Annotated in this window: 51 protein-coding genes and 1 riboswitch (1 of these 52 only partly in view); of the genes, 27 read left to right on the forward strand and 24 right to left on the reverse strand. The window is 70.4% G+C overall.

Features of this window, described 5'->3' with window-relative positions; translation table 11 throughout:
* The coding region (locus AB0M63_RS38785; RefSeq protein WP_366022866.1) for a cbb3-type cytochrome c oxidase subunit I at positions 1-239 on the reverse strand (239 nt) is incomplete at its 3' end.
* Between the two features lie 105 nt (positions 240-344).
* On the opposite strand from AB0M63_RS38785, the gene AB0M63_RS38790 reads away from it, so the two are divergent.
* Entirely contained in the window at positions 345-866 is a 522-nt protein-coding gene (locus AB0M63_RS38790) for a sigma-70 family RNA polymerase sigma factor (RefSeq protein WP_366022667.1), read from the forward strand.
* A 90-nt stretch (positions 867-956) separates the two neighbouring features.
* Positions 957-1,856: a CU044_5270 family protein gene (locus AB0M63_RS38795; RefSeq protein ID WP_366022668.1), complete on the forward strand. Its 900-nt coding sequence runs from the start codon at positions 957-959 to the stop codon at positions 1,854-1,856.
* On the opposite strand, the gene AB0M63_RS38800 is transcribed toward AB0M63_RS38795, so the two are convergent.
* Together AB0M63_RS38800 and AB0M63_RS38805 are read right to left on the reverse strand one after the other, a co-directional pair.
* On the reverse strand, positions 1,857-2,705 hold the full coding sequence (locus AB0M63_RS38800; RefSeq protein ID WP_366022669.1) for a bifunctional 5,10-methylenetetrahydrofolate dehydrogenase/5,10-methenyltetrahydrofolate cyclohydrolase: 849 nt from the start codon (positions 2,703-2,705) through the stop codon (positions 1,857-1,859).
* Positions 2,706-2,726: 21 nt separating this feature from the next.
* Positions 2,727-2,811, reverse strand: a riboswitch (ZMP/ZTP riboswitch).
* Positions 2,812-3,138: 327 nt separating this feature from the next.
* Positions 3,139-3,504: a nuclear transport factor 2 family protein gene (locus AB0M63_RS38805; RefSeq protein ID WP_355922798.1), complete on the reverse strand. Its 366-nt coding sequence runs from the start codon at positions 3,502-3,504 to the stop codon at positions 3,139-3,141.
* A 171-nt stretch (positions 3,505-3,675) separates the two neighbouring features.
* Here AB0M63_RS38805 and AB0M63_RS38810 point away from each other — a divergent pair, with 171 nt between their 5' ends.
* A complete protein-coding gene (locus tag AB0M63_RS38810) occupies positions 3,676-3,969 on the forward strand; it encodes a hypothetical protein (RefSeq protein WP_355922801.1) in 294 nt (97 codons plus the stop codon).
* 67 nt (positions 3,970-4,036) lie between these two features.
* Here AB0M63_RS38810 and AB0M63_RS38815 read toward each other — a convergent pair whose 3' ends face one another.
* The 4 genes from AB0M63_RS38815 to AB0M63_RS38830 are packed head-to-tail and all read right to left on the reverse strand — an operon-like array spanning position 4,037 to position 9,433.
* Positions 4,037-5,791 (reverse strand): ABC transporter ATP-binding protein, encoded by a 1,755-nt coding sequence (locus AB0M63_RS38815; protein WP_366022670.1) that lies wholly within the window; start codon positions 5,789-5,791, stop codon positions 4,037-4,039.
* 32 nt (positions 5,792-5,823) lie between these two features.
* Positions 5,824-7,335 (reverse strand): TIGR00730 family Rossman fold protein, encoded by a 1,512-nt coding sequence (locus tag AB0M63_RS38820; protein ID WP_366022671.1) that lies wholly within the window; start codon positions 7,333-7,335, stop codon positions 5,824-5,826.
* Positions 7,326-8,672, reverse strand: coding sequence for an FAD-binding protein (locus AB0M63_RS38825; protein WP_366022672.1), 1,347 nt, complete (start codon positions 8,670-8,672; stop codon positions 7,326-7,328). The genes AB0M63_RS38820 and AB0M63_RS38825 overlap by 10 nt, the downstream gene beginning before the upstream one ends.
* Complete coding sequence (locus AB0M63_RS38830; protein ID WP_366022673.1) at positions 8,669-9,433, reverse strand: isopentenyl transferase family protein; 765 nt, start codon at positions 9,431-9,433, stop codon at positions 8,669-8,671. Before AB0M63_RS38830 ends, AB0M63_RS38825 begins: the two co-directional genes overlap by 4 nt.
* A 273-nt stretch (positions 9,434-9,706) precedes the next feature.
* On the opposite strand from AB0M63_RS38830, the gene AB0M63_RS38835 reads away from it, so the two are divergent.
* The 4 genes from AB0M63_RS38835 (at position 9,707) to AB0M63_RS38850 (ending at position 13,119) form a co-directional block, all read left to right on the forward strand.
* A complete protein-coding gene (locus AB0M63_RS38835) occupies positions 9,707-10,300 on the forward strand; it encodes a transketolase (RefSeq protein WP_366022674.1) in 594 nt (197 codons plus the stop codon).
* Between the two features lie 98 nt (positions 10,301-10,398).
* Positions 10,399-11,487 carry an S-(hydroxymethyl)mycothiol dehydrogenase gene (locus AB0M63_RS38840; protein ID WP_355922819.1) on the forward strand — a complete coding sequence of 363 codons (1,089 nt, stop codon included), beginning with the start codon at positions 10,399-10,401 and terminating at the stop codon, positions 11,485-11,487.
* A complete protein-coding gene (locus AB0M63_RS38845) occupies positions 11,487-12,116 on the forward strand; it encodes an MBL fold metallo-hydrolase (RefSeq protein WP_366022675.1) in 630 nt (209 codons plus the stop codon). The genes AB0M63_RS38840 and AB0M63_RS38845 overlap by 1 nt, the downstream gene beginning before the upstream one ends.
* Positions 12,117-12,204: 88 nt before the next feature.
* Positions 12,205-13,119: an SDR family oxidoreductase gene (locus AB0M63_RS38850; protein WP_366022676.1), complete on the forward strand. Its 915-nt coding sequence runs from the start codon at positions 12,205-12,207 to the stop codon at positions 13,117-13,119.
* A 9-nt stretch (positions 13,120-13,128) separates the two neighbouring features.
* On the opposite strand, the gene AB0M63_RS38855 is transcribed toward AB0M63_RS38850, so the two are convergent.
* Positions 13,129-13,656 carry a hypothetical protein gene (locus tag AB0M63_RS38855; protein ID WP_366022677.1) on the reverse strand — a complete coding sequence of 176 codons (528 nt, stop codon included), beginning with the start codon at positions 13,654-13,656 and terminating at the stop codon, positions 13,129-13,131.
* A 50-nt stretch (positions 13,657-13,706) separates the two neighbouring features.
* On the opposite strand from AB0M63_RS38855, the gene AB0M63_RS38860 reads away from it, so the two are divergent.
* Complete coding sequence (locus AB0M63_RS38860; RefSeq protein WP_366022678.1) at positions 13,707-14,504, forward strand: SDR family NAD(P)-dependent oxidoreductase; 798 nt, start codon at positions 13,707-13,709, stop codon at positions 14,502-14,504.
* Here the strand turns inward: AB0M63_RS38860 and AB0M63_RS38865 are convergent.
* Both AB0M63_RS38865 and AB0M63_RS38870 read right to left on the reverse strand, forming a co-directional pair.
* The gene (locus tag AB0M63_RS38865; RefSeq protein WP_366022679.1) at positions 14,501-15,793 is read right to left on the reverse strand and encodes an amidohydrolase family protein; all 1,293 of its coding nucleotides are present in this window, start codon (positions 15,791-15,793) and stop codon (positions 14,501-14,503) included. The two genes, AB0M63_RS38860 and AB0M63_RS38865, sit on opposite strands and share 4 nt — an antisense overlap.
* Positions 15,794-15,847: 54 nt before the next feature.
* Complete coding sequence (locus AB0M63_RS38870) at positions 15,848-17,017, reverse strand: aminotransferase class I/II-fold pyridoxal phosphate-dependent enzyme (RefSeq protein ID WP_366022680.1); 1,170 nt, start codon at positions 17,015-17,017, stop codon at positions 15,848-15,850.
* A gap of 154 nt (positions 17,018-17,171) precedes the next feature.
* Between AB0M63_RS38870 and AB0M63_RS38875 the strand changes: the two genes are divergently transcribed.
* The 5 genes from AB0M63_RS38875 (at position 17,172) to AB0M63_RS38895 (ending at position 24,455) form a co-directional block, all read left to right on the forward strand.
* Positions 17,172-17,609, forward strand: a complete 438-nt coding sequence (locus tag AB0M63_RS38875) for an Lrp/AsnC family transcriptional regulator (protein ID WP_355922840.1) — start codon at positions 17,172-17,174, stop codon at positions 17,607-17,609.
* A 208-nt stretch (positions 17,610-17,817) separates the two neighbouring features.
* On the forward strand, positions 17,818-19,374 hold the full coding sequence (locus AB0M63_RS38880; protein ID WP_366022681.1) for a hypothetical protein: 1,557 nt from the start codon (positions 17,818-17,820) through the stop codon (positions 19,372-19,374).
* Between the two features lie 29 nt (positions 19,375-19,403).
* Positions 19,404-21,458 carry a hypothetical protein gene (locus AB0M63_RS38885; protein WP_366022682.1) on the forward strand — a complete coding sequence of 685 codons (2,055 nt, stop codon included), beginning with the start codon at positions 19,404-19,406 and terminating at the stop codon, positions 21,456-21,458.
* A 98-nt stretch (positions 21,459-21,556) separates the two neighbouring features.
* Positions 21,557-23,623 (forward strand): PQQ-binding-like beta-propeller repeat protein, encoded by a 2,067-nt coding sequence (locus AB0M63_RS38890; RefSeq protein WP_366022683.1) that lies wholly within the window; start codon positions 21,557-21,559, stop codon positions 23,621-23,623.
* 136 nt (positions 23,624-23,759) lie between these two features.
* Positions 23,760-24,455 carry a L,D-transpeptidase gene (locus AB0M63_RS38895; RefSeq protein ID WP_355922852.1) on the forward strand — a complete coding sequence of 232 codons (696 nt, stop codon included), beginning with the start codon at positions 23,760-23,762 and terminating at the stop codon, positions 24,453-24,455.
* 32 nt (positions 24,456-24,487) lie between these two features.
* Here AB0M63_RS38895 and AB0M63_RS38900 read toward each other — a convergent pair whose 3' ends face one another.
* Genes AB0M63_RS38900 through AB0M63_RS38915 form a run of 4 tightly spaced genes read right to left on the reverse strand, consistent with a single transcriptional unit; the run spans position 24,488 to position 28,951 of the window.
* Positions 24,488-25,687, reverse strand: a complete 1,200-nt coding sequence (locus AB0M63_RS38900) for a Gfo/Idh/MocA family oxidoreductase (RefSeq protein ID WP_366022684.1) — start codon at positions 25,685-25,687, stop codon at positions 24,488-24,490.
* 29 nt (positions 25,688-25,716) lie between these two features.
* The gene (locus AB0M63_RS38905; protein ID WP_366022685.1) at positions 25,717-27,060 is read right to left on the reverse strand and encodes a sugar ABC transporter substrate-binding protein; all 1,344 of its coding nucleotides are present in this window, start codon (positions 27,058-27,060) and stop codon (positions 25,717-25,719) included.
* Between the two features lie 10 nt (positions 27,061-27,070).
* A complete protein-coding gene (locus AB0M63_RS38910) occupies positions 27,071-28,018 on the reverse strand; it encodes a carbohydrate ABC transporter permease (RefSeq protein ID WP_366022686.1) in 948 nt (315 codons plus the stop codon).
* A 15-nt stretch (positions 28,019-28,033) separates the two neighbouring features.
* Entirely contained in the window at positions 28,034-28,951 is a 918-nt protein-coding gene (locus tag AB0M63_RS38915) for a sugar ABC transporter permease (RefSeq protein WP_355922864.1), read from the reverse strand.
* 171 nt (positions 28,952-29,122) lie between these two features.
* On the opposite strand from AB0M63_RS38915, the gene AB0M63_RS38920 reads away from it, so the two are divergent.
* On the forward strand, positions 29,123-30,280 hold the full coding sequence (locus tag AB0M63_RS38920; protein WP_366022687.1) for an ROK family transcriptional regulator: 1,158 nt from the start codon (positions 29,123-29,125) through the stop codon (positions 30,278-30,280).
* A gap of 100 nt (positions 30,281-30,380) precedes the next feature.
* Complete coding sequence (locus AB0M63_RS38925; protein ID WP_355922869.1) at positions 30,381-30,566, forward strand: hypothetical protein; 186 nt, start codon at positions 30,381-30,383, stop codon at positions 30,564-30,566.
* Positions 30,567-30,713: 147 nt separating this feature from the next.
* On the opposite strand, the gene AB0M63_RS38930 is transcribed toward AB0M63_RS38925, so the two are convergent.
* A complete protein-coding gene (locus tag AB0M63_RS38930) occupies positions 30,714-32,081 on the reverse strand; it encodes a S1 family peptidase (RefSeq protein ID WP_355922871.1) in 1,368 nt (455 codons plus the stop codon).
* A gap of 230 nt (positions 32,082-32,311) precedes the next feature.
* On the opposite strand from AB0M63_RS38930, the gene AB0M63_RS38935 reads away from it, so the two are divergent.
* The 4 genes from AB0M63_RS38935 to AB0M63_RS38950 are packed head-to-tail and all read left to right on the forward strand — an operon-like array spanning position 32,312 to position 35,206.
* Complete coding sequence (locus AB0M63_RS38935) at positions 32,312-33,490, forward strand: aminotransferase class I/II-fold pyridoxal phosphate-dependent enzyme (RefSeq protein WP_366022688.1); 1,179 nt, start codon at positions 32,312-32,314, stop codon at positions 33,488-33,490.
* Positions 33,491-33,542: 52 nt separating this feature from the next.
* On the forward strand, positions 33,543-34,301 hold the full coding sequence (locus AB0M63_RS38940; protein WP_366022689.1) for a type 1 glutamine amidotransferase domain-containing protein: 759 nt from the start codon (positions 33,543-33,545) through the stop codon (positions 34,299-34,301).
* 10 nt (positions 34,302-34,311) lie between these two features.
* The gene (locus AB0M63_RS38945; protein ID WP_355922877.1) at positions 34,312-34,698 is read left to right on the forward strand and encodes a PPOX class F420-dependent oxidoreductase; all 387 of its coding nucleotides are present in this window, start codon (positions 34,312-34,314) and stop codon (positions 34,696-34,698) included.
* A gap of 37 nt (positions 34,699-34,735) precedes the next feature.
* Positions 34,736-35,206, forward strand: coding sequence for a DUF1003 domain-containing protein (locus tag AB0M63_RS38950; RefSeq protein ID WP_355922879.1), 471 nt, complete (start codon positions 34,736-34,738; stop codon positions 35,204-35,206).
* A 72-nt stretch (positions 35,207-35,278) separates the two neighbouring features.
* Here AB0M63_RS38950 and AB0M63_RS38955 read toward each other — a convergent pair whose 3' ends face one another.
* From AB0M63_RS38955 to AB0M63_RS38965, 3 genes are all read right to left on the reverse strand, one after another.
* Positions 35,279-38,065, reverse strand: a complete 2,787-nt coding sequence (locus AB0M63_RS38955; protein WP_366022690.1) for a hypothetical protein — start codon at positions 38,063-38,065, stop codon at positions 35,279-35,281.
* A 208-nt stretch (positions 38,066-38,273) separates the two neighbouring features.
* Entirely contained in the window at positions 38,274-38,687 is a 414-nt protein-coding gene (locus AB0M63_RS38960) for a zinc ribbon domain-containing protein (RefSeq protein ID WP_366022691.1), read from the reverse strand.
* 167 nt (positions 38,688-38,854) lie between these two features.
* The gene (locus tag AB0M63_RS38965; protein WP_355922930.1) at positions 38,855-39,538 is read right to left on the reverse strand and encodes a TetR family transcriptional regulator; all 684 of its coding nucleotides are present in this window, start codon (positions 39,536-39,538) and stop codon (positions 38,855-38,857) included.
* A 317-nt stretch (positions 39,539-39,855) separates the two neighbouring features.
* Here AB0M63_RS38965 and AB0M63_RS38970 point away from each other — a divergent pair, with 317 nt between their 5' ends.
* Positions 39,856-40,497 carry a peptidoglycan-binding protein gene (locus AB0M63_RS38970; protein WP_366022692.1) on the forward strand — a complete coding sequence of 214 codons (642 nt, stop codon included), beginning with the start codon at positions 39,856-39,858 and terminating at the stop codon, positions 40,495-40,497.
* A gap of 12 nt (positions 40,498-40,509) precedes the next feature.
* Here AB0M63_RS38970 and AB0M63_RS38975 read toward each other — a convergent pair whose 3' ends face one another.
* The 5 genes from AB0M63_RS38975 to AB0M63_RS38995 all read right to left on the reverse strand — a co-directional run bounded on the left by AB0M63_RS38975 (position 40,510) and on the right by AB0M63_RS38995 (position 47,150).
* Positions 40,510-40,884, reverse strand: a complete 375-nt coding sequence (locus tag AB0M63_RS38975; RefSeq protein ID WP_019064417.1) for a hypothetical protein — start codon at positions 40,882-40,884, stop codon at positions 40,510-40,512.
* A gap of 414 nt (positions 40,885-41,298) precedes the next feature.
* The gene (locus tag AB0M63_RS38980; RefSeq protein WP_355922888.1) at positions 41,299-42,222 is read right to left on the reverse strand and encodes a MurR/RpiR family transcriptional regulator; all 924 of its coding nucleotides are present in this window, start codon (positions 42,220-42,222) and stop codon (positions 41,299-41,301) included.
* Positions 42,223-42,289: 67 nt separating this feature from the next.
* Positions 42,290-44,014: a phospholipid carrier-dependent glycosyltransferase gene (locus AB0M63_RS38985; protein WP_366022693.1), complete on the reverse strand. Its 1,725-nt coding sequence runs from the start codon at positions 44,012-44,014 to the stop codon at positions 42,290-42,292.
* A gap of 92 nt (positions 44,015-44,106) precedes the next feature.
* Positions 44,107-46,035 (reverse strand): phosphatase PAP2 family protein, encoded by a 1,929-nt coding sequence (locus AB0M63_RS38990; RefSeq protein WP_366022694.1) that lies wholly within the window; start codon positions 46,033-46,035, stop codon positions 44,107-44,109.
* Positions 46,036-46,250: 215 nt separating this feature from the next.
* Complete coding sequence (locus AB0M63_RS38995) at positions 46,251-47,150, reverse strand: BadF/BadG/BcrA/BcrD ATPase family protein (protein ID WP_366022695.1); 900 nt, start codon at positions 47,148-47,150, stop codon at positions 46,251-46,253.
* Positions 47,151-47,444: 294 nt separating this feature from the next.
* Between AB0M63_RS38995 and AB0M63_RS39000 the strand changes: the two genes are divergently transcribed.
* From AB0M63_RS39000 to AB0M63_RS39025, 6 genes are all read left to right on the forward strand, one after another.
* Positions 47,445-48,578, forward strand: coding sequence for an ROK family protein (locus AB0M63_RS39000; protein WP_355922896.1), 1,134 nt, complete (start codon positions 47,445-47,447; stop codon positions 48,576-48,578).
* 277 nt (positions 48,579-48,855) lie between these two features.
* Positions 48,856-50,184 (forward strand): extracellular solute-binding protein, encoded by a 1,329-nt coding sequence (locus AB0M63_RS39005; RefSeq protein WP_355922898.1) that lies wholly within the window; start codon positions 48,856-48,858, stop codon positions 50,182-50,184.
* A 118-nt stretch (positions 50,185-50,302) separates the two neighbouring features.
* Positions 50,303-51,214, forward strand: a complete 912-nt coding sequence (locus AB0M63_RS39010) for a sugar ABC transporter permease (RefSeq protein WP_355922900.1) — start codon at positions 50,303-50,305, stop codon at positions 51,212-51,214.
* The gene (locus AB0M63_RS39015) at positions 51,211-52,116 is read left to right on the forward strand and encodes a carbohydrate ABC transporter permease (protein WP_366022696.1); all 906 of its coding nucleotides are present in this window, start codon (positions 51,211-51,213) and stop codon (positions 52,114-52,116) included. Before AB0M63_RS39010 ends, AB0M63_RS39015 begins: the two co-directional genes overlap by 4 nt.
* Before the next feature lie 2 nt (positions 52,117-52,118).
* Positions 52,119-53,873: a hypothetical protein gene (locus tag AB0M63_RS39020; RefSeq protein WP_366022697.1), complete on the forward strand. Its 1,755-nt coding sequence runs from the start codon at positions 52,119-52,121 to the stop codon at positions 53,871-53,873.
* 15 nt (positions 53,874-53,888) lie between these two features.
* Positions 53,889-55,706, forward strand: a complete 1,818-nt coding sequence (locus tag AB0M63_RS39025; protein WP_366022698.1) for a hypothetical protein — start codon at positions 53,889-53,891, stop codon at positions 55,704-55,706.
* Here AB0M63_RS39025 and AB0M63_RS39030 read toward each other — a convergent pair.
* Positions 55,703-56,380, reverse strand: a complete 678-nt coding sequence (locus tag AB0M63_RS39030; RefSeq protein ID WP_366022699.1) for a nucleoside/nucleotide kinase family protein — start codon at positions 56,378-56,380, stop codon at positions 55,703-55,705. The genes AB0M63_RS39025 and AB0M63_RS39030 overlap by 4 nt on opposite strands.
* A 114-nt stretch (positions 56,381-56,494) precedes the next feature.
* Here AB0M63_RS39030 and AB0M63_RS39035 point away from each other — a divergent pair, with 114 nt between their 5' ends.
* Positions 56,495-56,628: the 5' end (the start) of an SgcJ/EcaC family oxidoreductase gene (locus tag AB0M63_RS39035; protein ID WP_355922910.1), read on the forward strand. Its footprint extends 262 nt past the window's final position; only the first 134 of its 396 coding nucleotides appear in the window; the start codon lies at positions 56,495-56,497; its stop codon lies off the right edge, out of view.

Raw genomic sequence — 56,628 nt, forward strand, 5'->3', positions numbered from 1 at the left:
AAACCGGCGAACAGCGGCGTCGCGAACATCAGCAGCATGATCGTGCCGTGCATCGTGAACGCCTGGTTGAACTGCTCGTTCGACAGGATCTGCAGCCCCGGCCGCGCCAGCTCGGCGCGCATCAGCAGCGCCATGACGCCACCGATCAGGAAGAACGCGAACGACGTGACCAGATACAGCGTGCCGATCGTCTTGTGGTCCGTGGTCGTCAGCCACTTGATGCTCTTGAGGTCTCTCACGCCCCGCCTGTGTCCGTGCTCCGCCCGCCCGTCACACTCGACGGGCGCGACAAGAATCACGAAACCGGGTGTGACGATCACCCGGGTGCCGGACACGAACGGAACATGAGCAACGACGAGATCTTCGCCGCTGCCTATCGCGAGCACTACTGGGCGGTCAGCCGCTACGTTGCCCGGCGACTGGACGGGCGGAACAGCGAGGTCGAGGAAGTGGTGGCGGAGGTCTTCACCGTCGCCTGGCGCCGCCGCGCCGACCTGCCGCCGTCCCAGCTGCCCTGGCTGTACGGCGTGGCCCGCAACTGCCTGGCCAACGCCGTACGCGGCTACGGCCGCCGCCGTAGGCTCGTCGACCGGCTCGGCAACGACGAGAGCGCGCACGGGCGGCAGGTCGCGGCCGGTCCCGACGCGGAGACGCCCGGCTCCTGGGTGCACGAGGCGCTCGCGCGGTTGTCGCCGGCCGACCAGGAGGTGCTGCGGCTGACGGCCTGGGAGGAGCTGGGCGTGGAGGAGGTCGCCGTCGTCCTCGGGTGCGGTGTGCGGGCCGCGGCCATGCGGTTGCATCGGGCGCGGCGGAGGCTGAGAGCGGAGATCGACCGGCTCGCGGTGCTGGGAGGGGCGGGGCGATGATCACGTGTTCCGCGGCGCCGTCGTGGCTGTTCGCACAGCTCTCCGCGCCCCTTCGGGTCGCCGTCCTCACCCCAGCTAAGGACCACCGGCATGGCTGACGAACTCGAACTCCTGCGCAGCGCCAACCCGTTCACGGCCGACGGGCCCCGCTACGGCGACGGGCCGCTGGACCATCACGCCGAGCGCCGGCTCAACCGGCTGCTGCACGACGGCCGGCCCAGGCGCCGTCGACTGCTCTGGAGCCTCATGGCCGGAGTCGCCGTTGTGGCGACGGTGTGCACGCTGTTGGTGAGCGGACCGAGCAGCGCTCCCGCCGTCGCGGCCCCCCGCCCACTCGTGGTGCGGGCCCACTCCACCCCCGTATCCCTGAACCAGCTCGCCGCACTCGCGGCGGCGACCGCGGCCGACGGAACTCCCGTACTGCGCAAGGGAACTCACGTGCACTCCTGGAGCCTCGGCATGTCCGACGACAAGCCGCCGATCACGTTCCCCGAGGAGAGGATCGTGCGGTGGAAGGCGGACGACACGCACACGGAACGGATCGTCGAGGACGGGCATGTCCTCAAGGACACGACGTATCCGCCGAGTTGGAGCGACGTCCCGCCCGATGCCCGGCCCCCGCACAGCGTCGCGGGACTGCGCTCGTACCTCCAGGAGACGGCGAACAGCAAGACGCCACTGACCACCCCCGAACTTCTCGACGCAGTACAGGAGTTGCTGGACCACTGGACGCTCGGCGCGCGTGAGTCGGCGGCGTTGGCGCGGCTGCTCGCGGGCGTGGACGGGCTGCGGCCCGTGGGGGAGGTGACCGACCGGCTCGGGCGCGGCGGGCAGGCGTACGTGTATCAGCAGTCCGCGACCCGCCGGATGCTGATCATGGACCCCGCCACCGGCACCGTCCTCGGACTGGAGACCACCTTCACGAAGGACCAGCCCGAGTACGGCGTCAAGGTCGGGGACGTCATGGACTACAGCGCGTGGACGCGCTGATCACACCCCGAGTTGCCGGGCCGCGGCGTCCACGGTCTGTTCGAGGAGCGTGGCGATGGTCATCGGGCCGACGCCGCCCGGCACCGGCGTGATCAGCGAGGCGCGCTCGGCGGCGGAGTCGAAGTCGACGTCGCCGACGTTGCCCGCGTTGTAGCCCGCGTCGAGCACCACCGCGCCCGGTTTGATGTCCTCGCCGCGGATCAGCCGAGGCCGTCCGACGGCGGCGACCACGATGTCGGCCTCGCGGACCGCTGCCGACAGGTCGCGGGTGCGGGAGTGGCAGTAGGTGACCGTCGCGTCCCGGGCCAGGAGCAGCATGCCGGCCGGCTTGCCGAGGATCGCGCTGCGGCCGACGACGACGGCCCGCTTGCCGGACGGGTCGACGTCGTACTCGTCGAGCAGCCGCATGATGCCGCCGGGCGTGCAGGACACGAAACCCGGTAGACCGAAGCTCATCGTCGCGAAGGACGCGAAGGTGACGCCGTCGACGTCCTTCTCCGGCGCGATCGCCTCGAACGCGGCCCGCTCGTCGATGTGTTCACCCATCGGGTGCTGGAGCAGGATGCCGTGCACGGTCGGGTCGGCGGACAGCGCGGTGAGGGTGGCGACCAGTTCGGCGGTGGTCGTGGCGGCGGGCAGTTCCACGTGCCGGGACTCGATGCCCGCCTTGCGGCAGCGGTTCTGCTTCATCCGGACGTAGGTGACGGAGGCCGGGTCGGCCCCGACCAGGACCGTCGCCAGACAGGGCGCCGTACCGGTGCGCTCCATGAGGTCGGCGGCTTTCTTCGCGGTGTCCTCGACGATGCGCCGGGCGAGCGCGGTGCCGTCCATGAGCCGTGCCTGGGACATGATCCACTCCTGAGCTGATTGACCAGTCGCCCAGGCGCACGGCATCGACTCCGCGTGGGCCGCTCCACGGTGGTGCTCCACCTCAGCGCCAGTCACGGCCCTCGAACAGCCTAACCGAGTGTTCTACGGCCGTCAGGACCCGCTTTCCGCGGTCGGCGCCGTCGGGTCGAACACTGCCCCTCGCATCTCGTCCGGACCCATGAGACGGATCACCGACGCCGGGCATGCCGTGTTCGACCGGCACGTGGCGGCGGAGGAAGCGGGCGAGCTCGCACTGCTCGCAGCACTGAGCCCAGCAGAGCGGCGGAAGCTCGCAGACCCGCTGCGGAAACCGGTACTCGCCGTCGAATCCCGGTGGACGCCCCCGGCACTGTACTCGCCGAAAAGGTCCAGGTCAGACGGGTGTTGACCCGGACCCTCGGCACCAGCCTCGCTATCCGTCCCATGCCTGGATCATCGTCTGCCGGGTGATCTTGCCGTCGTTCAGCAGAAGCATCGACTCGGCGAGGACCCTGGCCCCGTCCGGATACTGACACGACTCGCTGTAGGCGACCCGGTCCCCTTGTACGACGCACTCCTCCAGCTTGTGCGTCATGTCCCGGCTGTAGACATCGGCGAGCATGGCGCCGATCTCGTCCCGGCCGTGCAGGACCTTGGGGTTGCTGGGCTGGGTCTGGTGGTCGACGACGTGGATCTCGGCGTCGTCCGCGTAGAGCGACAGAAGTGTCGCCGCTGTGTGATCCTCGATGCCCCGGCGCAGGGCTTCGGTGTCGAAGCCGGGGCCTGACGCGGTGCCCATGGTGACCTCCTCCGAGGGCCGCGACCCGAACAGGAGCGAGCCGCGAAGCGCCTCTCCTACGAGACTCCTCCGCCGCGCCGGGCTCGGCAAACCGAGCGGCGCGCTCCGCCTGACGGGTGAGCGGCGCCCGGCGCCCGTGTCCGCGCGAGGACGGGCCGCGTTGCTGAAAGCATGATCTCAACACGACGTATTGTCGCCGCCGTTGGTCTCGCCGTCGGGGTCACCGGCCTCGCCGCGCCGATGGCGAGCGCCGCCGACGCGCCCGCCTTCAAGGACGGCAAGGTCAGCCCGGTCGCCCTGCTGGACTCGCTCGCGGTGAGTGAAATCCCCGCCGAGCACCAGGCGCAGATCCCGCGGGTCGCGGACCAGATGAAGGCGCTGAACCACCTGAACGACCTCCAGCAGTTGCACCAGGTCACCGACCTCGCCGCTCCGGTCACGGGACTGCTCCCCGCCGTCGAGTAGCGGGACCGCGCAGCACACAGACCTTGAGGGCCGTCCGGAAACGGGCGGCCCTCGGTCGTGCCGTGGGTCAGCCGGCCGTGGCCAGGAACTGCGTGGCCGCCAGCTCCGCGTAGAGCGGGTCGGCACTCACCAGCTCCCGATGGGTCCCCACCGCTCGGACGCGGCCCGCGTCCATGACGACGATCCGGTCGGCCATCGTCACCGTGGACAGCCGGTGCGCGACGACCAGGACCGTCGTCGTACGGGCCACATCGGCGACGGTGTCGCGCAGGGCCGCCTCGTTGACCGCGTCGAGCTGCGAGGTCGCCTCGTCGAGGAGCAGCAGCCGGGGGTGGCGCAGCAGGGCGCGGGCGATCGCGACGCGCTGGCGCTCGCCGCCGGAGAGCCGGGTGCCGCGATGGCCGACCAGGGTGTCCACGCCCTTCGGCAGCCGGGCGACCAGGCCGTCGAGCCGGGTCGTCTTCAGGACCCGGGTGACGTCGTCGTCGTTCGCGTCCGGGTTGCCGAGGAGCAGGTTGTCGCGCAGGGAACCCGACAGGACCGGCGCGTCCTGCTCCACATAGCCGATGGCGGACCGCAGCCCGGACAGCTCCCAGTCGGCGAGGTCCCGTCCGTCGAGGGTGATGGTGCCGGACTCGGGGTCGTAGAAGCGCTCGATCAGGGAGAACACGGTGGTTTTGCCCGCGCCGGAGGGGCCGACGAAGGCCGTCATGCCCTGGGCCGGTACCTCGAACGTCACGCCGTGGTGGACGTAGGGCAGGTCGTCGCCGTAGCGGAAGCGGACGTCGTCGAAGGCGAGGGACGCGGGTGCGGCGCCGGGGGCGGGCAACTGCGCTCGCGGGGATGGGGGTTCGGCGGGTAGGTGGAGCGCCTCCTGGATGCGGGAGAGGGCGGCGGCGCCCGTCTGGTACTGCGTGATCGCGCCCACGACCTGCTGGATCGGCTGCATCAGGTAGAAGACGTAGAGCAGGAAGGCGACCAGGGTGCCGACGTCGATCGCACCCGTCGCCACCCGTGCCCCGCCCACCGCGAGGACGGTGATGAACGCGATCTGCATCGACAGACCGGCCGTATTGCCCGCCGCCGCCGTCCACTTGGCGGCGCGCACGCTCTGCCGCCACGACTCCTCGGCGGCCGCGTGCAGGGTGCGCTCCTCACGGTCCTCGGCGCCGGACGCCTTCACCGTGCGCAGCGCGCCGAGGATCCGCTCCAGCGAGGCGCCCATCACGCCGACCGCGTCCTGCGCCTGCCGACTGGCCCGGTTGATGCGCGGCACGATCACGCTCAGGACGGTGCCCGCGCCCGCGATCACCCCGAGGGTGACAGCCAGCAGCACGGGGTCGACCAGGCTCATCATGACGATCGTCGCGACGAGGATGAGCCCCTCGGTGCCGAAGCCGACCAGCGAGTCGGTGGTGACCTCGCGCAGCAGGGTGGTGTCCGAGGTGATGCGGGCCATCAGGTCGCCGGGCTCGCTGCGGTCCACGGCGGTGATCCGCAGCCGCAGCAGATACGACGACAGGGCGCGCCGCGCACCGAGCACCACCGACTCGGCGGTGCGCCGCAGCACATACGAACCCAGCGCGCCCAGCGCCGCGTTGGCGACCACCAGCGCCGACATCGCGAGCAGCGCCCCGGTGATGGTCCGGTGGCGCGACAGGTCGTCGATGAGCCCCCGCGCCACCAACGGCAGCAGCAACCCGGTACCCCCGGTGACCAGCGAGAGCAGCGCGCCCGCCAACAGGGCCCAGCGGTGCGGCCGTACGTAGTCGAGGAGCAGACGCCAGGCAGGCGGGCCGCTCCGAGTCCCTGCGATGCTCACGGTGCTCCTTGGGAGGGAAGCGGTCGGAGCATTCAGGCTACGTCGGTCACCGGCCGCAGCGTCCGCCAGTCCCGGGCCATCGACAGCGCACCCGACGTGCCGGGACCGCAGGCCTCCAGCATTCCCAACAGGACCTCCCCGGGCCCGAGTTCGAGCCAGTCCGTGACACCGTCCGCGGACATCCCCTCGACCGCGTCCGCGAAACGGACCGGGTCGCGCAGCTCCCGCACCCAGAACTCCGGTGTCGCGGCCTCGGCATCGACCGGCTTCCCGGTCATGTCGGAGACGAGCGGGATGCGTGGGGCGCGCAGGTCCATCGGGAGCAGGACACGGCGGAAGTCGTCGAGCAGCGGGTCGAGTTGCGGGGAGTGGGGCGCCACATCGACACGCAGCAGATGCGACCGGCGGCCCCGGGCGGTCCACTGGGCGTGGACCTCCGCGACCGCCCGCCGGTCACCCGAAACCACCACGGACCGGGGCCCGTTGACCGCCGCGATCACCACTCCGGGCATCGGTTGCAGCTCTTCCTCGGACGCCTCCACCGCCGCCATGCCTCCCGCCCCGGACAGCGCGCCCATCAGCCGGGACAGTGTGCCCACGGCACGGCAGGCGTCCGCCAGCGAGAACACGCCCGCGACCTGGGCGGCGGCCATACGCCCCGCCGAGTATCCGAAGACGACGTCCGGGCGGACTCCCCAACCGCGCAACAGGCGGTACTGCGCGACCTGGAGAGCGAAGATCGCGGGGTTGGCATAGGTGATGCGGTCCAGGAGTTCCGCCGTGCGCGTGTCCCGCTCGGCGAACATCACGTCCTGGAGGGGGATGTCGAGGTAGGGGTCCAGCAGTTCGCAGACCTCGTCGAGGGCGTCCGCGAACACCGGGAACAGCGCGTGGAGTTCGCGCCCCATGCCGGGCTGCTGCGAGCCGCCGCCGGAGAACAGGAACGCGGTCCGTCCGGCGGGCGGCCGGACCGGATCAGCCGAACGAGCCGTCTCCGCAGGCCTGTTGACCAGCCGCCCCACCACCTCCGCCACCGACCCGCACACCACGATCCGCTCCAGATCCCCCGGACGCAGGAAGCCCTCGTCCCGTGCCTGCTCCAGGAAGGCCAGCAGCGGGTCGTAGAAGCCGGACGGGTCCAGGAGCAGCACCGGTTTGCGGTGGATCCGCAACTGCGCCCACGACAGCACCTCGAACAGCTCCTCCGCCGTGCCGAGCCCGCCCGGCAGCGCCACGAACGCGTCACCCTCCGCCGCCATCCGCGCCTTGCGCTCGTGCATGTCGGCGACCACTTCGAGCGAGGTCAGCCCGGTGTGCGCGATCTCGTACGGCAGCATGCGGCGCGGCACGACTCCGGTCACCGTGCCGCCGGCGGCCAGGGCCGCGTCCGCGAGCGTGCCCATGAGGCCGATGCCGGCACCGCCGTAGACGAGGTGCAGGCCGGACTCCGCGAGGGCGCGGCCGAGTTCGGCGGCCGTCCGGGAGTGACCGGGGTCGCGGCCGGGGGACGCCCCGCAGAAGACGGTCACCGAGGTCACGGCCACAGCCGGTACCCCCTGGTCAGGACGGCGTACGGGTCGAACCGGTCCTTGGCGCGGGCCAGTTGGGACCACACGGGGCCGAAGTGGGCGCGCCAGTCGGCGGGTGTCATCGGCAGGGCGCCGCCCGGGTGCAGGACCCCGCCGACGGCCGTGGCCCGCTCGTACAGCGCGCGGTTGGCGGCCACCAACCGCCGTACGGTGTCCGGGTGTTCGGGTGGTGCTGTGCGCATCAGGGAGAGCAGGCAGAGGAGTTCGCCCGGTGGCCTGCGCAGCAGCGGGGTGCGCAGGGTGTGGCCCGCGAGCGGGCGGAGCTGGACGGTTCCGCAGGCGCGCAGGCCCTGTTGGGCCTCCTCGGCGAGCATCGGCGGGACGAGGGCGGCGGCGGCCTCCTCGGGGAGCAGCAGGGTCAGCCATGGGTGCGGGCGGTCCCACTCGCCCGTGGCCCGCAGCATCCGTTCGTCGCGGTCCATGCGGTGCAGATACTCGGCGTAGGAGAGGTCCTCGATCTCCTCCGTGTCCCGGTCGTGGTCCAGGTCGCCGATCAACAGCTCGTCCTCGTACGGCAGTTGGCCGGGGTGCGGGGCCACCGCCTCGATCATGTAGTCCCAGGTGCCGCCCAGCGCCGGCCGGGCCTGGCCCGCGACCTGGCTGAAGCGGGCGTCCCTGGCCAGCCGCCGCTGGTCGGTGAAGTAGGTGCCGGGGGAGTGGTGGTAGAGGCGGTAGCGACGCACCCGGTCCGGCGCGGGCACCAGCCGCAGGGTGGCGCCGACGATCAGGGCGCACTGGCCGAGACCGGCGAGGACCGCGTCGAACAGGTCCGGGCGCCGCTCCGGCGAACACGTCAGCAGCTCGCCGGTGCCGGTGACGACCTCCACCTCCCGCACCCAGTCGGTGGCCGCGCCGTAGCGGTGGCTGGCGGCACCGAAGCCCCCGGTGCTCAGCACCCCGCCGACGCTGGAGCCGAGATGGTCGGGGAGCACCGGTGGCACGAGCCCCTCGGCGAGCGCGGCGCGTACGACCTCGCGCCACGGGGCGCCCGCCCCGGCGACCAGCGTCCGGTCCTCCGGTACACAGCGCACCTCGTTCAGCGCGCCCATGTCGACGACATAGCCGCCGTCCGCCTGCCCCTGGCCGTACAGCGCCTGGCCGCCGCCGCGCGCCGAGACCGGCAGTCCGTGTTCTCCGGCGAAGGCGACGAGATCCCGGACTGCGTCGGCGGAACGCGCGGCCAGAACGCCGAGCGGACGGGAACCCACGATATGGCCGAAATCGTCCGCGGCACGCGCCAGATCCTCGGCGCGGGTGCCCGGCGACTGAATGAGATCCGATGATCCTTTCATGCTGCACGCTCCAGCGGGCCGAAGTCGATTCCCGACCCCGTCGTCCATTCTCCGAATATCTCGGTGAACGCGCGATGCTGGAGAATGCCGTGCTCGGCATGGCGTTCGGCGATCAGGGCGGCCATCCGGTTCAGGATGTGTTCGGGCAGGTCTTGTTTGTCGATCGTCTCCACGTCGAGCGCGTATTTCGCGCAGCATTCGAGAACGGCCTCGAACCCGTTGACCGAGGCGGCGAGCAGACGGTGACCGGGATCGCGCCAGAGCGCGGCCAGCTCGTCCAGCAGGCTCCGGCCGGGCGCGGCCGGAGCGAGCATCTCGCGGGCCCGGCGGGTGAGCGCGGCGACGTACACGGCACGGTCGGGAAGGGGCAGCAGGCGGACCGTCAGCCGCCAGGGCAGGCCGGCGACGCGCGCGGCCAGCTCCCGCAGCAGCGAGATCGAGCCTCCCTCTACGATTACCGGCCGCGGACCGAGCCTCGTCACCAGCCCGACCAGGGCGTCCGTGGCCGCCGCCGCGGACAGGTCGCCGTCGGCGAAGGTCCGGTCGCCCAGCCAGTGCCGGCGCACGTCCGGCACCTCGGCGCCCGCCCGGGCGCTCGTCGTGGCCAGATCGGTGAAGCACTGTAAACGGTCGGCCACGACGATCGGGGCCCCGGTCGTCCGGGCCAGTTCGGTCGCCGCCGCGCTTTTCCCGACGCCGGTCGGTCCCGCGATCAGATGGACGAACGGACGTGCGACGGGAAGTGTTTCCTTTTCGGCCATGACACATGTCCCTTCCAGCACTCCTACAGGGAAATACCAGCGTCAACCTACGCACGAGCATGGTGATCAAGAACCAGGTGTTCGCCTCGGCAGGGCAAAGACCTCGCCACTTTCCTGTGAGGTTGTTAAAAGTCCGAGCCCCGGGCATGGAAGGCTCTTTGGTCGGGAATCCAGGGCGATATGAGAAAGCACCGAGAGGATCAGCGGGGATTCTTAACCAATTCTTGCTCCGTTTGAAGAAAGCATCAAAGGCACTTCACAGGAGGCAGTTCCATGGAATCCGACATGCTGCTCGCCGTCGCCGAGACCCACCTCGGGCCGAAGGAGGACGGACCCGCGGCCAGGGGCACTGTCCTGGTCGGCTACGGCACGGTGGGGGAGCTGACCAGGTTCGCCGCCACCCCGGGCTGGACCGTCCACGTCCCCGGACACCCCGTCGAAGTCCGCCGAGCCATCCTCGGTGCACTGCACGACGGCGAGCATGCCTACGTCCACGTCTCCGCCGAGTCCAACGCCGAACCACGGGCCGTGAAGGGCGGCTTCGAGGTCGTCCGCGAGGGCCTCGGCGGCGTGGTGCTCGCGGTCGGCGCCACCCTGGACCCGGTACTGCGCGCCACGGCCGGGCTCGACGTCGCCGTCCTCTACGCGGCCACCGTCCGCCCCTTCGACGAGATCGGCCTGCGTACGGCCGTACTCGCCGCCGACCACGCGGACGTGATCCTGGTCGAGCCGGGCCTGCCCGGCACCTTGGCCCGGGAGGTCGCCGGGACCCTTCTCCACGTACCGCACCGGCTGCTGGCGCTCGGCGGCGCGGAGGGACTGGACGACGGGAGCGTGGGCCGTGCGGTCCGCGATTTCCTGAGGTGACGACCGGCTGTCGGGTGTGCAACGCCGTCGTGCCCTTACCGATCAGTCACGCGTAGGGTCGTAGGCAGGGACAACGGCCGACGAAAGGGTTCAGGACCATGGCGCAGGAAGTACGCGGCGTGATCGCACCGGGCAAGAACGAACCGGTCCGGGTCGAGACGATCGTCGTACCCGATCCCGGACCCGGTGAGGCCGTGGTCAAGGTGCAGGCCTGCGGGGTCTGTCACACCGATCTGCACTACAAACAGGGCGGCATCAGCGACGACTTCCCCTTCCTGCTCGGCCATGAGGCATCCGGCATCGTGGAGTCGGTCGGCGAGGGCGTCACCGACGTGGCCCCCGGCGATTTCGTGATCCTCAACTGGCGTGCGGTGTGCGGCAATTGCCGCGCCTGTCTGCGCGGCCGCCCCTGGTACTGCTTCAACACCCACAATGCCCGGCAGAAGATGACCCTCGCGTCGACCGGCCAGGAACTCTCCCCGGCTCTCGGTATCGGAGCCTTCGCCGACAAGACCCTCGTGGCCGCCGGCCAGTGCACGAAGGTCGACCCGGCCGTCTCCCCGGCGGTCGCCGGGTTGCTGGGCTGTGGGGTGATGGCCGGTATCGGTGCGGCGATCAACACCGGCAACGTGGGGCGCGGTGACAGCGTCGCCGTCATCGGGTGTGGCGGGGTCGGTGACGCGGCGATCGCCGGGGCGCGGCTTGCGGGTGCGGCGCGGATCATCGCGGTGGACATCGACGACCGGAAACTGGAGAAGGCGCGTGCGATGGGTGCCACGCACACCGTGAACTCGAAGTCCACGGACCCCGTCGAGGCGGTCCGTGAGCTGACCGGTGGCTTCGGTGCCGATGTCGTGATCGAGGCGGTCGGCCGCCCGGAGACGTACCAGCAGGCCTTCTACGCCCGCGACTTGGCGGGAACGGTCGTCCTCGTCGGCGTGCCCACCCCGGAGATGAAGCTCGAACTCCCGCTCCTGGACGTCTTCGGACGCGGCGGAGCCCTCAAGTCGTCCTGGTACGGCGACTGCCTGCCCTCCCGCGACTTCCCGATGCTCATCGACCTCCACCAGCAAGGGCGCCTGGATCTCGGCGCGTTCGTGACGGAGACGATCCAACTGGACGAGATCGAGAAGGCCTTCGAGCGGATGCACGGCGGCGACGTGCTGCGTTCGGTGGTGGTGCTGTGATGGCGGCGCGGATCGAACACCTCGTCACGTCAGGGCAGTTCACCCTCGACGGCGGTACCTGGGACGTCGACAACAACGTGTGGATCGTCGGCGACGACCACGAGGTCGTGGTGATCGACGCCGCCCACGACGCCGACGCCATCCTCCGGGCGATCGGCGACCGGCGACTGACCGCGATCATCTGCACCCACGCCCACAACGACCACATCGACGCCGCGCCGGAGCTGGCCGACCGCACCGGCGCCACGATCTGGCTGCACCCCGCCGACCTGCCGCTGTGGAAGCAGACCCACCCCGACCGCGACCCCGACGCCCATCTCGCCGACGGCCAGGTGATCGAGGCCGCGGGCGCCGACCTGAAGGTCCTGCACACGCCCGGCCACGCGCCAGGTGCCGTGTGCCTGTACGACCCCGGGCTCGGCACGGTCTTCACCGGCGACACCCTCTTCCACGGCGGCCCGGGGGCCACGGGACGGTCGTACTCCCACTTCCCGACCATCATCGACTCCATCCGCGATCGTCTGCTGACCCTGCCGCCCGAGACGACGGTCCGTACGGGACACGGCGACTCGACGACCATCGGCGCGGAGGCCGCACACCTGGAGGAGTGGATCGCGCGGGGGCACTGAACCCCGTACGGCAAAACACGACAGAGGATGTCCGGCTTCTCCCGCACGATCGACAGGACACAGGTCGAACGAGCACGGGAGGTCGGACATGCCTGGCCCACTGGAAGGCAGGGTCGCGCTGGTCGCGGGGGCGACGCGCGGAGCGGGACGCGGGATCGCGGTGGAACTGGGCGCGGCCGGCGCCACCGTCTACGTGACCGGTCGCACCACCCGCGCCCGGCGCTCCGAGTACGACCGGCCCGAGACCATCGAGGACACCGCCGACCTCGTCACCGCGGCCGGCGGTCAGGGCATCGCAGTCCCCACCGACCACCTGGAACCGTCGGCCGTACAGCACCTCGTCGACCGCATCGACGACGAAGAGGGCCGCCTCGACATCCTCGTCAACGACATCTGGGGCGGCGAACACCTCTTCGCCTGGGACACCCCCGTGTGGAAACACGACCTCGACAAGGGGCTCCGCCTCCTCAGACTGGCGGTAGAGACACACGCGATCACCAGCCACCACGCCCTGCCTCTACTCCTGCGCCGACCCGGCGGCCTGGTCGTCGAAATGACCGACGGGACCGCCGAGTACAACCGCGACACCTACCGCGTCTCCTTCTTCTACGACCTCGCCAAGTCCTCCGTCCTGCGCATGGCCTTCGCCCTCGGCCACGAACTCGGCCCGCGCGGCGCCACCGCCGTGGCACTGACCCCGGGCTGGCTGCGCTCGGAGATCATGCTCGACCAGTTCGGCGTACGCGAGGACAACTGGCGCGACGCCCTGGACCGCGTACCCCACTTCGCCATCTCGGAGACCCCGCGCTACGTCGGCCGCGCCGTCACCGCCCTCGCGACCGACCCCCAAGTCGCCCGCTGGAACGGGCAGTCCCTGTCCAGCGGCGGACTTGCCCCGGTGTACGGCTTCACGGACCTCGACGGCAGTCGCCCGGACGCGTGGCGGTACCTGGTGGAAGTGCAGGACGCGGGGAAACCGGCGGACGTCACCGGGTACCGGTGAGATGGGGGATCAGACCTCGGTCACCGGCCAGCGCGCCGAGTGGCCCGGCGGCAGCGCCAGATCGTCCCGTACGGCCGCGTAGTAGCCCTCGCGGCCGGCGCGCTGCCGCTCCAGCAACTCCTGCCAAGCGGACGGGTCTTGGGTCCCGGCGCGCATGAACCGCTCCATCTCCATCACCGCGCCGACCCACGCCCGGGCCTTCTCCACCACCTCCGGGCTGCCCAGCAGGATCAGCGCCTCACCGGACGGGTCGCGCTCCACGGTCGCCTCGGCCAGCAGGGGTTCGGCCTCCGCAGGGGTCAGTGGGTGCGGATGCGGGTCGTTGCCCAGATGGGACTCGACCCGGTACGTCAGAGTCACCGACTTCTTCAACGTCCGCGCGTACTCGGCGTACACCTTCAGCCGCCGCTCCTCCCAACTTGCCTCCCGCTCCCGCTGGAACCTCACCCGCTCACCCCGCACGATCGCCAGGTACGAGCCGAGGGCGCCGATCACCACACCGATCAGCGCGGGAAGTTGCTGTATGAACGCGTTCATGTCCGCACGGTATCTGCCGAGTTGATCGTTCCGGCAGTACGTTCGGGCCCATGACCGACACAAAGCGCTTCGAGGGGTACGGAGTTCTCGTCACCGGCGCGGCCCGCGGCATCGGTGCGGCCGTCTCCCGGCGGCTCGGCGAAGAGGGCGCTCGGGTCCTGGTGACCGACGTCGATCTCCCCGAGGCGGAGAGGACGGCGGCGGTGCTGTGTGAACTCGGGCTGGCGGCCGAGGCGTTCGGCTGTGACGTGGGGGACCGGGAGGCGGTGGAGCGGGCCGTCGCCCACGCCGTCGACTCCTTCGGGACGCTCGATGTCCTCGTCAACAGCGCCGCTCACTGCACCCCCGACCGCCTGCTCTTCGAGGACGAGCCCGACAACGAGTGGGGACGCGACCTCGACATCACGCTGACGGGAACGTACCGCTGCTGCCGTGCCGCACTCCCGCACCTGGTCGCCTCCGGACGCGGAGCCATCGTCAGCATCGGTTCCGTCAACGGCGCCCAGGACTTCGGCAACCACGCCTACAGCGCCGCCAAGGCCGGACTCACCTCCCTGACCCGCACCCTCGCCGGCCACGCCGCCGGGCGGGGCGTGCGCGTCAACCTGGTGGTGCCGGGCACGGTCCGCACCTCCGCGTGGGAGGGCCGGGACGACGAGTTGGACGCGCTGAGCGGGCTGTATCCGCTCGGCCGGGTCGGCGAGCCCGAGGACATCGCCGCAGCTGTCGCCTTCCTCGCCTCGCGCGATGCCTCCTGGATCACCGGCACGGTTCTGACCGTCGACGGAGGGGTTACCGCGGTCAACACTGGGTTCCACAGGGCGCTTTCGCCGCAGCGGGATGTCTAGCCGCCGTTCGGCCGCCACGTGCTGTCGAGCCGGACGCCGGCGGCTGCCGCGACTCGGTCGCGGGAGGCGGTCAGCCGGGTCCTGAGCGCGGGCAGGTCCACGTCCACCAGGGCTCCTTCGCGCTTGACCACGCGGCCGGCGACGAGCACGGTGTCGACCAGCCCCGGATGACCCGCGGAGACGACGCTGCCGGCCGGGTCGGTGACCGGGAACACGGTGATGTCGTCGGTGCGCAGCAGGATGATGTCGGCGTCCTTGCCGGGTGTGAGGCTGCCCGTGCGGCCGTCGAGTCCGCAGGAGACGGCGGCGTCGATGGTGGTGAACGCCAGCAGGTCGCGTGAGTTCAGACCTCCGTCCAGACCGCGCTGCACCGCGAAGGCCGTACGCATGGTGGAGAACATGTCGCCGCCGACCGAGGGGACGTCGTCGGTGGACAGGGTCGGGCGCAGGCCGGCGGCGAGCGCCTGGCCGGTCAGCGGGTTGCCGAAGCCCATCTTCAGCTCGACGTCCGGGCTGATGGAGATCGAGCTGCCCGCGCCGGCGAGCATGCGCAGTTCCTCGTCACTGATGCCGTTGCCGTGCACGAACGTGGTGGTGTCCCGGAGCAGGCCGTGCTCGTGCAGTTCGGCGATGGGGCGTTGGACGCCGTCGGAGCCTGTGTGCAGGCTGGTGCGCAGGCCGAGTTCGGCGGCCAGCTTCAGTTCCCGGGCGACGGTGTCCAGGCTCGTGTCCTCGACCCCGCGCAGGCCCCACGCCATGGTGACCAGTCCGCCGTCGGACAGTTCGGCGCGGAGGCGGCGGATCGCGTCGTCCACGGAGTCGGCGGAGCCCCAGCCGGCACCGGGGCAGAAGATGGACCGCGCCGGTACGTCGCGCAGTGCGGCGACGGCCGCGTCCTCGTGCTCGGGGCCCTGTGCGACGTGGTACCAGTCCAGCATCGTGGTGACGCCCGAGTGCAGGGCCTCCAGACGGCCGAGCAGGGTGCCGACGTAGACGTCCTCGGGCCGGTAGTGGGGCTTGACGGTGCCGTGCATGGCGGCGGCCCACTCGGCGAACGTCCAGTCCGCGCCCACGCCCCGGAACGCGGTCTGCCAGGCGTGCCGGTGGTTGTCGACGAAGCCGGGCATGACGATCCGGTCACTCGCGTCGATCACCTCCGCGTCCGGTGCGTCGACGCGTTCAGCCACCTCGGTGATCACGCCGTCCTCGATCAGTACGTCGCCCCGGTGGAGATCGCCGACAGCCGGGTCCATGGTGACGACGGTGCCGCCGGAGAGGAGGGTCTTCATGAGAGAGGTCCTTTACTTCGGGTGGTTCGGGTACTTCGGGTGGTGTACGGACGCTCAGCGGTCTACGGCGTCTGCCGCGCCCAGCGCGTCCGCGACCAGGTCCGCCGTGTCCTCGATGCCAGCCGCCAGCCGCACCAGACCCGCCGGGACGGCCTCGGTGAGCTGCTCGTCGCTGAGCATTCCGGCCCACATGGAGGCCGGGTGCACGGCGAGCGACTCCACACCGCCGAGGCTGGCCGAGCGGCGGGCGTAGCGCAGCCGGGACAGGAAGGCGTCGGCCATCTCGTATCCGCCGGTGAACTCGACACTGAGCACTCCGCCGAACCCGGTCATCTGGTCGACGGCCAGCTTGTGCTGCGGGTGGGTCGCCAGGCCGGGGTAGTGCACGTGTGCCACGGTCGGGTGGCCGCTCAGCGCCTCGGCGAGAGCGAGGCCGTTGTCGTTGTGCCGCGGCACGCGCAGCGGCAGCGTGCGTATGCCGCGCAGCAGCAGCCAGGCGTCGATGGGACCGAGGGTGGCGCCGGTGAGCAGGCTGGTGTCCCAGATCCGGTCCAGGATCTCCGCCGGCCCGGCCAGCACCCCGGCGGAGACGTCGGAGTGGCCGTTCAGGTACTTCGTCGCGCTGTGCCAGACCACGTCGATGCCGAAGTCGGCCGGGCGCTGGTTGAGCGGGGTGGCGAAGGTGTTGTCCGCCAGGGTCAACGCACCGTGGGCACGGGCCAGTTCGGCGACGGCGCGCAGGTCGGTGATGTGCAGCAGCGGGTTGCTCGGTGTCTCCACCAGGATCAGCCGGGTCCTGGGGGTGAGGGCCTGCTCGAACGCCTCGGGGTCCCTCTGGTCCACCAGCGTGGTGGACACGCCCAGGCGCGGCAGCAGGTTCAGCAGGACCGAAGCGGTGCCGCCGTAGGTGGACCTCTGCCCGATGACATGGTCGCCGGAGGACACCAGGGCCAGCACGGCCGTGGTGATCGCGGCCATGCCGGACGCGGTGACCATCGCGGCCTCGGTGCCCTCCAACTCCGACACAGCGGCGGCGACTTGAGCGTGGTTCGGGTTGCCGAAGCGGGTGTAGAAGTCCTGGCCCCGCGGCTCGACGGCGCCGGCGGCGAACGTGGCCGCGTCCTCGGCCGAGAACGCCGCCGTCTGGTAGATGGGCGGCGCCACGGCGCGGCTGGGGTGGGTCTCACGGTCGGTGTGGACGGTGACGGTGCTCTTGCCCGGCATGACTGGCCTTCCGGAATTCGACGCTATGTCGGTATCCAGGATGGCCGCCGCCCACGCGGACGTGACTCGGTTGCCAGCAATCTTGGCAAGATCTTGCGCTCAAGTGCGGCATGTATCTGTGCTATGGAAGCTCTCCGCGCAATATCCTGCTGTCATGGATGAAGTGGACCGGTCGATCCTGGCCGTACTCGAACGGGACGGCCGTATCAGCAACAACGAGCTCGCCGCCCGCGTCGGTCTGACGCCCTCACCGTGCCTGCGGCGGGTACGGCAGATGGAGGAGGCCGGGATCATTCGCGGCTACCGGGCGTTGATCGACCCGGCGGCGGTCGGCCGCGGGCTCCGTGTCTTCGCGGGGGTGCGGCTGATGCGGCACACCCGCGCGGCCGTGGTCGCCTTCGAGGAACAGGTGAGGGAGCTGCCGGAGGTGATCGCCTGCCACCACATCACCGGCAACTTCGACTACCTGCTGCAGGTGGAGGTCGCCGACCTGCCCGCCTACGAGGACTTCCACGCCAACCAGATGGCCGCCCTGCCCGGCGTCGGCACGGTCAACAGTTTCGTCATCATGAAGACACTCGACACCGCGTGACAGCAGTGCTGACCCAGACGGTGCCGTCCGGGGAATGTGCGGTTGGGGGCTTCACCGAGGGGGGCCAGGCATGTCAGAGGGATTGGCCCAGTGGGGCCCAGAGCTTTTCCTGGCGCGGGAACGGGAGCGACGTCGCGGCCTTGCACCGGAGAGCGACGGGGGAGGCGTGGGTAGCGACATCCTCCAAGGAGGGTTCGAGCCTTGCCTGTTGGCCCTTCTGCGGCTGACTGTGCGCAGCGAACAGGACGCCCGTCTCGCCAGTGGATGGTTGCCGACGGCGCTCGCCCGCACCGGCCACCTCGTGCGCGCGGCCGAGTCGGCGTACACGATCAGTGACGAGTTCAAGCAGGGTACGGAGCTGCTGGAACTGGTGAAGGCCGCGGCGAGCGCGGGAGACCTGCGCGGCGCTCAGGCGCTGGCCGAGTCGATTCCCCTACGACAACTGCGCGACCAGGCACTGGTCGCCCTCGTGCCGGCGTGGGCCCGTGCCGGTGAGCGGGAAACGGCTGTCGCGCTGGCGGAGCGGATCCGCTACCCGCACAACTGGGGGTGGGCCTGGGCCCTGTTGGCGAAGGAGGCGGCGGACAGCGGCGACATCGACGAGGCGCTCAGATTCGCCGCTCGCGCCGGGGACGAGGTCAGTTCCTACCCCGTCGACGGGACGGAACAGATGCTCGCCCTCCTCGTGGAGGTGGCGGTCACCACCGGCGACCACGACCGGGCCGCCGCGCTCGCCGACCACTTGGCGGACTTCACACGATCGCGTGGCGCGACCGGGTGGTCCCAACCTCGGCCCCTGGCAAAGGTGTTGGCCCGCGAAGTGCTTGCGGGAGACTTCGACCGGCTCGATGCGCTACTGCGTCCTGCGCCGAGATCCGGGGGCATGGCCCTGGAAGGAGCTCCGGGCGGAGACCTGGAAGAAGACCCGGAAGAGGACCTGGACGAGGTCGCTGCTCGCCCGTTCTTCCGCAGATCCCCGCTCGATGCCTGGGACATGGCATGCGTGCTGGACGCGGTCGCCGAAACCGCCGACCAGGACCAGGACCAGGACCAGGACCAGGACCAGGACCTGGTCCCGGCCTTGGCCGACCGTGCCGAGGCGCTGCTGGAGACCGGCGTCAGCCGTGATCACGACATTCTGCTGAGGTCCGTGACACTCCTGCTGGCCCGCCATGGGCAGGTCGAGCGAGCCATGGCCCTCGCCGACCGGCTCGACCCCGATCTGTCCGTGGCGCGGCACGCGGAGATCGTCGGAGAACTGGCCCGCTCCGGCGACACGGGCCGGGCTGAGGCTCTCGCCCACGCGATCACCGACTGGCGTGCACAGGCCAGAGCGCTGATCGACGTGGTCCGGGAACTGGCCCGGCGCGGCGAGACCAGCCGGGCCGAGGCCCTCGCCCACGCGATCAACGACCCCTGGGCACAGGGCGAGGCACTCGTCGCGGTCGCCAGGGAGACGGCCCGGCACGGTGATCCGGACCGGGCCGAGACGCTCACCCGCTCGATCGCCCACCGCGCGACACGGGCCCGCGCACTGGCCGCGCTCGTCGAGCAGCCCGAGCAACCCGAGAAGTCAGGGCCGTCCCGCGCCCGCAGACTCGCCGCGCAGGCCGTGGTTCTCGACGGCTGGGCACCTGTTCTGCCGGCCCTGGAGCGGATCGCGCCCCGTTCGGTGGCGGTGGTCGCCGACCTGATGGTGTGGGGATCCGTGGCGGGGGACGACATCCTGCCGAGCCGTACGTCACCTCCTCCGCCCCGCCCCTGACTGTCAGTGCCGACTGCGAGACTCGTTCCATGATTCCGAAGCTGCCCTTGCGGAGCCCTCGTTGGCGTGATCTCGACGGTGTGAAGGCCGAGGAGGTGAAAACTCTCCTGGAGCAGCTGGGCTCCGCCGCCGCTGCCGGAAGCGGCGACGAATGGAAGCAGACCTGGACGTACGTGGCCGGCGGTCTGATGGACGACGGAGTCGTCTCCGACGGTGCCTATGCGGCCCTGCCGCATCTCGTCGAGGCGGCAGCGGCCCTGCCTCCGGGGCAGAGCGTGGACTTCTGGGTGGACCTGGGATTCATCGTGACCGCCGACTACAGACCCCCCGTCCCGGCCGACCTGGAGGCCGGGTTCGACGCCGCACTGCGTCTGGCCGAGGAGGCAGCCACCCGAAGCCTCCTCGCCGCCCGTACGCCCCCACAGGTCTGCGCCCAACTCGCGCTCTCCTGCGTGGCCTTGGCCGGCCACCACACGGGCGCGGCGCTGGGGCGATTCGTCGATCTCCAGGGGAGCGGCCTCCTGCTGGTGTGCCCGGAATGCGAGAGCGACACCGAGATCCCCGAGTTCTTCGCGGACCCGGCGCGTCCGCCCGCCGAGGCGCCGGGGCTTCCTGATCCCGCTCCCGTCCGGGAGGGAGAGCATCCGTGGGGCGAGGTCGCAGCGGCCTTGCGGGAGGAGGCGCTGGGGGAGGGCTGGGAGCCCCTTCTTCGGGTGGCACGCGAAGTCGCGGCGACCGGGGTACCGCCCGAAACACCGGGGCAGGCCGTCCTGTGCCTGGTCGCCGGCCTGGTCGCGGTCAGGAGCACCCCGCAAGAGGACGCCAAGGAATGGGGCCGCCAACTGACGTCGCTCACCGGGTATTTCCGCTGCTGGGACTGCGAGCGGACATGGACGATCGCCGACGGCCTCGCGGAGAACCCGGACGGTGCGCACGCCCAGCACCAACCGACGCAGGTGTGGACGGACTCCGACGAACGGGCTGCCACGGCGGAGTCGGCCGCGGCCGTACCGACAGGTGAAGCGGCGACCCGGTTCCGGCAGGACGGTAACGTGGTGCTCGCGGCCGACGGCACGCCCTGGGGCCGTATACGGGTGGTCGCTGACTCCGCACCCGTCAACTCCCTGGCGGTGGTGCCCCGTTCGGGGCGGTCGGCGCTCGTGGCCGGTGCCGGGGACAGCGGGGTGGTGTACCTCTGGGACGCGGCCGACGGCCGACTCGTCCGCGACCCGATGCCAGGACATCCGGACCGTGTCCGCTCGATGACGGCCCTGCCCCTGCCTGACGGCCGCGTCCTGCTGGCGAGCGGAGGCGACACCGGGACGATCACAGTGTGGAACCCCTCCACCGGGCAGCCGGTGCGCGAACCGGCCGGTGACTGGCCCGGTGGGGTGACCGGAATGTGTACCGCGACCGTTCCCGACGGCCGCACCCTGCTCGTCACTGCCACGCCCCGGGGCGCGGTCCGGCTGTGGGAACCGGAGACCGGAGAGTGCGTCGGGCGCCTCAACCCCTACGGCAGTCCGATCCAGTCGATCGCCGCCGTCCCGATCTCCGACAGCCACACGCTGATCGCGGCCTCGGACACCTCGGGCCGACTTCATATGTGGGATCCGGCCGTCGACGACCCCTGGGAGCGCGGCGCGGCCGTGCAGTTGAACGCACGTGCGCTCGCCGATGCCGACCATCGTGTGGCCGCTGTGGCGGCTGTGCCCACAGCCGACCGAACCCTGCTGGCCACGGCCGACAACCAGGGCGTGGTCATGCTGTGGGACCCCGCCACCGGTGCCCCGATCGGCGACGGTCTGCCCGTCTCCACCGGCACCGCCGGTCTGCCGGTCATCACCGCCACCACCCTGGACGGCGGCCGCACGGTCCTGGTCGTCGGCACCCGACACGGTCACCGACTGCGGATGTGGGAACCGGATACCGGCGCGGTGCGGCACATCGCCCTGGATGTGGCGCCCACCTGTCTCGCCGCCGCGGGTACGGAGCTGGTCGTCGGACACGACCGTGGAGTCCTCACTCTCCCGCTCACGCGCCACGCTGCCGAGGCGCGGCCAACGAGCCCTGGAACCAGGTGAATTCATGGTTGCGCCACACAAACGCGACATGTCAGGGTTCCGTGCGTTGTCGGCTTCCGTGGTGGGGCCGCTCGGCGCTTTGAGAGGAGGGGGAAGCCATGGCCGCTGTCGACGTGGATGACAGAACACTCTGGAGGGTGCCCGGCGGAGGCGTGCTCTACCAGATGCCCGCGATGGCCGACGACGCCGTCTATGTCATCGAGGACTCCTTCGATCTGGTGGCGATCGACGCGGACACCGGGCAGCGCCGCTGGCTACTGGAACACGACTGCTGGATCAAGTCATCACCGGTGGCCGACACCGGCGTCGTGTACTTCGCCGACGGCGTCGGCCATCTGACGGCGGTGGACGCCGCGACCGGCGACGTGCGGTGGAAGTGGAGATCGCGCAAATCGAGGATGTCGAGGCCGACGGCGGCCGACGGCATCGTGTACGCGGCGCACCGCGGCCGGATGTGGGCGGTCGATGGACTCACCGGCCGGCCGGTGTGGAACGTCAAGGTGGAGGACCACCGCACCTTCCGCAACCCACCGCCGACAGTGGCCCACGGTGTGCTCTACGCGGCTGAGCTCGGCCATCTGCTGGCCCTGGACACGGCCACCGGAGACAGGCGATGGAACGTCTTCCCCGACGGGGGCGTCGGGCACGCACCGACGGCGGACGGCGGAGGCGTGTACGTGGGCAATGACTCCGGCCTGGTCGCGCTGGACGCGGCGACGGGCACGGAACGCTGGCGCCTGCCCTTCGGACACGGCGTGTGGGCGAGCCCGGCGGTGGCCGAGGGCATCGTGGTCGCCGGTGTCTACGGCTGGTACCTGGTCGCGGTGGACGCCGAGACAGGTCGCGAGAGGTGGCGGCTGAAGACCCGCGGCGAGATCCACGAGACGCCGGCGATCACCGACGGCACCGTGTACGCGGGCAGCGGCGACGGACGCCTGTGGGCGGTGGACGCGGCCACCGGTGAGCCGCGGTGGAAGGTCAGGACCACCGAGCCGGTGCACTCCACGCCGTTGGTGAGAAATGGCACGGTGTACGTCGACAGCCTCGACGAGCACCTCTACGCCGTGCGGGCCCATCGGCCCGACGACGCACCCGTCGAGGACCACCGCGCCGCAGCCACCCAGCCGGTACGGACGACCGCCGATCGGAGTTCCGTCCCGGCGGGCTCCGCTCCGGTCGCCGGCACCGTGCGCTGGCGCGTGGAGGCATCGGGGGCGGACCACTTCACGGCGGTCGTCGCCGACGGCGTCGTGTACCAGGCCACCTACATCGGCCTGCTGGCACTGGACGCCGCCACAGGCCAGGAACGGTGGCGACTGAAGTCCGCCTACCAAGGCAACTCGCCACCGGCGGTCGTCGACGGGATCGTGTATGTCGGCGGCAGCGGCGGGCAGCTGTGGGCCATGGAGGCGGCCACCGGCCGCAGGCTGTGGAAGCGCGCGACCAGATACGCGCGAGACACACGACCGGCGGTGGCCGACGGCACGGTCTACGCGGCCGGCCGCGACGGATGCCTCCGGGCCGTGGACGCGGCCACCGGCCGGATGCTGTGGAAGCAGCGGCTCAGGCCGCGCCGCCCGCGCACCCGAGGAGAGTTCAGCTCCCCCGCGGTGGCCGACGGCCGGGTCTACATCTCCTTCCCCCGCGAGTCCCTGTGGGCGGTCGACGCCGCAACGGGAAGCACACTCTGGGAGGTGAAGACCCGATCCCCCGCCTACACCTCACCGGTGGTGGCCGACGGCACCCTGTACGCGGCCGACGACCACGGCCTGCTCGCCCTGGACCCCGCCAGCGGTGAGCAGCGGTGGCGGCGCCCCCTCGGCGACTCGACGTGGTGCACGCCCACGGTCGTGGACGGGACCGTGTACATGGGCACCAACGGCTGGTACCTGTACGCAGTGGACGCGGCCACGGGCGAGGAACGCTGGAAGCGGGAGACCGGAGCCGCGCACGATTCGTCGGCGGCGGTGGCGGACGGGACCGTGTACATCGGCAGCGAGGACATGTCGCTCTGGGCGGTGGACGCCGCCACGGGCGAGGAACGCTGGCGGCTGGAGACCGGCGGAGAGTCGCATTCGACACCCGTGGTGGTGGACGGGACGGTGTATGTCGGCAGCGACGAGGAAGACAGCGAGAGCTATTTCCTGTACGCGATACACACCTGACGCCCATGCGCCCTTTCCCGCATGGGGAAACGAATGTCACCATTTCGTCGCGGTCCGGCCCGGGCCACAACCCTGTCGCCCGGGCGCCGGTCTAGCTGGCAGAGATCGTGGTTCCGGCAAAGGGGGAGGGTCCGACATGGGGGACATACGCAGACGAGGTGCCGTGGTGCTCGGCGTCACCGGACTGGTGGCACCGCTCACGCTCGCGCTCGGCAGCACACCGGCGCAGGCGGCGAGCTGCACGACGCAGGCGGGGCCGTACCAGAAGCAGGTCGAGAAGTTCCTCGGCCGGCCGGTCGACGGGAAGCAGTCCGCCGCCGACTGCAAGGCCATCCGGGCCTTCCAGACCAAGCACGGCATCACGCCGAACATCGGCTACGCCGGGTCCGTCACCTGGGGCGTGATGGACCTCATGAACAAGCAGAAGGCCGTGGGCAACAAGCCCAACGCGGCCGGCAAGTGCCCGACGAACAAGGGCCGTATCGCCTGCGTCAACCTCACCCTCCAGATCAGTTGGATCCAGGACGGCAGCCGGCTCGTGTACGGCCCGGTCCCGGTACGCACCGGCCGCAACGGCTACGAGACCCGCACCGGGCTGAAGAAGATCTACTGGCGGGACATCGACCACGTCTCGAACATCTACAACGTGCCGATGCCCTACAGCCAGTTCTTCGACGGCGGCCAGGCCTTCCACTCGGTCAACCTCAGCATGTGGAACCCGCCCGGCTCGCACGGCTGCGTCAACATGACCCCGGCCACCGCCAAGAAGTACTGGTCGCTGCTGAAGAACGGCGACGACGTCTTCGTCTACGGCCGCAAGCCGGGCACCTGACAGACAGTCACCCGGCCTGCTTACCAAGGCCGTTACGCGGGCGCGTCCCCGAAGTCCGGGATCTCCAGCCTCGCCCCGCCCTGCCGTGCCGAGTCGTGCGCGACGATGCCCGGCAGGGTGTAGCGGGCCGCCACCCACGCGTTCACCGGCGGCAGCGTACGGGAGTTGACCGCGGTCACGAAGTCGTCCGCCAGGAAGTGATGGCTGCCCTCGTGGCCGTTGTGCAGGTTCTCGAACTCCCGCGGCAGCCGCGACCGGTCGTGCACCGGCGCCGAGCCGGAGGTGAAGGCGGCCCGAAGGTCCGGCGCGATGTGCTGAAGTGACGGATCGTCAGGAGACATGGTGGGCTTGGGCTCCAGCAGTTCGCTGATGTCCTTCACGCCCTTCTTGTCCTGCCAGAAGGCCACCGTGGCGAGCTGTTCCATGCTGGCGTCGGTGCCGAAGAACCGGAAACGCGACTCCCGGATCTGCGAGGGATAGCCCACCCGCCGGAACTCGTTCGTACGGAACGAACCGCCGCCCGCCACCTCGAACAGCGCGGTCGCGTTGGAGAAGTCGTTGCCGAACTGGCTGACCTCCTTGTCGAAGACACCGTCCCCGCGCTCGTCCACGACACCGATCGCGGACACACTCACCGCGTGTGTCTGCCAGGCGCCCAGCACCCCGCCCACCGAGTGCGTCGGGTACAGCAGCGGCGGATAGCTGGCGGTCGCCTTCCAGTCCTCGCCACCGCTGTACTGGTACGCCTCGTAGAACCCCAGGTCCATGTCGTGGACGTAGTCGCCCTCGGCGTAGAAGATCCGCCCGAAGGCGCCCTCCGCGATCTGGTTGCGGGCGTGCACGGTCGCCGGGTTGTACTGGCTGGTCTCGCCCATCATGTACGTCAGTCCGGTCGCCCGGACCGCGTCGATGATCGCCGCGATCTCCTCCGTGCTGATCGCCATGGGGACCGCGGAGTACACGTGCTTGCCGGCGCCGAGCCCCTGGAGGACCAGGGGGCCGTGCGTCCAGCGCTGGGTGAAGATCGCGACGGCGTCGACGGCCTTCGACTCCAGCATCGCTTCGTACGAGGGGAAGGTGCCCGCCAGCCCTTCGGCGGCGGCCAGTTGCTCCGCCCGCTCCGGCAGAAGGTCGGTCACGTAGACCTCGCTCACGCCCGGGTGGGCCTGGAACAGTCTGGCGAACTGGCCGGAGAACTGGCCTGCTCCGACGATGCCGAGGGAGAACGTCATAGGTGCGTGTCCTTAACTGACCGAGGATTTCACTGACCGAGGATGAAGTTGATCTGCTTGTTGGTCTTACCCAGTCCGCTGACCGGTGCGCCGTTGGCGTAGATGTCCTGCATGGCGGGGTGCATCAACGCGTAGACGTCCGCCGCGTAGTTGGTGATCGGGTACGAGAAGGTGGTGAAGTCCTTCTTGTCGACGACCGGCCTGGTGAAGGCAGTGACGTCGATGCCCTTCTTCTTGTAGGCGGCGACGGCGGTGTTCGTGCCGTCGGGGGTCGCGGGGAACACGATTCCGTATCCGCCGACCGTCTTCTGGCAGGCGTCGGAGGAGAGGTACTCGACCCACTTCTCTGCGCCGGCCTTGTTGTGCGCGTTCTTGGTGATCGAGTCGGCGAGACCGTTCATCATGGTCGCCCGGTCACCGCTCGGACCGGTCGGCGTGTACGCCGTGCCGACCTTGACGCCCTTGGCGCCGTAGTACGTGGAGATCATCCACGCTCCGTCGAAGGCGGTGGCCGCCTTGCCCGCGGCGATCTGCGCGTTGGCGGGGTTGGCGCCGTCGCTGTAGTCCGTGTACGGCGCGAGATAGCCCTTCTTCGCCAGACCGAAGTACCACTTGATCACGGACTGGAAGGTCTTGCTGTCGTACTGGTACTCGGTGCCCCAGCGCTTCTTGTCCGTGTAGTTCCAGCCGGCCGAGCCGGTGAAGGGACTCCAGGTCGTCTGGCCGTCGGCGTCGCCCGCGCCGCCGCTGGCGAGGCCGTACGTCTTGACGTGGTGCTTGTCGAAGCCGGGTTCGTCGCCGCGCTTACCGTTCCGGTCGATCGTGAGGTGGGCGATGGCCTTCTCGAAGGTGCCGCCGTCCTCAGGGTTCCAGGACAGGCTGTTGAGCTGATCGGCGCTCAGGCCGGCCGACTTGGTCATCTTCTGGTTGTAGAAGAGGGCGACCGTGTCCCAGTCCTTCGGAGCGCCGTAGCGATGGCCGTCCTGGCCCACCCAGTTGGCGGCCAGCCCCGGCTGGTAGGCGGCGTCGCTGATGCCGAGATCGTCGAGCGGCTCCAGCACCTTGAGGTCGGCGAACTGGCCGAACTTCTGGATGTGGTCGGTGAACACGTCCGGCTGGGTGCCCGCGATGAAGCTCGCAGTGAGCTTGGTCCAGTAGTCGGCCCAGCCCAACTGGGTGATCTTCACCTTGAGTCCGGGGTTCTGCTGCTCGAAGCCCTTCGCGCAGGCCTGGTAGGCGGGGAGTTGGTTGGAGTCCCACAGCCAGTACGTCACCGTGTTCGAGGCCGACCCGACGGAGTCGCCTTTGGCGCAGCCCGCCGTCAGGGAGAGCGCGAGCGCCCCGGTCAGTGCCATGACCGTACGAAATCGCATGCCCTGCCCCTTACTTGATTCCGGTGAAGCTGATGGAACTGACGATGCGACGCGCGAACACTCCGAAGAGGACGAGCATCGGGAGCGCGGCGATGAGGGTCGCCGCCATCAGGCCCGACCAGTCGTAGCCGGTCTGCGGGGTCTGCGAGCGGAAGATGGCCAGCGCCACCGACAGCACGCGGGAACTGTCGCTGTAGGACACCATCAGCGGCCAGAAGTAGTCGTTCCAGGACGTGATGTACGTCAGCACGCCCAGCGTCAGGATCGGCGTGGACGCCATCGGCAGCAGGACCCGGAAGAAGACGCGGACCTTGCCCGCGCCGTCGAGGAGCGCCGCCTCCTCGACCTCGCGCGGGACGTTCATGAAGAACTGCCGGAGGAAGAACACCGCGAACGGCGTCATGAACATCGTCGGCAGCGCGATCCCCAACAGGGTGTCCACCAGGCCGAGTTGCTTGATGAGGACGAAGTTCGGCAGCAGGGTGAAGATGGCCGGCACCATCAGCCCGGCCAGGAACAGCCCGAACATCCGGTCCCGGCCGCGCCAGCGGAGCCGGGCGAAGGCGTAGGCGGCCATGGCGGAGAAGAACACCTGGCAGACGGTGACCATCGTCGAGACGATCACCGAGTTGAGCAGATAGCGCCAGAACGTGAGGCCGCCGCCCGAACCGCCTTGTGCGATGGCCTCCTTGGTCGACTGGAGACCGAGGGCCCGCTCGAAACCGCCGGTGGTGAAGTCGACCGGCAGCGGGTCCGAGGGGTGGGCGGCGAGGCCGGTGTTGGTGGAGAGCGCGGTGCGCAGGATCCAGAAGAAGGGCAGCAGGGTGATCAGCATGATCGCGGTCATCGCGGCCCAGGCGGCGACCTTGCCGACGGAGAGCCGGCGCCGGGGCGGCCGTACGGTCGCCTGTCGGATCGGCGTGGTGGGTGTGTCGGGTGTGGTGGTCAGGGTGGCCATGTCGACTCCTTCCGCTCAGCCGAGGTCGGTCTGGCCGGCGCGGGTGAGCCGGTACTGGAGGATGGTGATCGCGCTCAGCACGATCAGCAGGGCCACGGACATCGCGGACGCGTAGCCGAACTGGAAGCGCCCGAAGGCGGAGCCGTAGATGTAGTACTGGAGGACGTTCGTCGCGTTCGCCGGTCCGCCCGCGGTGGTCACCGCGACCGTGTCGAACACCTGGAACGAACCGATCACCGTCATGATCAGCACGACCGCCAGCACCGGCCGCAGCAGCGGCATCGTGATCCGCCAGAACATGCGCCACTCGCTCGCGCCGTCCACCTTCGCGGCCTCGTACATGTCGTTCGGGATGGCCTGGAGCCCGGCGAACAGCAGCAGCGCGGTGTAGCCGACGTGCCGCCACACGTTGATCAGGGCGATCGTCGGGATCGCCCAGGTCTTGTCGGCGAGGAAGGGGATGTGGTCGAAGCCGAGGCCCCCGATGATCTGGTTGCCGATGCCGAGCTGGGTGTCGAGGATCCACAGCCAGACGATGCCGGCCACGACGTTCGACATCAGGTACGGCGTCAGCACGATCCCGCGCAACAGGGCGGACTGGGTGAGCCGTTGGAGCAGGACGGCGATGGCGAGGGCCGCTACCGTCTGAACGCCGATGTTGATGATCACGTACTCGACGGTGACCTTCAACGAGGACCAGAAGATCGGGTCGTGGACCATCCGGTCGTAGTTGTCGAGGCCCACCCACTTCGCCGGCGTCAGCAGGTTGAAGCGGGTGAAGCTCAGATAGATGCCCCGCAAAGTCGGCCAGAGCAGGAAGACCAGGAAGCCCAGCAGGGCCGGGGCGATGAAGACCGCCGCCAGCCGGCCGTCGCCCTCGCCTTCACGGGCCCGCGGTGGGCGGGTCGGGGGACTGCTGGCAGCGATGGTCATCTGGAGACTCCCTTGTCCGTGGCGGCTCATCCTCGGGCCACTTACTTTTGCTGCGAAAGAATCCAGGCGTCAAGAGTCGTGCAGAAACCTTTTCTGTGTGCGTTTCTGGTCGTAGACTGACGGTGTTGCTTCCATGATGAAATAAATAGCGTGTATGGGAGTCTGACGCTCATGACCACACGTGCCGCCAGTTGGCAGCCGCTGAGCCCCGGTGAACGCTCCGTGGCGATCGAGGTGCTCGTCCACGGCCCGCTCTCGCGCACCGACCTCGCGCGGCGGCTCGACCTCTCGGCGGGCAGCCTCACCCGCCTCACCAAGCCGCTGATCGAATCCGGCCTGCTGGTCGAGGTCCCCGACGGCGGCCCGGCCGAGGTGCGCCAGGGCCGGCCCTCCCAACCGCTCGATGTGGTCGCCGAGTCCCGTACGTTCCTCGGCTTCAAGGTCACCGACGACATGGTCTACGGCGTCGTCACCACCCTCAGGAGCGAGATCGTCGCCCGTCTGGACCGGCCGCTCACCACCCACGAGCCCGACGAAGTGGCCGACCTGCTCGCCGCGATGACCGCCGAACTCACCGCCCGCTTCCCCACGCTCACCGGCATAGGCATCGGAGTCGGCGGTCTCGTCCAGGACCGTGCCGTGGTGGGGGAGTCGCCCTTCCTGCAGTGGAGCGACGTCCCGCTGGCCGAACTCGTCGAGGAGCGCACCGGGTTGCCCGTCGTCGTCGAGAACGACGTCGCCGCCCTCGTCGAGGCCGAGACCTGGTTCGGCGCCGGACGCGGCCTCGACCGCTTCGTCGTCCTCACCATCGGCGCGGGCATCGGCTACGGCCTCGTCCTCGGCGGCAAGCGGGTGCAGTATGCCGAGGAGGACCGTGAGTTCGGGCGCCACTGGATCCTGGACCCGCACGGGCCGCTCACACCGATCGGTGAACGCGGCAGCGCCGTCTCGCTGTTGAGCATCCCCAGCATCCGCTACCAGATCCGGGCCGCCACCGGCCGGGATCTGACGTACGAGGAGATCCTCGCCCAGGCCGCCGCGGGCGAGCCCATGGCCTCCCGGGTCATCGACGAAGCCGCCCGTGCGCTGGGCGCGTTGGTCGCCCAGATCGCCAACTTCGTGCTGCCGCAGAAGATCCTGCTCGCCGGCGAGGGCGTCGGCCTGATGGACGTGGCCGGCAAGGTGGTGGACGACACACTGCGCGCCCGCCGGCATCCGCTGGCCGTCCCGCTGGACGTCGAGACGAAGGTGTCCGACTTCCACGACTGGGCGCGTGGAGCGGCGGTGTTGGCGATCCAGGTGCTGGTGTTGGGTGTGGTTGAGGTGTGAAATGCGTTACGGGGCTTGACAGATGGACGTGATCAGTAACACGGTCCGATATGTCCGTTTAGCTCGTGATTACTCACATCGCCTTCACCTGTCGCGCCGTATGCTTCACACCATGTCCACCAGTGTTGAATCAGCCACCGAGCGATCGGCAGCCGAGGTCAACGAGGAGATCAGGGCCCTGTGGCTCCGGTCGGGCGGGACACTGAGCGTCGAACAGCGCGAGGAGTACAGGCAGCTCGTCATGGAGTGGGCCGCCGCAGCTCCGCAGTCGGCCACGGCGGCCTGAGAGCCGCCGCCCGGGCGACACAGTGTCGTCGGTCCCGTCGCCGCCCGGCCCTCCTCATGACCCTCGGCCCAGCCGGTCGAGCCGAGCCCCCCGTCGAGCTCCTTGAGTCCGTCGACCGTCAATCCGAACTCGAACTCTCTCGAGTGATCAGCCCCACATCGCCGAATAGTGCCGCTGGAAGGCCTTGCGGTCCTGTTCCGCGCGGATCCAGCGAGTCGCCACCAGCGCGATCAGACTGCCCGCGATGACCAGCAGCCCGGGACCCACGTTCTTCGGGTCCGTGAGCCGCGACGCCAGTGTCGTCGTCCCCGCCGTGGTGTTCGTCGCGGGCGCCGAGGTCCCGGGCGTAGCCGCACCGGCGGCCGGTGCGCTGCCCGCGGCCGAGGCGGACGGAGCGGGCGAGGCGGCCGTCTTCGGCGCCACCAGCAGCTTCACGTTCAGCGCGGACAGCGCCTTGGTCAGCGGCTGGAAGAACGTCGTACCGCCCGCCGTGCAGTCGCCGCTGCCGCCCGACGTCACGCCCAGCGCGATGCCGTTGGCGAACAACGGGCCGCCGCTGTCGCCCGGTTCGGCACACACCGTGGTCTGGATGAGACCGGTGACCGTGCCCTCGGGGTAGTTCACGGTCGCGTCGAGCGCGGTCACCTCACCGTCGTGCAGCCCGCTGGTGCTGCCACTGCGGAACACCTTCTGACCTACGGCCGCGTCGGCCAGGCCGGTGATCGTCACCCCGCTGCCGTTGCCGATCGCGACGACGTCCGCACCGTCGCCCGCCGAACCGCTCGCGTACTGCACCAACGAGAAGTCGCTGCCGGGGAAGTTGTCGGAAACCGTCTTGCCCAACTGCTGGTCGCCCTGGTTGTCGGCGAACCAGATCGACCCGACCGGCCCGCAGTGCCCGGCCGTGAGGATGAAGTCGCTCTGGCCGTTGGTGACGTTGAAACCCGCCGAACAGCGGCCACCGGTCGACAGGATCGGCTGCGCCCCGTTGATCCGGGTGGTGAACTTGCCCTGCGTGCGCTGCATTTCGACAGAGGCGCCGATAGTCGTCGCGACCTTCGACATCGCGGTCCAGCCGGCGGCGGAGACGCTGCTGTCGGCCTCCACCAGCACCCTGTTGTTCCGATAGTCCATCGCCCACGCGGTGCCCGGTACCTTGGGCGCCGAACTCAGCGTGCCGGCGGCCGACTTCAGCTCGTTCATGCTGTACCGCACGACCTTCGCCTCGGCGCCCGCCTTCGTCACCTCGGCCGCCGTCTTCTCGTCGGTCACCGCGACGACCGTACGGCCGCCGGAGTCGACCCAACTGCCCGCCGTACGAGCCGAACCGAGCTTCGCCACCATGGCAGCGCCCTTGTCCGCGGGGGTCTGTGGCGCGCTGAGTGTGGCGGCGGACGTGCCGGAGGAATCGCTGGCCATGGCCGCCTGGGTGACCATGGCACCTCCCAGCAGGAGTCCGCCGACGGCCGCCAACCGTGTCACTCGCCGGACGACCCGTCGTCGTGCGTGCCTCATGCATGGCTCCCGAACCCCGAACGTGCGGTGACGACACCGCGGGGCTCTCCGGTCGTTGAGTGCCCTTCCTCCATACGTGGCCCGACGCCGTCCTGTTCACCGAATGGAACGTCGGCTTCGGCTCTCCCGGTCAACAGGCCGTCCGAGCAGCTGAGTTGGCGTGGGCGGCGCCCGCCGGGACCTCGTCGGCCCCGTCGCGCACAGGCAGCGACCCTCCTATCTTGAGTCCCATGACCAGCAACCCGCAGTCCACGTCCGGTGAACCGAACCCCCTGCGCGTGCTCAGCCTCGACCGGCTGCGATGTCGTACGAGCATGAAGTGGCGGACCTACCCCGAGGACGTGCTGCCCGTGTGGGTGGCCGAGATGGACGTGCCGCTCGCCGAACCCGTGCTCCGCGCGGTCACGGACGCGCTCGCGCTCGGGGACACCGGCTATCCCGCGGGTACGGCCTACGCCGAGGCGCTGGCCGCGTTCGCCGCGAAGCGGTGGGGCTGGGACGGGCTCGCGGTGGACCGCACCCGGATCGTGCCGGACGTCATGCTGGGTGTCGTGGAGATGCTCCGGCTGGTGACCGGACCCGGGGATCGGGTGGTGGTGAACCCGCCCGTGTACCCGCCGTTCTTCCAGTTCGTGGAGCACATGGACCGGGAGGTGGTGGAGGCCCCGCTCGGGGCGGATCTCCGTATCGACCTCGACGTCCTGGAGGACGCGTTCCGGCGCGCTGTCGAGGGCGGGCGGCGGGCCGCGTATCTGCTGTGCAGCCCGCACAACCCGACCGGCACCGTGCACACCGCCGACGAACTGGCCGCCGTCGCCGCCCTCGCCGAGCGCTACGGCGTACGGGTCGTCGCGGACGAGATCCACGCCCCGGTAGTCGCCGGCGGCACGACCTTCATCCCCTATCTGAGCGTGCGGGGCGCGGAGAACGGCCTGTCCCTGATGTCGGCGTCAAAGGCCTGGAACCTGGCCGGCCTCAAGGCCGCCCTCGCCATCGCCGGCCCCGCGTCCGCCACCGACCTGGCCCGCCTCCCCGAGGAGGTCAGCCACGGCCCGAGCCACGTCGGCGTCATCGCCCACACCGCCGCCCTCCGCGATGGCATGGCCTGGTTGGACGCCCTCCTGGCGGGGCTCGACGACAACCGCCGCCTACTGAGCGACCTGCTGTCCGAACACCTGTCTGAGGTCGTGTACCGGCCCGGGGAGGCCACGTACCTTGCGTGGCTTGACTGCCGGGCCCTTGGCCTCGGGGACGATCCGGGGGATGTGTTCTTGCGGCGAGGGCGGGTTGCGCTGACTCCTGGGGTCGGCTTTCGCACTGGGGGTGCTGGACATGTACGACTCAATCTGGCGACGTCTCCGGAGGTGATTACGGAGGCGGTGCGGCGGATGGCGCCGGCGACCGAGTGAGCCGCTCGGCCGTGCTGTCATGAACACCCGAATCGGCTGCCATGATGACCCCATGCGCGTGCTGATGCCGGTCCCCGACCGCGACTTCGATGTCACCGAGGTCGCCGTGCCCTGGCGGCTGCTCGTCGACGCCGGGCATGAGGTCGTGTTCGCCACCGAGCGTGCCGGGACGCGGCCGGCGGCGGATCCTCGGCTGCTGACCGGCGTCCTCCTCGGACAGCTCGGTGCCGAGGACGAACCCAAGGGGTTCTATCAACAGCTCACCTCCGCACCGGAGTTCGGCGCCACGGTCGCCTGGGCGGATGTGGATGTGCCCGCCTTCGACGGGCTTCTCCTGCCGGGCGGCCACGCGCCCGGTATGCGTCAGTACCTGGGCTCCGCCCAACTGCGGGCCAAAGTGGGGGAGTTCTGGGAGCTGGGGCGTCCGGTCGGCGCCATCTGTCACGGTGTCCTCGTCCTGGCCCGGACCCAGGACCCGGACAGCGGCCGCAGTGTTCTCGCCGGACGCCGTACGACCTGTCTGCCCAAGTACATGGAACGTACCGCCTACTTGACCACCGCCTGGCGCCTCGGCCGCTACTACCGCACCTACCCCGCCTATGTGGAGGACGAGGTGCGGGGCGCCCTCGACGACCCGGGAACCCAGTTCGAACGCGGCCCCAGGGAGCTCACCCGGCGCGGCACCGCGAGCGACGACACCCATGCCTTCGTCGTGCAGGACGGCGGCTACCTGTCGGCGCGCTGGCCCGGGGACGCGTACCTTTTCGCCCGCCGGTATCTCGACCTCCTGCGGACCTCTGCCGGTGCTTAGACTGCCGACCATGGACGAGACCCCGCTGGACCGGCTCGGTGCAGGCCAGTACCTGCTGATCACCAGCTACCGCAAGAACGGCACCCCGGTCGCCACCCCGGTGTGGGTGGTCCGCGACGGCGAGACCCTCGGCGTCTGGACGGTCGCGGACTCCTGGAAGGTGAAGCGCATCCGGGCCCGCGCCGACGTCCTCGTGGGCCCCTGCGACCTGCGCGGCAACCCGACCGGCAGCCAGGTCCCCGGCACCGCCGAGATCGTCGACGCCGAGACCACCGCCCACTACCGCACGCTCATCGCCCGCAAGTATGGCATCTCCGGCCGCCTCACCCTCCTCGGCAGCCGCCTGCGCCGCGGGCTCGACGGCACCGTCGGCATCCGCGTGACGCTCGCCCCCTGACGACGATCCCCTTGCCCACCGAACCCAGGGAGCACCCGTGGACCCCGCACTGAACCCGGCCGACCTGAGGCTGCGGCAGGAGCGGATCGTCTTCGCCCGGATGCGCAGCACCCAGGACCGGGTCGCCGACGCCATCACCGCTTTCGCGGGCACCATGCTGTTCGTCTATCTCCACGCGCTGTGGTTCGCCGTCTGGATCGCCCTCAACGAAGGGCTCCTCGGCCACGCAGGGATCTTCGACCCGTATCCGTACGGACTGCTCACCATGATCGTCAGCCTGGAGGCCATCTTCCTGTCGACCTTCGTCATGGTGAGCCAGAACCGCCAGGCGGCCCGCGAGAACGTCCGGGCCGACCTCGACTTCGAGACCAACCTCCGCTCCGAGGTGTGGTCCGCCCACATCGGGGCCGCCCTGGGTCTCGACCCCCGCGAGATCGAAGAACGCGTCCAGGAACTCCTCACCGAGAACCGCGCCAAGATGAACGGCGGTTCGCAGAAGCAGAGTTGAGGACCCGCACGACGGGGGAAGGGGCCGCAACCCGTCAGTTGCGGCCCCTTCCCCCCGTATGGCGTTCGGCCGCTACGGCGCGTCCACCACGGTGCCGGTCAGTTCCGGTCCGCCGTCGCGCGGCTCGCCGTTGTCGTCCGTGGCCACGAAGCGTACGGACTCGGGTTGCTCGGCCACCTGGTCGGTGACCGTGGGCACGCTGATCTCCGTGCCGAGCTGCCCCGCCGGGACGGTCGACCAGATGTACAGGCCCGACGCCTTGGACAGGGGGCGCTCCGGCGCGGGTTCCTCGCCGGACATCTCCTTGAACCACTGCGGATCGACGTCCAGGGTGGACAACTCCGGGCCGGCGGTGACCGGTTGCACGGCGAAGGCGAGGTTCAGCTCCACGTCGGCCGGCGTCGACAGTGTCGCCTTCCACCTCAGGGGCTGTCCCTCGGTGACCCGGTCGGCGACCGGCGCGACGGTGAACGTGGGCATCGGGTCGTCGTTCTGGGTGGTCACCCCGCCCCGGTGGGCGCCGACCACCGCGCCGTGCACCGCCTTCACGAACACGTCGTGCTGGACGCCGTAGTCGAAGCGGGTGTTGCCCTTCACCTCGACCGGTACGTCGATGTCGTGGCCGCCGGGCCGGACGGTGACCAGTCGGGATGTGTCCTGGCCGGTGGCCGGGTCGGTGACGTAGACCCGTACCTGGCCGCTGCCCCGGCCGGAGACCTGGACGGGCACACGGTATGTCTTCACGCCCGAGTCCCCTTCCTTGACGGTGAGTCGGCCGATGTCGACGCGCGGCAGCGGGGCCGCGCCGACCGCCGGAGTGCCGGGGCGCCAGCCCCAGGCGTCCATCAGCCAGGCCTGACCGGAGCGTGAACGCGGGGTCAGTTCAAGGGACTTGACGCGGTGCAGGTCGAGTCCGGCGTGGGCGGCGGCGGTCAGCGGTACGCGGACTTCGCGGGCCCAGTAGGAGGCGGTGCGCTGGGTGCCGGGGAGGCCGTCGACACGGACCCGGCCGAGGGTCGCGCGGTGGCCGGAGGCGTCGGTCAGGGTCACGTCGAGCTGGGTGCCCGTGGTGTTGGGCGGCACGATCACCCGCAGGGCGAGGCTCTTGGCGCCGCCGAGGGAGAGCGGCTTGGCGGGACGCACCGTGACCGGTGAACCGGCCGTGGACCAGCGCAGGGCTACGGCGCGGCGGCCGACCTCCTTCGTGGCGTCCCACTGTGCGAAGTGCGGCGAGCTGCCCTGGTTGTCGTCGCCCAGGCAGGCGACGGCCGGGTCGGTGTCCACCGCGTCGCACAACCGCCCGCCGGAGACGGTCACTTGGCCGTCGGGCAGGAAGCCGGCACCCCGGTTCGCACCCACCGCGTGGGTGAGGACCCGGGCGGGATCCGCCGAGGGCACCCGGCGGCCGGAACCGTCGAGCAGTTCGCGGGCCCGGTCGTCCCCGGCGACGAACAGCCGTGCCGCCGTGGCGATGTAGGTGGACCCGGCCTGGTGCTGCTGGTCGGCGGTCAGCCGGGTCGCGGTACCCGGCGAGCACACCGGGTCCCGCTCGTCGGGGTCGTTGTAGAAGTCGTCCTCGGCGGGTGCCTGGGCCTGGCCCGGCGTCCACTCGGTGTTGAAGAAGTTGTGGTCGGCGCCTTCCACATAGACCGCGCTGTGCAGGGCGGCGCCCCGGCTGACTCCGCGCGTCCCGTCGACGTAGACCTCGCCCTGGAGGTCGGAGACGTCACCGTCGCACCCGGGCAGGATCGTCGCCGACGGCACGTCGGCCACCGGGTTCTGGCCGAAGATGGTCGGGCCGATGAGGACGGTGCCGCGGATCTTCCAGCGCACGGGACCGTGATAGCCGTCCTGGGCGGCCGGCGGCGGATAGAGGCTGTCCATCGCGGCCCGGTTGACGCCCTCACCACCGCGCGAGTGGCCGATCAGCAGGACGCGGGAGAGGTCGGCCCGGGGTGCGTTCCGGACGACCGGCGGGGCCGTCTCCGGGTGCGCGGACCAGCCGGCCCAGCGGGCCAGGTGCTGCCGGATCAGCGACGAACGGGCCTGTGCGCCGCCGTCGTCGGCGTTGAAGTCCTGACCGTTGATGCCGTTCGCGGAGATCGACACCGTCATGTAGCCCTGCGAGGCGAGGAGTTGCTGGTCGCGCAGATAGCCCCGATAGCTGGGGACCGGCTTCGTGCCGGCGGCGCAGGGCCAGTCGCCGGTGATGTTCTCGGTGTGGGGTGTGTAGCAGGTGTAGTGCCGGCCGTGCAGGAAGAGTGCGAGCGGGCGCTTGCCGGTGGCTCCCTTCGGCGCGACCACGACGGCCCGCATCTCGACCGGCTCGGGAAGCCCGGGCAGGTGAACGGAGCTGAGCGTGTACTCACCGGTCGTCGTACGGTACGAACCCGGCTTGCCGGGGTCGACCGCGCCCGCCGGGAGTTGGGACGTGGGCCGGGCGGCGGCCTGCGAACGCCCGCCGCCGGAAGCGGAACTGTCGTCGTCGGTGTCCAACCGGCGCCCTGCGGACAGCACTTGAAGGTCCGTCAGCTTCTTGGGCGTCGCGGCACCGAGGCCGAGCCGGAACGTCCGTCCGTCCTTCGCCGCTCTCGGTACGCCGAGGAGCCGGCCCCCGGCATGGAACTCCACGCGCGCGTCGCCCATGGGCACCCGCGTGCCCGAACGCCACACCAACTGCTGGGCGGAGCCCTTCCCGGTGATCCGCCAACCCGGTGGAAGACCGTCGTTGTCGGCTGCCGCCTTCGCCGTGAACGGTCCGGCTTCCGTCGGTGGCGCCGCCTGCGCCGACCCGGACACCCCTCCCGCCACCGCGAGCACCGCCGCGGCCGTGACCCATATTCGCCGGGCACGGAACAATGTGTTCCCCTCCTCGAACCCCAGGCTCAGGCACCCCGTCGATCCCGGGGGCCTCTCGCGCCCCGGAGGACGGGAAGCGGAGCCTGTGGGTTGCCTGTGGAGGAGGATTCGGTCGATCTTCACCGACCGGGCCCGAACTCGGCCGCGCGCTACGGCTGTTCAGGAACAGCTCAGCGAACGGTGCCGATCGAGTCGATCGGCTCTGCCGTCAGTGCCAGGCGCGGTACGGCTCGTCGAGGAGTTGGAAGACGGGTTCGCCCCGCACCGGGTCCTTGGCCGTGGACAGCCGCACGCGGTCGCCGCTGTGGATGCCGATGGGCGGGCCGATGACCCGGCCGCGCACCACGAAACCCTCGGCCATCTCGATCAGCGACACATTGCGGGCGGCGGGGGTGTTGCGGTACACGACCGAGGAGTGGCGGACCGTGCCCGTGCCCTCGCTCCGTTCCGTGCGCAGGTCACCGCCCTGGCAGACCGGGCACAACAGCCGGTGGTACATGGCGGTCCCGCACCAGGTGCAGCGCTGGAAGACGATGGTGTCCCCGTCCGGGGTGTGCGGATCGAGTACGCCCGCCGGGGAGCCGCCTGCCGGACGGGTCGCGAATCCTGAGTGGTGGTACACGCTGTCAACTCCCTGCGCTCGGCCGGAATCCCGCGCGCGCGGCCGGGCCGGGCACGCATGTGCGCGGTTCGCCGTGCCACCGTGCACGACCTCAGGGTATGGCACTCAGTGCCAGCCGTAAAGACACTGCGTACCCTTGAGGTTGTTCGTCTCAGCGGTTGGACGACTCATCCACGCTCGAACGCCGCCTCGATCTCCTGGACGACGCGCCACATCGGGGCCCCGCGCCGGGAGACCACCACCACGACGTCCTCGGGCTGTTGCTCTTGTTGCTGCTCGACGATTTCGGGTGCCGCCGGCTGTCCGAACGCGGAGCGCACGTACCCCAGGGCGTGGTCCACCTCGGTGACCGCGTCGCGCTGTCCGTCCGAACGCAGCCAGGAACGCAGCGCGTTGTTGTGCGCGGCGACCACGGCGGCCGCGATCACGTCCGCCTGGAGGGTGCCGTCGGGGCGCCCGGCGAAGCGCCCGCGCAGATAGGCGGCGAGGGCGCGCTCGTAGCGCCACACCACCGACAGCTCGTACGCGCGCAGCCCCGGCACCTTCTTGGTGAGGCGGTAGCGCTGTACGGAGAACGTCGGGTTCTCGTTGTACATCCGCAGCACGAGCCGGGCCGCGTCGCACACCCGCTGCACGGGCTCGTGTTCGTCCCCGCTGACCGAGAGGAAGGCCGTCATGTCGGCCAGGCAGCGTTCGTGGTCGGGGAAGACCACGTCCTCCTTCGAGGGGAAGTAGCGGAAGAACGACCGCCGTCCGACCCCGGCCAGCGTGACGATGTCGTCGATGGTGGTCTGTTCGTAGCCCCGCTCCAGGAACAACTGGAAGGCGGCCGCGACCAGGGCGTCCCGCATGGGCGGCTTGGAGCTCATGGACGGGAACGTAGCATCAGGCCGGCATGGATGGCACTCAGTGCGCTCCTGATGGGGAACCGAGTTCCCCTCGATCGATACGGACGCTGTGGGTCGAGGCGATCGATAAGGCCAATTCGGTCACGCGGGCGCCGCTACTGCGACGAGTACCTCCTCGACCTGAGTGCCGCCGGGTCGCCACGCCGAAGGCGTCCCTGCACTGGTTCGTCCGGGCGTGAGGTGAACTCCTGCGGCCGTGCGCGCGTATCTCCCCAGGGGGATGGCGGAGATCCGTGCGCGCGGAACGGAAGGAGAGCAGTGTGTCTACACCGCCCGAACCGGGATCGTCGTTCGACGGCCGGGTCCTGGAACCCGCGAGGGTGCTGCGCCCCCGGCGCTCCGACAATCTCGCGGAGCTGCTGCGGGAGGTCCGCCGCGACTCCTCGGTCTTCGAGTCCGTGCCGGTGTCCCGGCCGTTCTTCGGCTCCGAGTCCGACACACAGGAACTGCCGCCCGTATCAAGCGAGTTGCCCCCGCTGCCGAGCGGCGGCGTCTTCGGTCCCGGTCTGCGCCGGGCCGCGATCGCGGTCGGGGTGAGTGCCGCCGCGCTGGTCGGCTTCGCCTGCGCCCTCCTGCTGCCGGGCAAGGGAGAGGCGAGCACCGCCAAGCCGGTCACCACACCTACCCCGGTGGCGTCCGCCACCGCGACCGACCCCGACGGGGCCGGCACCCTCCGCGAGGGGGACAGCGGGCCCCAGGTGACGGAGCTCGAACAGCGTCTCCTGCGCATTCCCGACGTCTACAAGAACGGCTCCACGAGCGGCCGGTACGACGCGACCCTGACGGCGGCGGTGGCCCGCTTCCAGCTCTGGTACGGCATCAGGGGCGACGAGAACGGTGTGTACGGCGACGACACCCGCAAGGACCTGGAGTCACGCACGACCCTCGACGACGGTCAGTAGCCGGGTCGCGGGTCAGCGGCCCGTGCTGTGCCCGACGAGTGCCTCGGTCACGGCCCGTACGCTGCGCGCGATGTGCTGGAGCTGGAGGACCTCGGCCGCGTACAGCTTGATGGTGTGCTCGATGACCGACTCGGGCAGGCCGATGCCGGGCAGGTCGGCCCGCGCGGTCTGCAGGGCGGTGCGGGCCACCCGGATCTCGTGCTGGACCTGGATCTGCGCATGGCGGGCGAGCAGCACGGGGTGGCGGATGAACGCGGGGTAGCTGGCGTAGCGGGCCGGCACCAGCTCGCGCAGCCACTTGGCGGCCGAGCGCTCCCAGTCGTAGCTGCCCGGGGTCTTGACCTGACAGGGCCAGTCCTGGCTGATGCGCGTGGTGGTCAGTTGCATGTCATCGCTTCCCGGTGTGCGGCGTCGGGGGGGATGGGTCGACGGTGTGGGGCGGCCCCGGTCTAGGGGATGACCGGGGCCGCCCTGGGCGCTCGCGCAGGCGATGCCCGACCGAACATCCCTGGCGCCGACGCGGGTAGGGGACGGCGGCTGAGGGTGTTCGTGCAGGAGCCCCGGGGGACGGGTGTCGCCGGCGCGGCGGGTGGAGCGGCGTGCGCATGGGCGGACCGGTGCTTTCTCGGGGCTGGTGCGAGCGCTGGGCTCACGGGTGCGGAACGTGCCCGGAGTGGGCCGGGTGCGATCCGTGAGCAGTATTTATATATGCCGTCCGCTTTGCAAGGCGTATGAAAACATTCATGCGCGAAATAGGCGGAAATGTCCCCGTCTGAAGGTGTTCGGTGGGGGAGGGGCGGGTCAGTCCCGCATGAAGAACTGGTGCTGCTCGGCGATCTGCTCGTAGTCCTCCAGGCGGGCCTGGGTGCGCTCGGGATCGGCGTCCGTCATGGCCTGGAGCAGGGCGGAGGCCATCACGCCGGGGGCCGCGTACGAGTCGAAGACCAGGCGGGAGCCGGTCCCGATGGCGAAGGTGACGTCGGCCTCGTCGGCGAGCGCGCCGAGCGCGAGGTCGGTCACCAGGGCCACCTTGAGGCCGGCGCTGCGTGCCACGCGGAGCGCGGTGAGCGTCTCGTGGGCGTGCCTGGGCATGTCGAACGCCAGCAGCCAGGTGCCGCCCGCCTCGCGCGACTGGAGGATCGCGTCGTAAGCGACGCTGCCGCCCCGGGTCACCAGCCGTACATCGGGGTGGATACGGCGTGCGGCGTACGCGAAGTACTCGGCCAGCGAGACGGAGATGCGCAGCCCGAGAACGGTCAGCGGGGTGGACGCCGACAACTCGCGCCCGATGTCGATCAGGCGGTCGGGGTCGGCGAAGTCCCGGCGCAGGTTCTCCAGGTTCTCGATCTCGGCGTCGACCGCGGCCTGCAGTTCGTTGCTGCGGTTCACCTCGGCCGCCGCCGGGCCGCCCGCGAGAGTGCTCAGGGCGATCGCCTGCAGCCGCTCCCGTAGCGCCGGGTAACCGCTGAAGCCGACCGCCGCGGCGAACCGGGTCACCGAGGGCTGGCTCACGCCCACGCGTTCCGCGAGGTCGGTGATGGAGAGGAACGCGGCCTCGGTGATGTGCTCGATCAGGTACTGGGCGATGCGCCGCTGACCCGGCGACAGCCGTGGCCCGTCGAAGAGTTCCCTGAGCTGGGAAGTCGGCGCAGCCCCGACTTCCGGGTCGGTCTTTCCCGAGGTGATCGCGAACGCCTGGGCGCGTGCCTGCTGCGGCGATGGCACCGATGCGCCTCCTTTGTCTCCCACAGCCACAAAACATAGCTCACAGAGCGTTGTGGGCAGAGAGTGATCAGCGACGGTAGATCGTGATCGAGTGACCGACCTGATCGATCGGACGGCTGCTGTCGATCAACTCGGCCAACTCTCCCTGCGCCTTGTCGATCGCGGTGTCCGAGACGACCAGCAGACCGTGCACCTCGCCCTTCCCCGCCTTGCGTGGATCGGAGGACTCGATGCCGTAGTACGACGGCACACCACTGCCCTTGTAGACGAGCCAGATCCGCTCGCCCGCGTAGCGCTCGCGCAGCCGGTCGGCGAGGCGGCCCAGGTCCTGGCCCCAGTCCACGTTGGAGTCGTGCAGCCGCAGATAGGTCTTCGACGGACCGCCGAACGCCTCGTTCGAGTACGGCAGATAGAAGGGGAACGTCCGCAGCGAACTGACCGCGACGAACACCATCAGCAGCCCCGTGGACAGCGCGGCCCACCGCCATCGCAGCGCCGGCACACAGGCCGCCGCCACCGCCAGGAACATCGGCACGAAGATCGCGTAGCGCGTGCCGAAGTCCCGCGAACCGTCCATGGCCGAGGCGAGCAGCACGGCGGTGGGGACGAGCAGATAGGGCGCCGCAGGCCGCAACCGCCGTACGGCCACGACGGCTACGGCACCCGCGGCCCACAGCGCGAGCATGCCGAGCGGTGTCTTCACCAGGAGCGCCGCGGGGAGGTAGTACCAGTGGGACCCGGTGTAGAGGTGCCCGAACAGGAAGCCCTGCCACGGGTAGTCCTCCATGCCGAACTGGATGCGCATCCCGTCGAGGAACGCCCTTGGGAACGGCAGGAGTTGGACCAGGTGTCCGCGCAACCCGTGGATGGCGGGCACCGGTTCGGTGGGCGTGAACCGCAGCCGCGGATCGACGGCGAGATACGACGCCCAGACGACGGCGACCGTCACCAGGGCCAACACGGCCGCGCTCGCGGCACCGTACGCAAGCGTCCGGAGTCGGGCGTCGCGGTCGGCCGGACGCCGGGCGGACCACACCGACACCACGGCGAGGAGCATCAGCACGGGTACGGCGGGCAGCGCGCTCATCTTCGTCGCCACGGCGGCACCGAGCGCCGCCCCCGCGAGCGGCACGTACAGGAGGGGGCGTCGTCTGGCCCGCCACAGCAGCCATACCGACGTCAGCAGAAAGCCGGCCTCCGGCACGTCGAGCGTGGCCAGTGAGCCGTGCGCGATGACATCGGGTGAGAACGCGTAGAGGGCGAGTGCCACCAACCCCCGTGCGGCGCCCACGAGTTCACGGGCGAAGGCGAACACGACCAGCCCGAACAGCAGCGTCAGCACGATCACCGGCAGCCGGGCCCAGAACATCAGCCGCCAGGGGTGGTTGCCCGACTCGTACAGCAGATGGCGGCCCAACTGGCCCTGGTCGCCCTTGTAGTCGGCATCGAAGTGCGGGTCGGCGAGGGCGATCCCGGCGGCGATCGCCAGCTTCCCGAGCGGCGGATGCTCGGGGTTGTAGTCGAGGCTGTGCTCGTGCAGATAGACCGTGGCGGTGGCCACGTACACCGGCTCGTCGATGGTCGGTGTCTGCTGGACGGCGGTCGTGATCATCACGGCGGCCATCTGTCCGAGGAGCAGCACCACGAGAAGGGGCAACAGCCATCGCCTGCGGCGCCGCAGCTCGGCGTGGAGGCGTGCCGACCGGCTCTCCGTGGCGCGCGGCAGCGGTTCCCCGCTGTCGTCGCCGAGGGTGCCGGGGTCGAGGACCGAGTGCTGTTCGCGCGCCATCATCCGCCCTGCGGTGAGGCCGGCCGCTCGGTGGCGGGAGCGATCCGGAGCCGGGTCATGGCCCTACTGTCGCATCGCTCCCGCCACCAGGGGCGTCACCGCTTCAGGAGTCGTACCGACAGACCTTCCGCCGTATACACCGGTACGGCCCGCAGCTTGTCCGAGTTCACCTTGATGCTGTCGAACTGGCCGCGCAGCGCCTGCGCGCCGAGGATCCGCACCGTGGAGCCCGCGACCGGCGGGTGCACGGCGTCGAACTGGATCGACAGCGTGCTGCCCTTGCCGAGCGTCGCGCGCCGCGTGACCTCGACGGCGGGCTGGTGGCCCGAGCGCAGCGTGACCTCCAGCGCGGCGGACTGCTGGGCGTAGGTGCCGTGGATCTGCACGGACTCCGAGACCCGCAGCGTGCCGCCGAGCACACTCACGTCACCGTGGCCCAGCGAGTGCGCCGAACCGGCGACCAGCGCACCGGCCTTGAGGACGGTCCCGCCGGTGTACGCGTTGTGGCCGGCCAGCGTGAGCGTTCCGGTGCCCTGCTTGGTCAGGCCGCCGCAGCCGTCGATGTCGTTGCGCCAGGCGTCGGCCGCGCCGAAGCCCCCTGCGGCCGCGTCGAGGGCGACGGTGACATCGGAGTCGAAGGAGCCGTAACCGTCCGCCGCCGCGAAGAGGTTGAGGCGGCCCCACTGCTCGAAACCGTCGAGCAGGATGTAGCCGGAGGGCAGTGCGGTGGTGCGCAGCACCTCGCGGCGCTGGTCCGCGTCGAGGTACGGCAGCCGGGTCTCAAGGAGCACCTCGGCGCCCTTCGGCACGGTCAGCGCCTTGTCACGGCCGCTGCGGGTCAGCACATAGGTGAACTTGGGCTTCACCGTGCGAGCGTTGGCGTCCCGGTCCGCGTACTTGTCGGTCGCGGTGGAGGCCGAGTGCGCGTACGCGTACAGGGTGTCCGCCGTCGTACCGGTCTTCGCCTCGAAGTAGGCGAGGGCCTGGGCGCGGGCCGCCGCCTTGAGGGCCGCGTTGGCCGGGTCGGCGAGCGTGGCGGCGGCGAGGGCGGTGGCCATGATGCGGCCGCCGATGACGTCGACCGTGGAGTGCATGCCGGCCATGATCCGGGTGTGGCTCAGTTCGAGGGTGCGGGTCACCAGCTCCTGGAAGCGCTCCGGTACGGCGTACGCGTAGGCCAGGCCCGCCAGGTGGAAGGCATTGGTGTGGCCGCTGGGGAAGCCGCCGTCGTCGACCGGCGAAGTGCTGCGCTGGCGCAGGAGCTGCGGGGCGACGATCACCTTCGAGTCGTAGACCGGGAAGCCGAGCGCGTCGACCTTGCCGGTGTCGACGACCTCGCTCTTCTCGTTCATGCGCCACGGACGCGGGTACTGGTAGGCGTACTTGGAGGGGTTGCCCGAGGCGTAATTGCCGCGCACGGTGTCGACCAGTTCGGCCACCTTGCCGAGCGCGGAGGTGTGCGAGCCGGCGCCGAGCGCGGAACCGGCGGGGGCGTCGGCGGGTACGGCGTCGTCGATCTTCGTGGCGGGTGTGCCGTCGGGCGCGCTGGTGATCGAAGTGACCGCCAGGGCACCCGACTTGTACAAGTCGGCCAGCGGGCCCAGGCCCGCGATCATCGCGTAGCTCTGGTGCTGCCGGTCGTAGAGGAACGCCTCCTTGGCCTGCGCCTCGGTGCGGCGGGTGGTGAGGTCGATGCAGTACCGCATGTTGGCGCGCAGGATCTCGGGCCGCAGCGGGGTGCCCGTGTTCCAGGCCGCCCCGGTCTTCCACACCTGGGCCATGCCGCCCAGGGCCCGGACCACGGCATTGGTCTCGGGCGTCAGGTTCGCTATGACGTTCGTCTTGTAGTCGTCCACGAACGCGAGGGGAGCTGTGGCGGCCTTGGCGTCCGCGGCGGTCAGCCAGGTGACCAGCGTGGGCGCGGCGACCACACCGGCCGAGGCGCCGAGCGAGGTCTTGAGGAAACCACGTCTGTTCACGGCGAGTCGACCGGCGTTCGTGCGCTGCCCGGCGGGTGACGGCATGGAGGTGCCTCTCTTGAGTTCTACGGCCGCGGGACCGGCGAGGTCGGACGACCGGGAGGGGTGGTGCGATCGGCTGTGGTGCGAGGTGCGCGTGGGACGTATGAAAGCGCATACGTCGGTTGGTGCGTACGTGCGAAGATTTACGGCGGGCAGTGTCCCGTTGGCGGGGGTTCGGCGTCCATGACATGGCCCCCGGGTGAACGGGGGCCCGCGCTTCACAGGATCGAACGTGCCAGCGCCACCGCGCCCTCGACGGGCGGTACTTGGATGGGCCGCGCCCGCGCCTGAGGCACCCGCTCGGTGAGCGCGGTGGTGAGGGCTTCGTACAGGCGGGGCTGGGCGAGGACGGTGCCGCCCGCGACCACCACGTCGTCGACGGGGACGCCGCGTTCGGCGAGCCGGACGACGAGTGCGGCCAGGGAGCGGCCTGCCTCGGCTATCACCTCGCGGGCGAGGAGCGAGCCCGCGTCGGCCGCGGCGAAGACCACGCGCGCGTGGCGCCCCCAATCGGCGGAGATGTCGGAAGCGCTTTCCAACGCGGCGCCGAGAGCGGGCACTTCGGCCACGGCGAAGGCCTCGACGAGTCCCAGGGAGAGTGGGTCCGGAGCCTCGCCCCGGTCGTGTGCGGCCCAGGCGGCGCGGGCCGCCTCGCGGACGAGACCGGCTGCGCCGCCCTCGTCGCCGAGCACGGCGCCCCAGCCGCCCACTTGGAGCCGGCCGCCGTCGGCGAGCAGGCCCACCGCGACGGAACCTGTGCCGGCCACCAGGCCGACGCCCTTGTCCAACCCGGCCGCGGGGACGAGTAGTTCAGCGTCGCCCACGACGAGTGCGGGCACCGAGAGACGTTCTTCCAGCGCGGCCCGGATCCCGGCGCACTGGCGGGGTGTCTCGCAGGCGTGCCCGCCCACGGCGACCGCGGACGGGCGGGCGCCCTCCGGCAGGGCGTCACGGACCAGCGTGGTCAGCCAGTCGGCGGCGGTCGCGGGGTCGTGCGGCCGCCAGCCGCTGCTGGCACGGATGTGGTCGGCGACGACATCCGCGCCCGCGCAGGCGCGCAGATGTGTCTTGGTGCCACCCACGTCGATGCCGACCACGAGGGGCGTGAAGTCCTGCACGGAACCTCTTTCGTCGTTGCGCAGTGCTGCGACGGTGGGCGAACCGTGTCCGGAAGGACGGAAGTTGACGCACTAGGGAAGCCTTGGGACGGGCTTCTGACGGACCACGGCAGGCGAGTACCGTGACGTTCGTTAGGAAGTTAACTAACGAAGTACAGTGCGTCAAGAGGCATCGCGTATCGAGCAACGGGAACCACTGTCCGGGCCCGCGTGACGCCAGGACATCCCATCGCCGCCTGCCGTGGAAACCCGCGGCGGCGCGGCCTGTGAACTGGGGGAAGTGTGGAACATGTCGTGACGCGGGCGTCTCGGCTGACCGAGAGCGCGAGCGCGGTGTTCGAGGTGCTGGCCGGAGCCGGCAGCGCGACCCGGCCGCAGCTCGCCACCCTGGCCCGGCTGTCCAAGCCGACGGTGTCCTCCGCCGTCGTGGAGCTGGAGAGCGTCGGGCTCGCCGCCCACTCCGGGACCGCCTCCGGCGGCACCGGCCGCAATGCCGCCGTCTACCGGCTCGGACCGGCAGCCGGCGCCGTACTCGCCGTCGATCTCGGCCCCGCCCTGACCCGGGTGCGCGGCTGTGCCCTCGACGGCACCCTGCTGGCCGAGGCGACCGGCTCGCGTGCGAACGCCGCGGACGCCGTGCGCGAGGCCCTGGACGCGCTGCCCGCGGGCACCCCGCTGCGCACCGTCGTCGTCGCCGTGGGTGATGTCACCGCGCGGGACCGGGAGGGCACCGGCATGCGCCCCGCGACCGCCAAGGCGGGTCCGGTCTTCGACGCGATGACGGTCGCCCTGCCGCCCGGTGTGCCCGTACATCTGGAGAACAACGTCAACTGCGCCGCGCTCGCCGAGCTGCACGAGGGCGCCGCCCGTGACCGCCACACCTTCGGCTATCTGCGGATCGGCGTCGGCATCGGCCTCGGCATCGTCGTCGGCGGCCAGGTGCTGCGCGGCGCGAACGGCGCGGCGGGTGAGCTGGCCCGGCTGCCCTACCCCTGGGACGACCACGCCGACCCGCGCCAGGAAGCCTTGGAGGAGTACATCGGCGCCCGCTCGCTGCTGCGCCGGACCGCCGAGGCCTGGCGGGACACGGACGGGCCGTGTCCCGGCACCGCCGAGCGGCTCTTCGCCCTCGCCGGGGAGGGGCAGGCCACCGCCCGCGCCCTCGTGGGCCGGCACGCCGTCGACGTGGGCCGGCTGGCCGCCGCCGTCACCGCCGTCCTCGATCCCGGGCTGATCGTGCTGGGCGGCAGCACCGGCGCGGACCCGCAGCTCCTGCCCGGAGTGCGGACCGAACTGGAGCGGCTGAGCTGGCCCACCGAGGTGGTCAGCAGCACGGTGGGCGATCTCGGCACCGTGGTGGGGGCCGCCCGGCTCGCGGTGGCCCGAGGAGTCCAAACCGTGACCGATGCCGCGGGGGTGAAGCATTGACGGCCTCCGACTCGGTCTGCCAATGTCCGGACAAGCGCTTTCTAAGCCGGTCGGGACACCGGCTTGGGGTGAGCGACCCAGCCGTACACGAGGTACGGCAGCCGCACGAGGGCGTGCTTGTGCGGCGACGGCCCTCATGGCCGGGGATCGCACCCGTTCAAGGCGACGCGGCCGGGCGAGGCCGTGCCCCCGGAAAGCGACCTTTCTTGCAAACTGCACCAGTGCCGCCTATGTCGGCGCCGTGCTCCGTCTCCTACGACGAAACAAGGGATCAAAGATGACCAATGTGGGTGTGCGGCGCTCTCGCCGGCTCGGCCGCGGCGGCATGCGCCGCCTGGTTCCCCTCGCTGCCGCCGCGTCGGCAGGTGCCCTGCTGCTCTCCGCCTGCGGGTCGGGGTCCAGCTCGGGCGGTACCTCCAAGTCGCTGACGTTCTGGATCTCCACGGTTCCGGGACAGGACGCGGGCTGGAAGAAGCTGGTCTCGCAGTACAAGAAGGAGACCGGAGTCAACGTCAAGCTCGTCAACATCCCCTACGACGGCTACCCGACGAAGCTGCACAACGCCGCGCAGGCGAACTCCCTGCCCGATGTGGCGGACGTGCCGGCCCTTGACCCGATCTGGTCGAGCAAGCTGATCGACCTCAGCTCCATCGCCGGCAACAAGAGCTACAAGATCAACAGCAACTTCCTCGCCAAGGACTCGTCCGGGAAGGTGCTGTCCATCCCGTCTGACGTCACCGCGTCCGGCCTGTTCATCAACAAGTCGCTGTTCGAGAAGGCCGGCGTCTCCGTGCCGACCTCGCCCTCGAACACCTGGACCTGGACCGAGTTCATCGCGGCGGCCAACAAGGTCCGCGAGAAGACCGGCGCCAAGTACTCCCTGACCTTCGACCAGTCGCCCTCCCGGCTGCGCGCCATGGTGTACGAGATGGGCGGGCAGTACGTCCACGCGGACTCCTCCGGCAAGTTCTCGGTGGACGCGGCGACCAAGAAGGCCGTGAAGTACTTCGTCGGCCTCAACGACGACAAGGTCATGCCGAAGTCGGTGTGGACCAGCGGCGCCGACCCGTCGGCCCTGTTCCAGAGCGGTGACGTGGTCGCCTACTGGTCCGGCGTGTGGCAGGTCGCCGCCTTCTCGGACAGCATCAAGAAGTTCGACTGGGCGAGCGTCCCGACCCCGGCCCAGCCGGTGCAGGCCAGTGACGTCAACAGCGGCGGCATGATGGTGGGCTTCAACAACAACGGCGCCGCGTCCACCGCCGCGCAGAAGTTCCTGTCCTGGGTGTACGAGCCGGCCCACTACACCGAGCTGTGCGCGGCGTCCGGGTTCCTGCCCGTCGAGAGCGGACTGAGCCCGAAGTACCCGTTCACCTCGGCGGCGGCGCAGGCGGCGTTCAAGCTGTACAACGAGGAGATCCCGCAGTACGCCCCGATCTCCAGCTACTTCAACGGCGCGCAGACGAAGTGGGTGCTGAAGGGCAAGAGCCTCACCACCGACCCGACCAAGACGGAGATCGGCAAGGCGGTCAACGGGCAGCAGTCGTCCGACAAGGCCCTGGAGAACATCGTGGCCGGCTACAACCAGCAGGTCGGCGGCGGATCGTAGGCCCACAGGGCCGGGCGGCGGAACCGACACACCGCCGCCCGGCCCTGGACGCCCGCCCGGTGGTGGGCTCATGGCGTGAGCCCACCGCAATCCATTCCCCCAGCACGGAGTCAGGAAGATGACCAAACGCGCCTCGGACGTGTCCGGGAGCCCGCCCAAGCGACGCAGCACCTACACCCTCGCGCCGCTCGTCCTCATCGCGGCGAACGTCGTGCTCTTCGCGCTGTTCTTCGTCTGGCCGGCGGTGATCGGGCTCGTCTACTCCTTCACGAACTACACAGGTGTAGGGGCGTTCCAGTTCATCGGACTGGACAACTACCACAGCCTGCTCGGCGACTCGACCTTCTACGACGCGCTGGTGCGGACGCTGCTGTACACGGTGCTCTTCGTCCCGCTGAACTTCGCGCTCTCACTCCTCGTCGCCAACGTGGTGGTGAGCAAGCACGCCAAGGGCGCGTCGGTCGCCCGTGTCATCTTCTTCATCCCGTGGCTGCTGTCGCCCATCGTCGTGGGTGTCCTGTGGCGCTGGCTGTTCGGCGAGAACTTCGGACTGGTCAACTACATCATCGAGCAGCTCGGCGGCCACGCCGTGCCGTGGCAGTCCAACGCGAACCTGTCGCTGCTCGTGGTGGTGATGGCGGCGTCCTGGGCCTGGACCGGCTTCTCGATGCTGCTGTTCATCGCGGCGATCAAGAACGTGCCGGTGTCGTACTACGAGGCGGCCTCGCTCGACGGCGCCGGCCCCTGGCGCCAGTTCATCAGCATCACGCTGCCGAGCATCGCGCCCACCTCGTTCATCGTGATCCTGCTCAACACGATCAATGCGATGAAGGAATACCCGCTGTTCGTCTCCCTCAACAACGGCGGACCCGGAACGTCCAACAACCTGCTGGTCCAGTACATCTACCAAACCGGCTTCCAACGGGGCCAGATCGGCTACGCGAGCGCCGCGTCGTTCGTGCTCATGCTCATCCTGATGGCCGTCGCGATCGTCCAACTGATCGTCAACCGGCGGGTGGAGAACCGATGACAACCACAGACACGCCACGCCGCCCGGTCGACCCCGCCCCCGGACGGGCCGTCTCCAAGAAGCGGCCCCGCGGCGCGGCCAGCGGTGGGCTCCGGCGCGCGGTGTCCGCGACGACACTGCTGTGGGTCCTGGCCTGCCTCTACGGCCTGCCGGTGCTGTGGTTCATCCTCAGCTCCCTCAAGCCGGCCGGGGACCTGTTCTCGTATCCGCTGACGCTGATTCCGCACAACCCCACCCTGTCCGGCTACATGACGGCGTGGCGCAGTGCCAACTTCTCCCAGTACTTCATCAACACGACCATCGTGTGCGTGATCACGACGATCGTCACGGTGGGAGTCAGTTGCTGCACCGGGTACGCGCTGGCCAAGTACGACAACAAATGGCTCAAGGCGTTCTTCATCTGCATCCTGGCCACCACGATGCTGCCGTCCGAAGTCATGCTCGCCCCGGAGTTCCTGGTCGTGCGCGACCTCGGCCTCTACAACTCGTTCGCCGGCATCATCCTCCCGGCCGTGCTCACCGCGACCGGATGCTTCATGTTCCGCCAGTTCTTCCTGACGGTCCCCGACGAACTCGTGGAGGCCGCCCGCATCGACGGCGCCCGCGAACTGGCGATCTTCCTGCGGATCATGGTGCCGCTCTCCCGGCCCATCATGCTGACCCTCGCCATCATGTCCTTCCAGTGGCGGTGGAACGACTACATCTGGCCGCTGCTGATGCTCAACGACCCGAACAAGTTCACGGTGCAGATCGGCATCGGGAGCATCGTCGGCGCGCAGAACATCAACTGGTCGGTCCTGCTGGGCGCTTCGGTCATCTCCATGATCCCGCTGATCGTGATCTTCCTGGTCTTCCAGCGCTATGTCATGAGCGCCGACATCAACGCCGGACTGAAGGACTGACCTTGCCCACCCCGCTCGACCACGAGTTCGTGCGCGCGGCGGCCCGTGCCGCCGACCGGCCGGCCGCCGCGCTGGCGGCCGGTCCCGACGAGGAACTCGCAGGTGTCACCCACCGCGTTCTGGCCCGCCGGGTGCGGACTCTGGTCGCGGCCTACCGCTCCCCGGACTCGGCACTGCACGGCAGCGAGCAGGCCGTCACCGCCGCGATGGCCCAAATCCGCGCCCTGCGGGCCACGCAGACCGCCACCGGCCTCTTCGCCGGCGGCGACAACGTGCAGTCGCCGCCGGACTCCGGATTCACCGTCAACGACGTGTGCGACGCGCACTTCCTCGCCGCCGGCGCGGGCCCGGAACTGCACGATGTCAGCGCCGCGCTCGCCGAGATCGCGGGCGCCGCCTCCGAGGGTCTCCTGACCGGCGGGGTGCACACCCCCAATCACCGCTGGGAGTTGAGCGCGGCACTGGCCCGGCTGCACCGCTCCTTCCCCGACGACCGACTGCTCGACCGCATCGAGCAGTGGCTCGCCGAGGGCGTCGACATCGACGCGGAGGGCCTGTACTCGGAACGGAGCGCCGTCTACGCGTCCCACGTGTCCAACCCGTCACTGCTCCTGCTGGCCGACGTCCTGGGCCGCACCGACCTGCGGGACGCCGTCGAACGCAACCTCACCGCGACCCTGGACCTCATCCGGCCGGACGGCACGGTGGAGACCGTCCACTCCCGACGGCAGGACCAGAAGCACCCGTTCCCGCTGGCGCCCTACCTGCCGCACTACCGGCTGCTCGCGATCCGCACCGGCCGGGGCGACTTCAGCCGGGCCGCACAACTGGCGGCCGCCGGCGGCATCGACGACCCCGACCTGCTCGCCGAGACCATCCTCACCCCGGACCTGTGCCGCCCGCTGCCGACACCGGCGCCGCAACTCCTGCCCCGCGACCGGTACTTCACCACGGCACGCCTCGCCTCGCATGCCTCGGCCACCGCGCACAGCGTCCTGTACGGCGGCTCCGACGTGCCCGAGCACCGGCGCATCCGCTCGGGCCTCGCCTGCAATCCCACCTTCCTGCGCCTGTTCGCGGGCGACGCCGTCCTCGACGCGGTCCGGCTCTCGCGGGGATTCTTCGACCTGGGCCCGTTCCGCGCCGCCGACATGCAGCAGCTCGCCGACACCCGCTACCGCCTCACCGAAACGCTCACGGCCGCCTACTACCAGCCGCTCCCGCCGGACAGACGGCAGGACGACGGCGCCTACCGGCTTACGGACGACGGACGCTTCTCGGCCTCGATGGCCTTCCCGGACCGCCCCCGGGACGAGGTCTCGCACACGACCCGCGTCGACGTGGACCTGCGGGACGACGGCGCCGACCTGCGCATCGACATCAGCGGACCGCGGGTGCCCTGGTCCCTCGAACTCACCTTCCGGCCGGGCGGCGAGCCGCAGGGCGCCGTACCGCTCGGCGACGGCCGCTGGTGCCTGACGACCGAGCCGATGACCTACCGCGTCGGCGACGACGAGATCCGGGTCGAGGCCACCGTCGAGGCGGGCGAACCGCTCGCCGGACCGGACCGGAGCGACGTACTACGGTACGACCCGGGCCAGGACTACACCGTGGCCGGCGGCACCGACGCGACCACCGGGAACCGTGTCTACCTCGGTGGACAGGGCCCGCAGACGCTGACCGTCGCACTGCGCGCCCGCCGCCCCGCATCCGTCCTCCGACCCCGACGACCGACGCCATGGCCACCTCAGGCATGAAGGGCTGATCCACCCGTGCACCTCCTCCACCAGCGCGGCCCGCTGCACGACCTCCCGGACACCCAGGAGGCCTACGACGCGGTCCTCGCCGACGTCGTCGAACAGGCCCTGCGACGCATCACGCCGGAGGGCAACCTCGAACACCCCGACTGCCACGACGACATCGGGGACACCTCGCTGGGGACCACGTCCCTGCTGGCCTTCGCCTGGCAGCGCGGCAAGGACCCCAGGCTCCCGGAGGCGGTGCGCCGCAGCCTCGCCTTCCATCTCCGGGAGCGCGTCTACACCGAGGACAATCCCGGTTACCCGAACCTGAGGATCCGCAACTCCGGTCTCCCGTACGCCCGTTACGTCCTGGAGGCGGGCGCGCACCCCATCGGCGACTGGCCGAGCACGGTGTGGGCGCTGCTCCAGGCGGTCGACATCCTCGACGCGGCGGACGGACTCGTCGAGGACGAACAGCGCACCGCACTGGTCGAGTTGGCACACGGCTACTGGGAATGGCTCACCGAGGCGACCTATTTCAACCCGCAGGAAGCGGGCAACCAGGCCATCGGCTGCGTCGTCGGCGGTCTGATGCTGGCCCGCCATCTCCCTTCGGAAGAAGGGGAGTCGGTGCGTCGACGCGCGCTCGCCGTGTACCGCGAGGAGATCCGCGCGCACCGGGTGAGCGACCGCGGCGCACTGCTCCCGCCCGAGCACGGCGGCGCCTACGACAACAACTACGGCCCGATCTCCCTCTCCTTCCTCGCCCAGGCCCACCGCGTCAGCGGCGAGGACGTCTTCGCCGAGGACGGGGAGGCGCTGGCCCGCTACATCGACGCCCGCCTCACGGGCGGCGGCTTCGACAACGGCGGCCCCCGCTACAGCGAGCAGCACTCCGGCTTCGAATCGGTCCTCGGCCTGCGCTACTTCGGTGCCCGGATCGGTTCCGACATCGGCCGTTACCGGGGCGACAGCCGCTGGGGCCGGCACGCGGCCAAGCCGGACGGCGGGGTCGACGGACACTTCGCCTGGATGCTGATCTGGCAGATCCAGGACCGCACGCCCTGGCACCGCACACCGTCGACGAAGGCTTCCCGCCATCAACTCCGCGCCGGCACCGTGTCGGTGGCCTTCGACAGCAGGATGACCCCGTCGGTGGTCGAGGCCGACGGCACGTACTACCTGCCCGCTGCCGTGAACCGCCAGCACGGCTTCGGCCCGGTCCTCGACGGCTTCCTGCTGTGCCGCCCGATGGGCGAGGTACGGGTCCGGGACGTCCAGGCCGACGGACTGACCGCCAAGTTGGTCACCAAGCCGGTCGTCGGCCGCGACCACGTCCTGCGCCATGTGCGCTCCCTGTACGTCACGGACGGCACCCGGCTGTGGGTCACGGTGGCCGTCGAACGGCTCGACGGAGCGCCGTACTTGCTCGCCGGGCTGCCTTACGCGGCGGACGACGGCGACCGGGTGCGCAGGACGGCGGAGGGCGACGTCACCTCCGCGGGAGCCCTGCGCCTCACCCACCCGTCCGGCGAGGGCGCCGACCACTTCGACGCCCGCTCCGAACTCACCCAGGAACAGGCCGCGTTCGCCCTCGCCGCCGACCCGCGCGGTTACGGCAACCCCGACGAGGGCTGGCGCCACCTGGTCGCCTCCACGGCGTACGAGGCCGAACCTGCGCCGGGTGCACCGGAGCACCTGCACGTGTTCGCCGTGCGGTTCGGCCCCGGCGGTGACTTCACGCCGTCGTTCGAGGGCGATCTGACCGTGCACACCGAGGCGTTCACGGCCGTCATCGGACCCGAGGACGCCCACGGCGACCCCGAACTGGCCATCACCGCCTGCTAGTTCAGCGAGCGACCGCTGCCCGCGTCGTACGGCGCGGGCAGCGCCGTATCCGGCACGACCAGGTCTGCCCGGTCCCGGGTACCGGCGACCAGACGGGCATTGCGCTGGTCCGTGCGCGCCACCCAGGCCACCGCCTCCTCGTGCCCCTTGCCGAACTCCTCGTGCCGGGCGACGAGTCGGCGCACCCGCTCGTCCTCGTCGATCTCGCAGAACCACACCTCGTCCAGGCACGGCCGTACCCGCGCCCACGAACCCGCCTCCAGCAGCAGGTAGTTGCCCTCCGTCACCACCAGCCGGGCCGTCGGCTCCACCGGGATCGCGCCGGCGATCGGCTGTTCCAGCACCCGCTCGAAGCCCGGCGCGTACACCACGTCGTCGGTCTCCTCCCGCAACCGCCGCAGCAGCGCCGCGTAACCGGCCGCGTCGAAGGTGTCGGGCGCGCCCTTGCGGGCGCGGCGGCCGAGCCGGTCCAGTTCGACGTCGGCGAGGTGGAAGCCGTCCATGGGGACATGCGCGACCCAGGGCTCCCCGGTGCCGTTCAACGAGCGGACCAGGTGCTCGGCGAGGGTCGTCTTGCCCGCGCCGGGGCTGCCGGCGATACCGAGGACGGCACGTCGGCCGGGGGTGGCGAGAGCTGCGGCACGGGTGAGGAGGTCGTCGAAAGTCAGCGGCACACGGAGAGTGTGCCATCCGTCTCGGACGCCCGGCCGGGGCGATGACGCGCCGAAGATCGGGAACTCGACTCAGCGGAGAGACCATGGAATGGGGGACAGGAACAGGAGCCGCCCATGCCCGACGACGTGACACAGATCCGCACCCTGATCACCGGCTGGGCCGAGGCCGTCCACCGCGGTGACCTCGACGGCGTACTGGCGGACCACGCCGAGGACCTCGTCATGTACGACGTGCCGCCACCGCACGC

It is taken from the genome of Streptomyces sp. NPDC051576 (assembly GCF_040681835.1).
In the GTDB taxonomy this organism is placed as follows: domain Bacteria; phylum Actinomycetota; class Actinomycetes; order Streptomycetales; family Streptomycetaceae; genus Streptomyces.

What these genes read in the sequence shown, in the direction of transcription:
- AB0M63_RS38870 (WP_366022680.1), bottom strand. Translation starts at nt 17,017, where the DNA reads ATGCCGGGCAAGAGCACCGTCACCGTCCACACCGACCGTGAGACCCAC.
- AB0M63_RS38840 (WP_355922819.1), top strand. Translation starts at nt 10,399, where the DNA reads ATGGCGCAGGAAGTACGCGGCGTGATCGCACCGGGCAAGAACGAACCG.
- AB0M63_RS38965 (WP_355922930.1), bottom strand. Translation starts at nt 39,538, where the DNA reads ATGCGGGACGCCCTGGTCGCGGCCGCCTTCCAGTTGTTCCTGGAGCGG.
- AB0M63_RS38885 (WP_366022682.1), top strand. Translation starts at nt 19,404, where the DNA reads ATGATTCCGAAGCTGCCCTTGCGGAGCCCTCGTTGGCGTGATCTCGAC.
- AB0M63_RS38990 (WP_366022694.1), bottom strand. Translation starts at nt 46,035, where the DNA reads ATGCCGTCACCCGCCGGGCAGCGCACGAACGCCGGTCGACTCGCCGTG.
- AB0M63_RS38905 (WP_366022685.1), bottom strand. Translation starts at nt 27,060, where the DNA reads ATGCGATTTCGTACGGTCATGGCACTGACCGGGGCGCTCGCGCTCTCC.
- AB0M63_RS39005 (WP_355922898.1), top strand. Translation starts at nt 48,856, where the DNA reads ATGACCAATGTGGGTGTGCGGCGCTCTCGCCGGCTCGGCCGCGGCGGC.
- AB0M63_RS38800 (WP_366022669.1), bottom strand. Translation starts at nt 2,705, where the DNA reads ATGTCCCAGGCACGGCTCATGGACGGCACCGCGCTCGCCCGGCGCATC.
- AB0M63_RS38850 (WP_366022676.1), top strand. Translation starts at nt 12,205, where the DNA reads ATGCCTGGCCCACTGGAAGGCAGGGTCGCGCTGGTCGCGGGGGCGACG.
- AB0M63_RS38920 (WP_366022687.1), top strand. Translation starts at nt 29,123, where the DNA reads ATGACCACACGTGCCGCCAGTTGGCAGCCGCTGAGCCCCGGTGAACGC.
- AB0M63_RS38900 (WP_366022684.1), bottom strand. Translation starts at nt 25,687, where the DNA reads ATGACGTTCTCCCTCGGCATCGTCGGAGCAGGCCAGTTCTCCGGCCAG.
- AB0M63_RS38915 (WP_355922864.1), bottom strand. Translation starts at nt 28,951, where the DNA reads ATGACCATCGCTGCCAGCAGTCCCCCGACCCGCCCACCGCGGGCCCGT.
- AB0M63_RS38845 (WP_366022675.1), top strand. Translation starts at nt 11,487, where the DNA reads ATGGCGGCGCGGATCGAACACCTCGTCACGTCAGGGCAGTTCACCCTC.
- AB0M63_RS38930 (WP_355922871.1), bottom strand. Translation starts at nt 32,081, where the DNA reads ATGAGGCACGCACGACGACGGGTCGTCCGGCGAGTGACACGGTTGGCG.
- AB0M63_RS38985 (WP_366022693.1), bottom strand. Translation starts at nt 44,014, where the DNA reads ATGATGGCGCGCGAACAGCACTCGGTCCTCGACCCCGGCACCCTCGGC.
- AB0M63_RS38865 (WP_366022679.1), bottom strand. Translation starts at nt 15,793, where the DNA reads ATGAAGACCCTCCTCTCCGGCGGCACCGTCGTCACCATGGACCCGGCT.
- AB0M63_RS38810 (WP_355922801.1), top strand. Translation starts at nt 3,676, where the DNA reads ATGATCTCAACACGACGTATTGTCGCCGCCGTTGGTCTCGCCGTCGGG.
- AB0M63_RS38925 (WP_355922869.1), top strand. Translation starts at nt 30,381, where the DNA reads ATGCTTCACACCATGTCCACCAGTGTTGAATCAGCCACCGAGCGATCG.
- AB0M63_RS38855 (WP_366022677.1), bottom strand. Translation starts at nt 13,656, where the DNA reads ATGAACGCGTTCATACAGCAACTTCCCGCGCTGATCGGTGTGGTGATC.
- AB0M63_RS38795 (WP_366022668.1), top strand. Translation starts at nt 957, where the DNA reads ATGGCTGACGAACTCGAACTCCTGCGCAGCGCCAACCCGTTCACGGCC.
- AB0M63_RS38975 (WP_019064417.1), bottom strand. Translation starts at nt 40,884, where the DNA reads ATGCAACTGACCACCACGCGCATCAGCCAGGACTGGCCCTGTCAGGTC.
- AB0M63_RS38805 (WP_355922798.1), bottom strand. Translation starts at nt 3,504, where the DNA reads ATGGGCACCGCGTCAGGCCCCGGCTTCGACACCGAAGCCCTGCGCCGG.
- AB0M63_RS38860 (WP_366022678.1), top strand. Translation starts at nt 13,707, where the DNA reads ATGACCGACACAAAGCGCTTCGAGGGGTACGGAGTTCTCGTCACCGGC.
- AB0M63_RS38830 (WP_366022673.1), bottom strand. Translation starts at nt 9,433, where the DNA reads ATGGCCGAAAAGGAAACACTTCCCGTCGCACGTCCGTTCGTCCATCTG.
- AB0M63_RS38875 (WP_355922840.1), top strand. Translation starts at nt 17,172, where the DNA reads ATGGATGAAGTGGACCGGTCGATCCTGGCCGTACTCGAACGGGACGGC.
- AB0M63_RS39015 (WP_366022696.1), top strand. Translation starts at nt 51,211, where the DNA reads ATGACAACCACAGACACGCCACGCCGCCCGGTCGACCCCGCCCCCGGA.
- AB0M63_RS38940 (WP_366022689.1), top strand. Translation starts at nt 33,543, where the DNA reads ATGCGCGTGCTGATGCCGGTCCCCGACCGCGACTTCGATGTCACCGAG.
- AB0M63_RS38895 (WP_355922852.1), top strand. Translation starts at nt 23,760, where the DNA reads ATGGGGGACATACGCAGACGAGGTGCCGTGGTGCTCGGCGTCACCGGA.
- AB0M63_RS39010 (WP_355922900.1), top strand. Translation starts at nt 50,303, where the DNA reads ATGACCAAACGCGCCTCGGACGTGTCCGGGAGCCCGCCCAAGCGACGC.
- AB0M63_RS38935 (WP_366022688.1), top strand. Translation starts at nt 32,312, where the DNA reads ATGACCAGCAACCCGCAGTCCACGTCCGGTGAACCGAACCCCCTGCGC.
- AB0M63_RS38945 (WP_355922877.1), top strand. Translation starts at nt 34,312, where the DNA reads ATGGACGAGACCCCGCTGGACCGGCTCGGTGCAGGCCAGTACCTGCTG.
- AB0M63_RS38835 (WP_366022674.1), top strand. Translation starts at nt 9,707, where the DNA reads ATGGAATCCGACATGCTGCTCGCCGTCGCCGAGACCCACCTCGGGCCG.
- AB0M63_RS38825 (WP_366022672.1), bottom strand. Translation starts at nt 8,672, where the DNA reads ATGAAAGGATCATCGGATCTCATTCAGTCGCCGGGCACCCGCGCCGAG.
- AB0M63_RS38790 (WP_366022667.1), top strand. Translation starts at nt 345, where the DNA reads ATGAGCAACGACGAGATCTTCGCCGCTGCCTATCGCGAGCACTACTGG.
- AB0M63_RS38910 (WP_366022686.1), bottom strand. Translation starts at nt 28,018, where the DNA reads ATGGCCACCCTGACCACCACACCCGACACACCCACCACGCCGATCCGA.
- AB0M63_RS38890 (WP_366022683.1), top strand. Translation starts at nt 21,557, where the DNA reads ATGGCCGCTGTCGACGTGGATGACAGAACACTCTGGAGGGTGCCCGGC.